General features: G+C 42.9%; 39 protein-coding genes. 18 read left to right on the forward strand and 21 right to left on the reverse strand.

Annotated elements, in window-relative coordinates; all coding sequences use genetic code 11:
• A partial coding sequence (locus ACP7AE_RS12200; RefSeq protein ID WP_140412993.1) for a zinc ribbon domain-containing protein occupies positions 1–116 on the forward strand: 116 nt, incomplete at its 5' end.
• 107 nt (positions 117–223) lie between these two features.
• Positions 224–1,465: a nicotinate phosphoribosyltransferase gene (gene pncB / locus ACP7AE_RS12205; protein WP_426243357.1), complete on the forward strand. Its 1,242-nt coding sequence runs from the start codon at positions 224–226 to the stop codon at positions 1,463–1,465.
• A gap of 12 nt (positions 1,466–1,477) precedes the next feature.
• On the opposite strand, the gene xseB is transcribed toward pncB, so the two are convergent.
• From xseB to ACP7AE_RS12220, 3 genes are all read right to left on the reverse strand, one after another.
• Positions 1,478–1,723 (reverse strand): exodeoxyribonuclease VII small subunit, encoded by a 246-nt coding sequence (gene xseB, locus ACP7AE_RS12210; RefSeq protein ID WP_201604854.1) that lies wholly within the window; start codon positions 1,721–1,723, stop codon positions 1,478–1,480.
• Positions 1,724–1,785: 62 nt separating this feature from the next.
• Positions 1,786–3,300, reverse strand: a complete 1,515-nt coding sequence (gene xseA, locus ACP7AE_RS12215; protein WP_426243359.1) for an exodeoxyribonuclease VII large subunit — start codon at positions 3,298–3,300, stop codon at positions 1,786–1,788.
• A 213-nt stretch (positions 3,301–3,513) separates the two neighbouring features.
• Positions 3,514–3,882 (reverse strand): hypothetical protein, encoded by a 369-nt coding sequence (locus tag ACP7AE_RS12220; RefSeq protein ID WP_045446124.1) that lies wholly within the window; start codon positions 3,880–3,882, stop codon positions 3,514–3,516.
• Between the two features lie 314 nt (positions 3,883–4,196).
• On the opposite strand from ACP7AE_RS12220, the gene ACP7AE_RS12225 reads away from it, so the two are divergent.
• The 3 genes from ACP7AE_RS12225 (at position 4,197) to ACP7AE_RS12235 (ending at position 6,919) form a co-directional block, all read left to right on the forward strand.
• The gene (locus ACP7AE_RS12225; protein WP_087815651.1) at positions 4,197–4,856 is read left to right on the forward strand and encodes an alpha/beta hydrolase; all 660 of its coding nucleotides are present in this window, start codon (positions 4,197–4,199) and stop codon (positions 4,854–4,856) included.
• Positions 4,857–4,984: 128 nt separating this feature from the next.
• Positions 4,985–6,085 carry a cell division protein ZapE gene (zapE, locus tag ACP7AE_RS12230; RefSeq protein ID WP_426243361.1) on the forward strand — a complete coding sequence of 367 codons (1,101 nt, stop codon included), beginning with the start codon at positions 4,985–4,987 and terminating at the stop codon, positions 6,083–6,085.
• Positions 6,086–6,274: 189 nt separating this feature from the next.
• A complete protein-coding gene (locus ACP7AE_RS12235; RefSeq protein WP_270894216.1) occupies positions 6,275–6,919 on the forward strand; it encodes a nitroreductase family protein in 645 nt (214 codons plus the stop codon).
• On the opposite strand, the gene ACP7AE_RS12240 is transcribed toward ACP7AE_RS12235, so the two are convergent.
• Entirely contained in the window at positions 6,914–7,051 is a 138-nt protein-coding gene (locus ACP7AE_RS12240; RefSeq protein WP_426243364.1) for a hypothetical protein, read from the reverse strand. The genes ACP7AE_RS12235 and ACP7AE_RS12240 overlap by 6 nt on opposite strands.
• A gap of 59 nt (positions 7,052–7,110) precedes the next feature.
• Here ACP7AE_RS12240 and ACP7AE_RS12245 point away from each other — a divergent pair, with 59 nt between their 5' ends.
• From ACP7AE_RS12245 to purF, 8 genes are all read left to right on the forward strand, one after another.
• Positions 7,111–8,406, forward strand: a complete 1,296-nt coding sequence (locus ACP7AE_RS12245) for an NAD(P)H-dependent glycerol-3-phosphate dehydrogenase (RefSeq protein WP_193011029.1) — start codon at positions 7,111–7,113, stop codon at positions 8,404–8,406.
• Positions 8,407–8,490: 84 nt separating this feature from the next.
• Positions 8,491–8,949, forward strand: coding sequence for a SixA phosphatase family protein (locus ACP7AE_RS12250; protein WP_426243366.1), 459 nt, complete (start codon positions 8,491–8,493; stop codon positions 8,947–8,949).
• A gap of 230 nt (positions 8,950–9,179) precedes the next feature.
• A complete protein-coding gene (gspL, locus tag ACP7AE_RS12255) occupies positions 9,180–10,436 on the forward strand; it encodes a type II secretion system protein GspL (RefSeq protein WP_426243368.1) in 1,257 nt (418 codons plus the stop codon).
• Between the two features lie 65 nt (positions 10,437–10,501).
• Complete coding sequence (gene gspM / locus ACP7AE_RS12260; RefSeq protein ID WP_426243370.1) at positions 10,502–11,077, forward strand: type II secretion system protein GspM; 576 nt, start codon at positions 10,502–10,504, stop codon at positions 11,075–11,077.
• A gap of 183 nt (positions 11,078–11,260) precedes the next feature.
• A complete protein-coding gene (locus ACP7AE_RS12265) occupies positions 11,261–11,806 on the forward strand; it encodes a DUF4870 family protein (protein ID WP_426243372.1) in 546 nt (181 codons plus the stop codon).
• Between the two features lie 182 nt (positions 11,807–11,988).
• Positions 11,989–13,023 (forward strand): quinone-dependent dihydroorotate dehydrogenase, encoded by a 1,035-nt coding sequence (locus tag ACP7AE_RS12270; RefSeq protein ID WP_426243374.1) that lies wholly within the window; start codon positions 11,989–11,991, stop codon positions 13,021–13,023.
• 136 nt (positions 13,024–13,159) lie between these two features.
• A complete protein-coding gene (locus ACP7AE_RS12275; RefSeq protein WP_045446136.1) occupies positions 13,160–13,657 on the forward strand; it encodes a CvpA family protein in 498 nt (165 codons plus the stop codon).
• A 317-nt stretch (positions 13,658–13,974) separates the two neighbouring features.
• Positions 13,975–15,510, forward strand: a complete 1,536-nt coding sequence (gene purF, locus ACP7AE_RS12280; RefSeq protein ID WP_055124190.1) for an amidophosphoribosyltransferase — start codon at positions 13,975–13,977, stop codon at positions 15,508–15,510.
• Positions 15,511–15,786: 276 nt separating this feature from the next.
• Here the strand turns inward: purF and ACP7AE_RS12285 are convergent, their stop codons facing one another.
• From ACP7AE_RS12285 to yajC, 6 genes are all read right to left on the reverse strand, one after another.
• The gene (locus ACP7AE_RS12285) at positions 15,787–16,152 is read right to left on the reverse strand and encodes an AzlD domain-containing protein (RefSeq protein WP_087815638.1); all 366 of its coding nucleotides are present in this window, start codon (positions 16,150–16,152) and stop codon (positions 15,787–15,789) included.
• Positions 16,142–16,873 (reverse strand): AzlC family ABC transporter permease, encoded by a 732-nt coding sequence (locus ACP7AE_RS12290; protein ID WP_426243376.1) that lies wholly within the window; start codon positions 16,871–16,873, stop codon positions 16,142–16,144. The genes ACP7AE_RS12285 and ACP7AE_RS12290 overlap by 11 nt, the downstream gene beginning before the upstream one ends.
• A 142-nt stretch (positions 16,874–17,015) precedes the next feature.
• The gene (locus ACP7AE_RS12295; protein ID WP_426243397.1) at positions 17,016–18,431 is read right to left on the reverse strand and encodes an MATE family efflux transporter; all 1,416 of its coding nucleotides are present in this window, start codon (positions 18,429–18,431) and stop codon (positions 17,016–17,018) included.
• A gap of 191 nt (positions 18,432–18,622) precedes the next feature.
• Positions 18,623–19,882, reverse strand: coding sequence for a protein translocase subunit SecF (gene secF / locus ACP7AE_RS12300; RefSeq protein WP_426243378.1), 1,260 nt, complete (start codon positions 19,880–19,882; stop codon positions 18,623–18,625).
• Between the two features lie 9 nt (positions 19,883–19,891).
• Positions 19,892–21,769: a protein translocase subunit SecD gene (secD, locus tag ACP7AE_RS12305; protein ID WP_055124186.1), complete on the reverse strand. Its 1,878-nt coding sequence runs from the start codon at positions 21,767–21,769 to the stop codon at positions 19,892–19,894.
• A gap of 580 nt (positions 21,770–22,349) precedes the next feature.
• The gene (gene yajC, locus ACP7AE_RS12310; protein WP_045446152.1) at positions 22,350–22,679 is read right to left on the reverse strand and encodes a preprotein translocase subunit YajC; all 330 of its coding nucleotides are present in this window, start codon (positions 22,677–22,679) and stop codon (positions 22,350–22,352) included.
• 539 nt (positions 22,680–23,218) lie between these two features.
• Here yajC and ACP7AE_RS12315 point away from each other — a divergent pair.
• The 3 genes from ACP7AE_RS12315 (at position 23,219) to ACP7AE_RS12325 (ending at position 28,798) form a co-directional block, all read left to right on the forward strand.
• On the forward strand, positions 23,219–24,502 hold the full coding sequence (locus ACP7AE_RS12315; protein WP_426243398.1) for a CNNM domain-containing protein: 1,284 nt from the start codon (positions 23,219–23,221) through the stop codon (positions 24,500–24,502).
• Positions 24,503–24,950: 448 nt separating this feature from the next.
• Positions 24,951–25,448 carry a nuclear transport factor 2 family protein gene (locus ACP7AE_RS12320; RefSeq protein ID WP_227678933.1) on the forward strand — a complete coding sequence of 166 codons (498 nt, stop codon included), beginning with the start codon at positions 24,951–24,953 and terminating at the stop codon, positions 25,446–25,448.
• A 350-nt stretch (positions 25,449–25,798) separates the two neighbouring features.
• A complete protein-coding gene (locus ACP7AE_RS12325; protein ID WP_426243381.1) occupies positions 25,799–28,798 on the forward strand; it encodes a LysM peptidoglycan-binding domain-containing protein in 3,000 nt (999 codons plus the stop codon).
• 139 nt (positions 28,799–28,937) lie between these two features.
• On the opposite strand, the gene ACP7AE_RS12330 is transcribed toward ACP7AE_RS12325, so the two are convergent.
• Both ACP7AE_RS12330 and ACP7AE_RS12335 read right to left on the reverse strand, forming a co-directional pair.
• On the reverse strand, positions 28,938–30,146 hold the full coding sequence (locus tag ACP7AE_RS12330) for a transglycosylase SLT domain-containing protein (protein ID WP_060490901.1): 1,209 nt from the start codon (positions 30,144–30,146) through the stop codon (positions 28,938–28,940).
• A gap of 1,065 nt (positions 30,147–31,211) precedes the next feature.
• Positions 31,212–32,045, reverse strand: coding sequence for a Nif3-like dinuclear metal center hexameric protein (locus ACP7AE_RS12335; RefSeq protein WP_426243383.1), 834 nt, complete (start codon positions 32,043–32,045; stop codon positions 31,212–31,214).
• 315 nt (positions 32,046–32,360) lie between these two features.
• Between ACP7AE_RS12335 and ACP7AE_RS12340 the strand changes: the two genes are divergently transcribed.
• The gene (locus ACP7AE_RS12340; protein WP_426243385.1) at positions 32,361–33,689 is read left to right on the forward strand and encodes a trypsin-like peptidase domain-containing protein; all 1,329 of its coding nucleotides are present in this window, start codon (positions 32,361–32,363) and stop codon (positions 33,687–33,689) included.
• A gap of 141 nt (positions 33,690–33,830) precedes the next feature.
• Here the strand turns inward: ACP7AE_RS12340 and yfaE are convergent, their stop codons facing one another.
• The 9 genes from yfaE to ACP7AE_RS12385 form a co-directional block, all read right to left on the reverse strand.
• Positions 33,831–34,097, reverse strand: coding sequence for a class I ribonucleotide reductase maintenance protein YfaE (yfaE, locus tag ACP7AE_RS12345; protein ID WP_045446158.1), 267 nt, complete (start codon positions 34,095–34,097; stop codon positions 33,831–33,833).
• A 192-nt stretch (positions 34,098–34,289) separates the two neighbouring features.
• Positions 34,290–35,423, reverse strand: a complete 1,134-nt coding sequence (nrdB, locus tag ACP7AE_RS12350; RefSeq protein WP_045446160.1) for a class Ia ribonucleoside-diphosphate reductase subunit beta — start codon at positions 35,421–35,423, stop codon at positions 34,290–34,292.
• A 77-nt stretch (positions 35,424–35,500) separates the two neighbouring features.
• Positions 35,501–35,884 (reverse strand): hypothetical protein, encoded by a 384-nt coding sequence (locus tag ACP7AE_RS12355; RefSeq protein WP_426243387.1) that lies wholly within the window; start codon positions 35,882–35,884, stop codon positions 35,501–35,503.
• A gap of 310 nt (positions 35,885–36,194) precedes the next feature.
• Positions 36,195–37,235 (reverse strand): hypothetical protein, encoded by a 1,041-nt coding sequence (locus ACP7AE_RS12360; RefSeq protein WP_426243389.1) that lies wholly within the window; start codon positions 37,233–37,235, stop codon positions 36,195–36,197.
• Between the two features lie 155 nt (positions 37,236–37,390).
• Positions 37,391–39,667, reverse strand: coding sequence for a class 1a ribonucleoside-diphosphate reductase subunit alpha (gene nrdA, locus ACP7AE_RS12365; RefSeq protein WP_426243391.1), 2,277 nt, complete (start codon positions 39,665–39,667; stop codon positions 37,391–37,393).
• A gap of 537 nt (positions 39,668–40,204) precedes the next feature.
• Positions 40,205–40,525, reverse strand: coding sequence for a YbeD family protein (locus tag ACP7AE_RS12370; RefSeq protein ID WP_045446256.1), 321 nt, complete (start codon positions 40,523–40,525; stop codon positions 40,205–40,207).
• Between the two features lie 256 nt (positions 40,526–40,781).
• Positions 40,782–41,480, reverse strand: coding sequence for a class I SAM-dependent DNA methyltransferase (locus tag ACP7AE_RS12375; protein ID WP_426243393.1), 699 nt, complete (start codon positions 41,478–41,480; stop codon positions 40,782–40,784).
• A 163-nt stretch (positions 41,481–41,643) separates the two neighbouring features.
• A complete protein-coding gene (gene tenA, locus ACP7AE_RS12380) occupies positions 41,644–42,291 on the reverse strand; it encodes a thiaminase II (RefSeq protein ID WP_426243395.1) in 648 nt (215 codons plus the stop codon).
• A gap of 633 nt (positions 42,292–42,924) precedes the next feature.
• Complete coding sequence (locus tag ACP7AE_RS12385; protein WP_201614446.1) at positions 42,925–43,851, reverse strand: bestrophin family protein; 927 nt, start codon at positions 43,849–43,851, stop codon at positions 42,925–42,927.
• Between the two features lie 220 nt (positions 43,852–44,071).
• On the opposite strand from ACP7AE_RS12385, the gene ACP7AE_RS12390 reads away from it, so the two are divergent.
• Positions 44,072–44,731: a hypothetical protein gene (locus ACP7AE_RS12390; protein WP_426243396.1), complete on the forward strand. Its 660-nt coding sequence runs from the start codon at positions 44,072–44,074 to the stop codon at positions 44,729–44,731.
• The last annotated feature ends 82 nt before the right edge of the window (positions 44,732–44,813 follow it).

Here is a 44,813-nt window from a genome sequence, read left to right on the forward strand (position 1 = left end):
AAGGTAGATCAGCGCTTGGTATAAGAGTATGGTTTTGTCGTTCTTGTAAAACGACCCATAACAGAGACGTTAATGGAGCAAAAAACATTCTCGCGGTCGGGCTTGGCCGTCTTTAGTAGAAATCCCCCTCCTTTGAGGGCGGGGAGGAAGTCAAAGTTATGTATACCTATTTCGTCGCTGGATTTGTTTGGCGGCTTTTCATTTTTGTATTTAAGGCTGTAACATGACCGTTACTCATACCTCTAAACCTTTTGAACCTATTATTACCTCTTTACTTGATAATGATTTATATAAATTTACGATGCTGCAAGCCATGCTGCATCAGTTTCCACAGACACATGGTGTTTATCGCTTTCGCTGCCGTAATAACAAAGACACGCTGTATCCATTGGCTAATATTAAAGATGATCTAGAGCAGCAATTAGACAATTTATGTGAATTACGATTTTTAGAGGATGAACTAGAGTACTTACGTGGTTTGCGCTTTATGCGCTCAGACTTCGTTGACTATCTAGAATTGTTTAAGTTGAAACGTCGTTTTATTACCGTCAGTACGGATGATAAAGGTCGCTTATTTATCGATATCGAAGGGCCGATGATTCAAGCGATGTTCTTTGAAGTATTTGTACTCGCCATCGTTAATGAGCTGTATTTTGACGCGCTATCGAATGCCAGTGTGATTGAAGAAGGTCAGCGCAGATTGGATGAAAAAGTCACATTGTTGCATCAATATGCGATAGAGCAGGCAAAATGTGATGCTAATACGCCGCCATTAATCATCGCTGATTTTGGTACTCGTAGACGTTTTAGCAAAGCTTGGCAAGCCCATGTGGTTGAGACCTTGCATAAAGCTGAACCAAAAATAGTGAGCGGTACTTCCAATGTGTATTTAGCGAAAAAGCTCAGAATGACACCGATAGGTACGATGGCACATGAGTTTATGCAGGCATTTCAGGCTTTGGATGTGCGTTTACGTGATTCACAAAAAGCGGCGCTTGAAGCGTGGGTGCATGAGTATCGCGGCGATTTGGGTATTGCGCTGACCGATGTCGTTGGCATGGATGCGTTTTTACGCGATTTTGATTTGTATTTCGCTAAGCTGTTTGATGGTTTACGTCACGATAGCGGCGACCCGTATATCTGGGGTGATAAGGCGATTGCTCATTATAAAAACCTTAAAATAGACCCAAGAACCAAGATTTTAACCTTTAGTGATGGCTTAGATTTGGATAAAGCTTGGGATTTACATCAGTATTTTAAAGGTCAAATAAAGACCAGCTTTGGTATTGGTACCAACCTCACCAATGATATGGGTATCAGCCCGATAAATATCGTCTTAAAGTTGGTTGAATGCAATGGGCAGCCGGTCGCTAAACTGTCAGACAGTCCAGGCAAGACCATGATTAATAACGACACGTATCTTGCCTATTTGCGCCAAGTCTTTGAAGTCGACGAGCCTGAATAGAATTGACTTAACTTAACTGTCGCTATTCTCTGTTTTATCTTCTTCAGCAAAAGCGGCATCTAGTGCTTGCTGTACGGCATTGATACGGGTTTCGCAAACGCGATAAGCAGCAATTGACTCTTCCACTGTGGTCATCAGATTATCAATATCTGGCTCATCTTGTTGCTGTAATTCAGCGGCATTGGTTTTTAGAATATCATAAGCGGCCTTAAAAGTTTTTGGGGCGGTTTTTTTGCGTTTGCGAGTAGGGGTTGTCATAAGGTTTCCTAATTTTAAAATAAAGTCTTTGATTAAGTTGAATCGACGGTAGGTTGTACTTCTTATTTATTAATGTTTACGTCAATAATCTGTGCTTTTGCTTTACCGTCCTTTAAGAGGATGTGCACCGTTTGTTCTGGATGGAGCTGCATACCGCTGGTCAGTATCTGCTTGTCTTTTGCATCAGTAAGCATGGTATAGCCTTGCTTGAGCACCCGAGAAGGGCGATGCAGGAGCACAATATCACGCAGATGTTCGCTACCACGCTGTGCTTGTATTAATTGCTGCTGTGCCGAATGTATAAGCGTTTTTTGGTTATTTTGACTGGCACTAGCAGCCACTGTTAACTGCTGATAGGCCGCTGCTTGAGTCTGCGCGCGCAGATCGCTTATTAGTCTTGCTGCTTGCTTGACCTGTCGCTGAGCGCTTTGCTGAATACTACGCCACGCATAATCACTGTCTTTTTGCAGCGCCGTTAATTGACCAATCGTTTGTGATTGTATTTGGCTCAACTGGCGTGTCGTTTGTTGTTCAGCGGTGTTTAATTGACGCTGAGCAGCTTGTTTGATTTGCGCTTGGTATTGCAGCGTTTGAGTGACGAGCTGGGCTAAATGCGTCATGATAGCGGCAATCACCTTTGATGGGGTATCAAAGCTAGTATGCGCCACTTCATCTAAGATAACTTTATCACGCTCGTGACCAATGCCAACCCAGACAGGGATGGGCTGCTCGGCAACCAATGCTGCCAATTCATAATCATTTAGATAGGCTAAATCACCGACCGCACCGCCGCCACGAATAATGACTAATAAGTCTGGCAGGTGCTCATAAGTATCAAAAAACTGCTGCTGGGCGTTAACGATGGCTTGGCGGATTTCGCTTGGCGCATGATTACCCTGAAAGGTAGCGTTATGATAATGGAAATGACAGGCACCTGTGCGCGCCAAGCGATCAGCGTCGGCTTGAAAATCACCTAATCCAGCGGCTTTTTCAGGGGCAATGACCAGCACATGCTCAATATCAAATGGAACAGGCAGCTGTTGATTCAGGTTTAATAAACCTTCTCCCGTCAAGCGATCGACCATCTCTGCATATTGCCGCGCCAAGTCGCCTAACGTGTAGCTAGGGTCAATATCTTCAATAGTGAGAGAGAAGCCATATTGCGCATGGAAGCCTGCGGATACTTTGAGCAATACCGTCAAATCACGGTCAAGGGGCATGCCAGTTGCGCGCTCAAATTTTGCTAAGACGCGTGCTGCTTTAAAGCGCCAAAGATTGCCGCGGCAGCTAGCAATGACCTTACCGTCATCATCTTTTTCTGCCAGCTCAAAGTAATAATGCCCGCCTTTGCTAGATAGATTGCGAATCTCTGCTTTCACCCATACACGGTGGTTAAAGGTCTGTTTGATAACCATATCAACGGCTGATAAATAGTCACTTAACCGCAGAACGGTATCCTCTAAATTGACTTCTATATTGTTTTCTTGCTCAGCTAACTCGGCTTCCAAGGTCGCTAAATCTTTGGCAGGCGCTAATACCTTAGCTGGTTTCATATTTGACAGGTTAGGTTTGCGCATAATAATAGACCAAAAGTGAGGGAGCTTAAAAACGGGCTGTTTATAGAGTAAGAGTCATAAAAAATCTGAAAGGGTAGTTTACCCCAAAAGCGAGCACACAAAAAGAGAAGCCAACCAGTCAGCGACTAATATATTCTTATCGCTGATTGGTTGGCTAAATACTTTATTAAATAACAAGCCGCCAAATAAGTGCTTTATGAAATAATAATTATTTTATTGGCAACGAAAGTTGATTTTATACTCGTAATCGTCGTCACGTGATAAGTTCGGCGAGCCCGTACCAAGGATCGTACCGAGGACGGCACTGGCTTGCCCAATCATCCGACCGGTATTTTCATCTAAAATACCGTTATAAGTGACTTTGTCATCGACGATAATAACTTGCTTACCTCTGCAAGTCTTTTGTGCGCTGTCTATCGCATTTTGCTGTGCTTTTACTTTGCTATCGGCGATGCCAGTCGTCTCATAAATAGAGTTGGCACGCTGGATAACTGGTGATGAAGGCGTAGTTTGGCAAGCACTTAGGGCGAGTGCTGCCGCCAAAGTAGCAGTCAGTGCAGCGGTTTTATTAATAGTATTCATAAACGATTCCTAATGTCTGTCAGTCATACATAAAGTTGAATATCACAGCAAAGTTGAGGATACGCCATGCACGTATCCGTCCATAGGTGGCTCAACAACTATGATGAATCTACCCTATTCGGCTCTGGGGTGTCTAGTCGGTTATTGTGTGCGGTATTGCAGAGACCGCACATATTCATCATATATTCATAGGCGACGTTTACTTATGATGAGCGAAAATGAAAATAAGCGGTACTATGACACAGCAAATCACTTGAAATATAAACCATATCTAGGATAATTGACCTATTCATTTTTAATCAATAAGTAATTTTATGCCATTAATTCCTGCTCCTGCTGGCGTGCTCGAAGTCGACGCGCTTTGGCAACAAGACAATCCTAACAATCCAAATACTGATACAGTGGCGTTACTGTGTCATCCCAATCCGTTATTCGACGGCACGATGAATAATAAAGTGGTGACGACGATGTATCGCTTTGCTCGTGATAATGGTATGCACGTGGTACGCTTTAACTTTCGCGGTGTCGGGCAGTCGACTGGCGAGCACGATTATGCGGATGGTGAAGTCGTAGATGCAATGACCGTGCTACAATGGATTGCAGAGCAAACCAATGCGCGCAAGTTATGGTTGGGTGGTTTTTCTTTTGGCGGTTATGTGACAGCACGGGTGGCTGAGCAGGTACTTGAAGCCCCTCATATTTGGGGGCTAGGCGATTTTGAGATTACTAAAATCGCCCTTATTGCTCCATCCGTTGAAAAAAATAACAGCAGTGATATAAGCTTGCCAGCCGATAAAACTTTTGAGATTTATGGCAATGCTGATGAAGTGATTGACCCTGATAATATGCAAGCATTTGCGGAGCGATTAGGAATTGCTGTCAGCGTTGTAGAGGGCGCAGGGCACTTTTTTCATGGACGTCTGTCAGAGTTGAAAGGCTTATTAGAAAAGCATACCTTTGGTAGCGACGCTTAGTTGTTACCTAGTAATATTAGGATAGAGAACCGCTATCAAGTCATGAGCTCTGATCGCTTTACTTTGACGAGTTCATGCAGAATCAACCATTACCTTACTATTTATTTTGTCTAATGATGAGTCGTATTATGAGTTTATCTCCATTGCAACGTTACGAGCAAGCCGTCAGTACAGATGAGTTTACTCGAGATGAGCAGCAATTTAAGGCCATGAGCTATCTTGATGAGATACATCATCAGCTCATCAATAGTGCGCCACAGAAGAAAAGCTTTTTTAGCTTTTTAAAGTCCAAGCCGACAGCACCAACGGGGTTGTATATGTGGGGCGGGGTAGGTCGTGGTAAAACATGGATGATGGACATGTTTTATGATTCATTGACCATTGATCGCAAGATGCGTCTGCATTTTCATCATTTCATGCAGCGCGTTCATCAAGAGCTAAACAAGCTGCAAGGTGAGAGTGACCCATTAGAAAAAGTCGCCGACATCATTTATGCAGAAGCGGTTATTATCTGTTTCGATGAGTTCTTTGTTTCTAACGTTTCTGATGCCATGATTTTGGGTGATTTATTTACCATGCTGTTCAATCGTGGTATTACATTGGTCGCCACCTCAAATATTGAGCCATCAGGATTGTATAAAGACGGCTTACATCGTGACCGTTTTATGCCCGCTATCGCTGAAGTGGAGCGTCATACTACGGTGATGAATATCGATTCTGGCATCGACTATCGTTTGCGCGTATTGCAGCAGGCAGAGCTATATGAATCGCCTATGACGAAAGCGAATCATCATTGGTTAGCCAACCGTTTTGCCAGTTTATCCAATAACCAAAAAATCAGTAATGAGCCGATTACGATCAATGGTCGCGAAATTAGAATTAATGCTCGCACTGAGGATATTTTATTCTGTGATTTCCGTCATTTATGTATGGAGCCACGATCAGCATCTGATTTCATCGAAATCGCCAAGCAGTTCAGCACAGTATTGGTCAATGCCGTGCCTGCCTTAGACGATGACTTACGTGATCCGACCCGTCGGTTTATTTATCTGGTTGATGAGTTTTATGATCGCCGTGTTAAGTTGCTGGTTAGAGCGCAGCAGTCGATTTTGGATCTATATCAAGGAGAGAAATTGGCGTTTGAGATTGAACGGACACGCTCGCGCTTGCTTGAGATGCAGTCAGAGGATTATCTGCGCATGGAGCATCGGGTCGATGATGTGGCATAATCAAAGCCTCTTCATAGCCGATGATAATCTACAAGTTGTCGATTAAAACACTCATGGTTTTTCATTCAAATCACTCACACTCAATATTGATATATATTCGTTTGACATAACGTGTTTTTTGACAGTATTGAGAGCAAACCAAAGCATTGGTTTTTTGCATAAAAAGATAATAATAAATAAGGAGCAGTAATGACTACATCCGACGAAAATGATAAAAAACTGTCGACCAAAGATATTAGCACAGACAGTATGCCGATTAGCAGTGAAGAAATGATTGGCTGGATCAATTCAAGGCGCAGTATGGGTAATTTGGATTTGCCCGCACCCACACAGACCCAAATCGAAACAGCGATTGAGTGTGCGGCGACAGCGCCAGATCATAAAAAACTGCGTCCATGGCGTTTTATAGTGACACAGGGGGATGCCCGTCATGAATTGGGCAATGCCTTGGTCGCAGCGGCTCAAGCCAAAGCGGTGCAAGAGGGCGAAACGCTGTCCGAAAAGGACATCGCAAAAACTCAAGCCATGCCACTAAGAGCGCCCGTCATCATCACGGTTGTCACAAAAATACAAGCGCACAAAAAAGTTCCTCCTTTTGAACAAATGCTAAGTGCGGGAGCGGCTGTACAAAACCTGATTTTGGCGCTAAAAGCCCAAGGTTTTAGTACAGTATGGCGTACGGGACTACTATGTAATGAAGCTGCTGTTAAAACATATTTTGACGTTGGTCCAGATGATTATGTGACGGCTTTTGTTTATACTGGCACCAGCCCCAAAAATGAACCCGCCCGTAAACCGATTGATATCGAGTCTTTAGTGCGATTTGAGTCATAATATATCTAAGCGCTGTTTAGTGGCGCTTTTCTCTTGACGAATACCACTCTCTAAAAAGACAGTCGGTCGTGTAGCAAAAAGATAGATAGCCTCAATACTCAATACTCTAAGCTCTAAAGCGTCATAAGTCATGATAAATAAACCATGATAAATTCTATTAATAATAAATCAGCCAATACGGATAACAGCAAATGACCAGCCCTAATGATAGCAACAAAGACATCAGTAGCGATAATACTGAGGTGAATACGAATGCCCCTGAAAAGCAAAACAGTCTGCTGGCAGGTATCATCGAACGTGCTACCAAATCGGGTATTGGTCGTAAAAAACTCAATCCTAGCGCGGTAGAATCAGCAGTGGCAAAAAACATGGCGGATATTCACAGTAATCCTACCAAGCTACGTTTGGCGTTTTTAGGCGGTGGTAGTTTTGGTACAGCAATGGCAAACTTGGCTGCACGCAATGGCTGTGATACCACGCTGTGGGTACGTAACAAGCGTACGGTAAAGGCGATGGTAAAAACGCAGACCAATAAAAAATATTTACCAGGTTATAAGCTTGATGACAGCCTTAAGTACAGCCATGACTTGGCAGCAGCCGTCAAAGACAAAGATATCGTTTTTATCGCTGTGCCTGGTTTGGCTTTTCGTGAGACCCTAAAGAATATTGCACCATTTATCAGTGGTCAGTCTATTGTGTCATTGACCAAAGGTATGGAAAAAGATACTTTTGCCATGATGAGCGACATTATTAAAGATGAGCTACCTGAAGTGAATTTTGGTGTCATGTCGGGGCCAAACCTTGCGATAGAGATCATGAAAAACATGCCATCGGCGACCGTTATCGCCAGTGAGTCTGAGCCATTGCGCCATGCCGTACAAGCCGCGTTACATAGTGCATTTTTTCGAGTGTTTGCCAGTGATGATGTCAAAGGTGTGGAGCTTGGCGGTGCGCTAAAGAATATCTATGCGATTGCCATGGGAATGGCGGCGGCCTATGATGTCGGTGAAAATACCAAGGCAATGATATTGACTCGTGCTTTGGCAGAGATGAGCCGCTTTGGGGTTGAGGCGGGTGCGAATCCGCTTACCTTCTTAGGATTGTCTGGTGTGGGTGATTTATACGCCACTTGTAGCTCAGAGCTCAGTCGTAACTATCGTATCGGCAACATGCTCGGTCGCGGTATGAGTATTGAGGCCGCGGTGAAAAAACTCGGTCAAACGGCTGAAGGGGTTAATACTATTCAGCAAGTGCATGAGAAAGCTACCAAGCAAGGCATCTACATGCCTATTACCCATGCATTGTATGCGGTCATTTATGAAGATAAAGCAGCATTAGGTGTGGCGTTACATCTCATGGAAGCGGGCTTCCGTAGTGATGTTGAATTTGTAATGGCACATGATCATAGTAATGCGGCGCTAACTGCGCAGATGAAGACGTCAAGCGATAGCACTGATGATGAAAGTGGCGATACTGACAGTAAGTAAAAATCCCAATGTTAAATGATGACGTTGTTCTAAGAATGATTATTCTGCAAACAACGTCATCATGACAATGCATAAAGGAAGGTTATGAAAATTATACTAGTACGTCATGGTCAAGCAGAAGATGAGTCGCGCCCAGACAGCGCGCGCCAGTTAACTGACTTTGGTCAACAGCAAGCAATGCAGACGGCAGAGTATGTGATGACTCACTATCATCCTGATTATTTTGTCGTCAGTCCCTATGATAGAGCACAGCAGACGCTAGCAGCATTTCAGACGCGCGCGCCCAAGGTTCCAGTAATCGTACAGGAAAATATCACGCCTTCTGATGATGCGCGTCAAGCCTTAATAGATATTGCGAATATTGACGCTGAGTGTCTGGTAGTGGTGTGTCATATGTCTATCGTTGCTTATATCGCTGGTTTATTAACCGGTGATTATCCTGAATCATTTTCTCTTGCAGAAGCAAGGGTGTTTGAGATGGACTTTGTAATGGCAGGTATGGCAAAAGAGATTGATCGTTTTGTGCCTGAGCAGCCGTATTGAGATTAGGTCGAATCGTCAGTAATACTGTTGGCACTTAGTCTATTGATGCTTAGTGGTGTTAAACTGGCTAAGTAAGGGTTGGCTACTAAAATTTCAGTCGCCAATACATCAGGTTTTAGCTATTACAGAAGAACAATGATGATAACAAACCAACCTGCATCAGCATGAGATTGTCTGAATCCTATCTTATCCTACATTTAAAACAGCTTTAATAATTAAGGACACGCTTAGTGTTACATGTTTGGTTACGAGCGCAGCATAGCCCGCTAGCTGTCTGGCATGAAGATATTCAGCAATGGCAAACGGTTGATGGTTGGCAACAGCTGCAAACAATCTATGGTAATTATAAAACCAATGCACAGAAGACTTTGTGTCTATACTTTCCATCAAGCCATATATTGCAGATAGATACTGAGCTGAATGCGACTCAGCTTAAACAACTGGGCAATAGCGGCAAGCAATACTTGTTTGAAGAGACATCCTTGACCCCTGTCGAGCAATTGGCGATTCGGCAAATCAGTGAAGCCGATAATCACCAACTGTATGCCCTGGCGCAAAGCGATATCGAGTCATGGCAGCAGAGTGCTAAGCTCGCTGGCATGAGCATAACGGCGTTACTACCTGATTTTTTATTGCTGCCAACGCCAGATGAAGGGGCAGGTCAGCAAGTAACACTGTATCAAGATGAGCAAACCATGCTACTGCGTCAGTCATTGCGACAAGGTATGGCTGTCAGTTATTTACCCTTGATTTTTGAACGTTTCCCGCATTTAAGTGAAGTAAATATATTGCCGCCCATAACGGCTTTAGATGATTTTTCAAAGCCAACAAATTCGTCAATGCCCACGAGATTTATGGCACAAACGGCCGCGCTTGTTGCAGATCACCAGTTATTATTAACCACATTGACCACGCCGCCCAAGCCTGTTGACAGCCCTGAGCGTCACGCGCTTAACTTCTTTATTAAATCAACGGACTCAAAGCTTTCACCGTATTTGCGTGTGGCAGCGATGATCGCGTTATCGGCACTGGTATTACAGATGGCGACCGATGGCCTGCAGTGGTATCAGTATAATAAGGCGGCGGTAGCGACCAAAGCTGAGATTGCGGCGCAGTATCAAGCTTGGTTTCCAAATGAGCCATTAAGCTCGCGCACCAAACTGCAAGTGCAGTTGCAACCAAAGCTGCGCAGTGATAGCCAAGCACCAGCTTCTCATATGGCAGCATTGACTCGCATATCCCCGTTAATCAAACAGTCTTCACTGCGGGCGCAAGCGTTAGTGATGCAGCCATCAGCGCTCAGCTTTACCTTGATTGCCCCTGATCGTAATAGTCTTGATAAGTTTACGAGCACACTTGTTGCGCAGGGTTTAAATGCCAAGCTTGCACAGGTAAACAGTAATGAGCAAGGGCAGTTTAGTGGTCAAGTTACGGTGAATGTCGTAGAAAATAATGACACGACGCAAACCAATGTAGCGGCATCATAATTTATTTGCCAACTAGGCAGTGGTAATAAATAGGCAGTGGTAATAAAAGTCAAAAAGGTTGGAAAATGAAACGATTGCAGCGCCGCACCAAACGTAATAACATCACGCCAGAGACCAGTGACAGTATTGGAACCAATGTGTTGTCAACGCGTGTAAATAATTTTCAACAGATGCTATCTTTACGTTGGCAGGCACTTTCGCCGCGTGATCAGTTGGCATTGGCCGTATTGTCTATGTTCTTATTATTGTTTATTGGGGGCTATGGTGGTTATAGTATTCATCAAGCGGCAAATGACAGTAAGCGCGACTATCAAGAGCAAGTGGCGGATTACTTTTGGTTGCGTGCCCAAGCTGGCAATATCGATAGTAATGCGATCAATGCGGCAAACACGGCGGATGGTGAAGCCGCCATGCCACCTGCCAATAGTATCAGTGCATTGTTAAACAACTCAGGTATTGCCAACGCCCAAGTCGTTGCGACGGGTGATGCCGTGCAACTGAGCTTCAATCATACCAGTCAAGCGGTGGTCAGCACCGCACTTGGCAAACTCGAACAGCAAGGTTGGCAATTCAGTCAGCTATCGATACAGCAAGACTTGGTTACCAAAGCCATTCAAGTACAAGCGACTGTCACCTCATAAATCGATATGCTGTGGAAACTGGAAGTATTTTAATTCTTGTCTATTGTCGCCCCAAATTAACTGATCATCAATTTCTAAAATAACCATTTGTCATTAGTGTCATTAGTGTCATTAGTGTCATTGAAAAATTGCACGTTTGACACAATTAATTAACTATCACACAGCCAGAGATGGATATTTAAGATGAATCAATCTTCTGATCGCAAACCTGACACGCGTAGCCATCAGCAGACCAGAACTGCTGAACACCAGAGTAATGCGTCAGTTGAAGCTGCATTTGATCATGAAATGACTCAGCAAAGGCAGAGCTATGGGGCGAGTGACAATATGAGCACTGGTAAGCGCCGTTCTTTAATCACTTATAATCACATTACTTATTTTTTATACGTAATCAGCTATTTTACCGCTGGATTACTGTGGGTTGTACCGATTGTGATGAACTATGCGAAGCGCCATGACGCAGAGGGTTCGTGGTTGTCCACGCATTTTGATTGGCAGATTAAGACCTTTTGGTATAGCATCGTATTTTTCTTCTTAGGCATTATTATCATTACCTTTGCATTAGGGGGTTTTGGCATCAGTATGCTGGCTGATAGCAATAATATTGCCATTGGTTCGGTATTATTAGCGGTATTTGGCGTGCTGATCATGATTTTTACCTTCATATGGCATCTTTATCGTATCGTCCGTGGTTGGATCGCCCTGACGGATGGTCGTCCTGTACCTTAGGGACTGTAGAATACATCTGTCAGTTCCTTAGCCAATATGTAGGTATAGCTATTAGCACTCTAATACAGAAATTTAGCGCATGAAACTTTGCTCTTATTTCTGTTAAGCTGATATAATCGCAGCGCTTGATTTTATTCGCACTATTCACTCACTATTTCTTTCGAGCAGGGTCTGCCATTACTATGTCTTATGCCTTACTTCGCCCTTTTTTGTTTAAGATGGATCCAGAGCACGCCCACGAGATGACCTTATCTTTATTAGATAAAGCTCATAAAGCACGTGTTTTAGGTTTGGTATACGGTCAGTCAATGCAGCCCACAGACTGCATGGGCTTGCAATTCACCAATCCGGTCGGCCTAGCGGCAGGACTGGATAAAAATGGTGATTATATCGATGCGTTGGCTGAGCTGGGCTTTGGTTTTATAGAAGTGGGCACGGTCACGCCAAGACCGCAAATAGGCAATGATAAGCCAAGGTTGTTTAGAATCAAGCAAGCAGACGCTATCATCAATCGAATGGGTTTCAATAACCAAGGTATCGATTATCTGATTGAAAACGTCAAGCGCTGTCAATACAAAGGCAATATTGGGATTAATATTGGTAAAAACGCCGATACGCCAGTAGAGCAAGCCGCCGATGATTATGTCTATTGTTTAGAGCGTGCTTATCCGCATGCCTCCTATATCACCGTTAATATCTCCTCACCAAATACTAAGAATCTGCGTGATTTACAAAGTGGCGAGGCCTTGACTCAGCTTTTGGATACGATTAAAAATCGTCACAGCCAATTAGCCACTGAATATGGTTTTTATGTGCCACTGGTATTGAAAGTTGCGCCTGATCTAGAGCCGCTACAAGTGGATTATATCTCGCAGCAATTGCTCGATTTTGAGATAGATGGGTTGATTGCGACCAATACAACATTGAGCCGTGTTGGTGTTGAAGATTTACCTGATGGTGAGCAAGCAGGTGGTCTATCCGGTCGCCCAGTCAGCCACATTAGTACCCAAATTTTACAACAGTTCTCCGATCAGCTAGATGGTAAAGTCGATTTAATAGGCGTCGGTGGTATTGACAGTGGTGCAAAAGCCGTCAAAAAAATCGAAGCGGGTGCAGATATGGTGCAGCTCTATACGGGGCTCATTTATCGTGGTCCTGGGCTGGTACAGTCTTGTATTCAAGCAATCGGTGGCTATTACGACGCGATGGAGCTATAGCGGATTAATGTCCCTAGCTCATTACCTATCAGATACACAAGACGACTGTATTTTGAGCTGAGTCATCATAGATTAATGTGTCACAAAAACGAAAGTAAGCATCCGATAAAAATCAATAAGGTATGAGGCGTAGAACATGAGTGGTCTGGATATCGTGATTGCTATTGTTGTTTTGATCGGCTTATGGCGCGGCTTTCAAGTCGGATTGATCAAAACAGCCGTTGGTCTAGTCGGTTGGTTTATTGCCCTGATCGCTGCCACGCGTTTGGCAGGAGTAGTTTCGCCGCAACTATCAGGCATGGTACAAAACCCTGTTTTACAAATGGCAATGGCATTTTTATTGGTAGTGATAATCATATTGGCAATCATGCACTTAGTGGCATTTGTATTTTCAGGCGTGCTTAAAACCTTACGCTTGGGTGTCGTTGACAAAATGGCAGGTGGTGTACTGGGTGCTGCTAAAAATGTACTGATGGTCTTAGTTGTGCTTAGCGTCAGTGCGCCGTTACTGGTGCAAATGCCACAATGGCAAACGTCAGTGCTCGCACCTGAGCTATTGCCTTATGCCCCGATGGGTAAAGCGTTGGTCTCAGATGTGTTAGGTATGGCTTGGGATCAAGTCAATCAGTCGTAAGTATTTTTACGGTTAACCTTTAATGTCTCAATGATTCGATGCTGATAGCTTAGGTTTATGGTGCTAGAGTTTATCGTTTCTATCATATCCTCTTGGTAAGTTATCCTTGATAAAAAATTATTTAATCGCATTTAGAGATCACAAATGCCAATAAATAGTGCATTTTGTTAATAGTCAAAAGATAAATATTCGTTAAATTCTGAACAACAATCATCAGGTCGTCGGTGAGTAACAGTACGCATTTTTGATAAGCTACTGTTAGCAGTCTTGCCACTATTGTAGTACTAATTAATGAGTCAAAATAGGATATAGCTATTATGTGTGGAGTCATTGGAGTTGCAGCTCACGAACCAGTCAATCAGATTCTTTATGACGGTTTGACGATGCTACAGCATCGTGGGCAAGATGCAGCGGGTATTGTCACTTTGCAAGATGGACGACTTTATCTACGTAAAGAAAATGGCATGGTACGTGACGTATTTATGAATCGTCATATGATGAAACTGGTTGGTAAGTTCGGTATTGGTCACGTCCGTTACCCAACAGCAGGCACGTCAAGCAGTGCCGAAGCTCAACCATTTTATGTCAACTCACCTTATGGTATTACCCTTGCACATAATGGTAACTTGACCAATGCTGAGAGTTTGGCCAAGTCTTTATACATCGAAGATCGCCGACATCTTAATACCGATTCAGATTCAGAAGTATTGCTAAACGTACTTGCCCATGAAATGCAAAACTTGGGTAAAACCAAAGCAACGCCTGCTGATATCTTTGAAGCAGTCACGGCTGTATATGGTCGCGTCGAAGGCGCTTATGGCGTGGTCGCTCTGATTACTGGTCATGGTTTGCTCGCATTTCGTGATCCAAACGGTATTCGTCCGCTTATTTTCGGTAAGCGCATGGCACCGAATGGCGGCACCGAGTATATGGTTGCCTCAGAGTCAGTTGCACTGACAGGATCAGGATTTAGTATTATCCGTGATGTAAAACCTGGCGAAGCCATATTCATTGATTTAGATCATAAATTACATACCCATCAGTGTGTTGAGCAGCAAGAATACACGCCTTGTATCTTCGAATATGTGTATTTTGCCCGTCCAGATTCTATCATGGACAACATCTCAGTTTACAAAGCACGCTTACGTATGGGTGAAAAGCTGGCTGATAAAATCCTTGCTGAATGGGGCGAAGATCACGATATCGATGTGGTGATTCCTATTCCGGATACCTCGCGTACGTCAGCGATGGAGCTGGCACTAAAAATGAATATTAAGTACCGTGAAGGGTTTATGAAAAACCGCTATATCGGTCGTACCTTTATCATGCCAGGTCAACAACAACGTAAAAAATCAGTTCGTCAAAAACTCAGCGCCGTACCACTTGAGTTCAAAGGTAAAAACGTACTGTTGGTTGATGATTCTATCGTTCGTGGTACCACTTGCCATGAAATCATCCAAATGGCACGCGATGCTGGTGCGAATAAAGTATTTTTTGCTAGCGCCGCGCCACCAGTTAAATATCCAAACGTCTATGGTATCGATATGCCAGTACGCAGTGAGCTTATTGCCTCAGGTCATACGGTAGAAGAAGTACGCGATATCATCGGTGCTGATAGATTGATTTTCCAAGATTTGGACGACTTGATTGATGCAGTAAAAGATACCAAGTACAGCAAAGTTGAAGGTTTTGATTGTGCCGTATTTAATGGTTGCTACATCACTGGGCAGATCAATGAAGCGTATCTTGAGCATCTACAAGAGCAGCGCAATGACACTGCTAAGACGGGCAAAAAAGGCGTACAGATAGTGGCTGATACCCCAGTTGATATGATGGGCGTCGAAGAGCTTTAAGCTATCAATTTCTTAAAAGTGCCAGTTTTTTGCAGCACTGTTAGAAAGTAAAAGGCTGGATTCTCATAAGAATCCAGCCTTTTTTTTATTTTAAATATAGTTCAATTACAGGGTTTAAAATTATTCATATGAACTATAGTCAGAGCACTTTTAAACCGCTACGGTGTTACCCGCCCTAGATGTACTCAGTGTACTATCTGCGGTCGGTCGCCTTGTAGCGATTCTAAAATTCCTTGACTATAGAAGCTGTTATCCATTCACGTGTTTATCAATTTTCTAGTATCCACTTAAAAAATTAGTAAATACCCATAGTAAGCCATTAATGGCGGCGATGCCAACGACCATACTGACCAATAACTGACGGCTGATATGATAAACGAACAACACCAAAATAAGGGCACCAATTTGCGCCATCAATAAATGCAGTTCAGCACTATCTAGCCCAGTCGTTGCCGATAAATTTTGATAAGAAAGGCTGGTCAAAATAAGCAATACCATGACTGATAGTGGCAAGCTCTCATTGAGCCGATGCAGCCAAGGTGTGTCTAACAGCTTTCTGGGTATTAATGCAGGTAGCGCGCGGGTAATAAAGGTCACGGCGGCCATCGCAAAAGTTGCAAAAATAAGGTAACTACTGGTCATTGTTGGCTCCCGTCATATTACGCTGCGTCCAAAACCCACGCGCTAAAATCAATAGCATACAAATGGTGATTGCCACCAATAACAACCAATTGCTAGTAAATAAGGAGGCCACCGCTAAAGAAATGACAGCAATAGCAATGGGGAAATAACGTTTGATACTTTGGAACTGCTCATAAGCTAAGATTGCAAACAGACAGACTAAGGCAAAATCCAAATGTGGTACCAAATCGCTCAGAGTACTGCCGATCATGACACCAACCGTGCTCGCCAGTACCCACCAGCTTTGATTAAATAAGCTCAATGGTAGTATCAACGCTTGTCTTGACTCATTGGGTAAACTGGTCATAACAGAAAAAGTTTCATCAGTCAGGGCAAATAGGCAATAGGTTTTGGCAAGCTTATGTTCTGGTAGGTATTGCAATAATGGCATACCATAAAATACATGACGTAAATTGATAGCGGCAATATTGGTTGCGATGCTACCAATCGGTAAACCAGCGCTCAGCATCGGCAAACAAGCATATTGAGCGGCGCCCGCATACAGTACAATACTCAACATAATCGTTGCCCACACAGGGATGCCGGCAACTTGTGCCAGCACACCAAAGGCGATACCCGCAGGTAAATAGCCCATCGCCACAGGTAGGCTTTTTTTGAACCCCGCCGCCCAGTCGTAGCTGGTCTCATGCTGTTGATGTAATTCTTTTGAATGAGTAGTCACATGACATCCTAATTTTTGCTGTTTTTTGATTATTATTAATATTTTGCTGAAAGATTAATGTTAGAAAACTGGTTTTAAAATGAAGCATAGCCCGAGTAATGGCAAAAACACCCTAGAAAAAATGCACTTCATATAAAGAACATTACACAGTCGGCTGGAGCTTTTCATAGCTGGCTGTTTGATGAGCTCGGTACAAGAAGCCACCCAAAATAACCAGCCGAAGTAATAATAAACACCACACGCTTAGCCAAATACCAGTCATACCCCACTGTTGGTAGAGCACCCAGCTAAGTGGAAAAAAGATAGCGGCGAGTATCAAAGCTGCGTTACGAATCACATTGCCGGCAGTTAAGCCAAAAAATATACCATCTAGCCAATAGGCACCAACGCCAACGAGAGGTAGTAATACCGCATAAAGATGGTACTCATATGCCAGCGTAAAAACGGACTCAATATTGGTCATAAATTGCAAATATGTTGGCATCGCCAGCCACCATATCGCACTTAACATGATGGCTAGACCATAACTGACGATACCGGTACGCTTGACGATAGTACGAAAACGTGGCCAATCCCGTCGTCCTGCTGCTTGACCGCTTAATGTCTCAGCCGATACTGCCACGCCATCAAGAGCAAAGGCTGAGATACTTAATACTTGAAGCAAAATAGCGTTGGCGGCTAGGATGACGTCACCACTTTGAGCCGACAAGCGGGTAATCCAAGCGAAACTCAACGTCAAGATCAGAGTACGGATAAAAATATCTTTATTTAATGAAAATAGCCTAAGCATTTTTTCTTTAGAAAAATGTTGCTTGTCGGCAGTGAATAAGGATTGCCAAGATATTTGCAAATGCTGACGGCTGAGCCACAATGCTAGTATCACGCCCAGCCAAAAGGCAATAGTGGTTCCTAACGCCACCCCAACCAAGCCCATCTGCATCCCATAGACAAAAAACAAGGTTAGAATGATATTCAGCATGGCGATAAAGCCTTGCTGGTAAAGCATGTAACGAGTCTTACCTTGACCAGCAAACCAACCAATAAAGGCAAAGTTCATTAGCTCAGCGATGACGCCCCAAAAGCGTACATCCAAATAAGTCTTTGCCGCTTGCCCACTTTCGGGGTTGGCCGATAGGGCTTGCAAACCAAAATCTATCAACCAAGGCTTTGCCAATAACAGAATGCTACCGATAGCAAACGCTAATAACAAGGCACGTTGCAAGATTGATAGTAGGGGTGATTGAGTTTGGCTTGACGATTTTGTGATATGAGTAGAATTATCAACATGATTGACCGATTGACCTAGCGCTTGAGCCGATAGCCCAGACGAGGCATATTGCAAAAAGTTAAAACTCACGAGCAATAAAGACAATAACTGTATCGCCAAGCCCATCCCAGCAAGTTTAGCCGTGTCATTCATGTTACCCACGATCGCGGTATCGATGACGCTTTGTAGTGGCATGGCTAGGTTGGCCAATAACACGGGCAACGCAATAGCAATGATACGTGTATAGCGAGTATCAATCGGTGGCATAGCACTAGGTGGCGAGTTGGTCATTGGCATTTTTGGCTCGTTTATACTTAAAACCCAACAAGGATTGAGCGTAGAATATTTGCTATTTATGACAAACACAGCTACAAAGACAAAAGCACCTAGACTCATTATTCATGAGTCAGGTGCTTTGATTTAAACGTTACTACTGTTATTTATGGCAGACTTTATATAAATTAAATAATACCATTAAACACTTATTCAAACATTTTTGGATCATTGAAAGTGACAATTTCTTCTTCAAACTCAGGTTTTACTTTCACAATAAAGTCATCGCGTGATAGACCCATACGTAATGGAATCGAGCTTGCAATATACGTTGATGAGTAAGTACCAGCAAGCAGACCAATGAAGAGCGCTACTGAGAACCAGAACAGTCCATCGCCGCCTAAGAATAGCATGGCAAGTACGACCAGTAAAACAGTGGAAATGGTCATAATGGTACGGCGCAACGTTTCGGTCAAAGACAGGTCAACGGTCTGGCGAGGTGTGATACCACGGACACGACGAAAATTCTCACGAATACGGTCATACACAACAATTGTATCATTGATAGAATAACCAACCAGTGCCAAGACGGCCGCCAAGACGGTTAAGTCGAAAGGAAAGCCAAATAAGGCAAAAACACCAATGGTCACGATAGCATCATGAAACAGCGATAATACCGCACCAAGAGCGAGTTTAAATTGGAAACGTAAGGCAACATAGCCCAACATACAAACCAATGCTAATACCAGTGACATGACTGAGTTTAGATAAATTTCATTACCAACTTGGCTGCCAATAATATTAACGTTACTGATTTCAACATTATTATTAGGCAGGGTTAATGCTTTAGTCAGGCTACTATTTAGGCCGTCTACGTTATCAGACTGTGGTGGCAAGCGTACGAGGAGTTCTTCTCGCGTACCAAGATACTGTACCACGGCATCATCAAAGCCATTATCGGCCAATGCTTGTACGACTTCAACTTGCTCAACAGGCTGCTCGTAACGCACATCTGCGGACACACCACCCGTAAAATCAAGTCCTAAGTTTAGACCGTTTACTGCAATTGCAATGATACTACCAATAACCATCAATAGAGATAAAAGTGCCATTGGCTTTTCTATCTTCATAAACGGAATAATACGCTGGTTGCCAACGGCTTTGATACCGCCTTCAGCGATTGCAGCAGCATCATCAGCGGCATCACCCGATTCTAGCTCAGGATTGGCTGCTTGGGTGGTCATTGCTTGACTGTCTTTACCCGCATCCTTACTACCGCTCAGAGCTTTGTCTTTTTTTGATTTAGCGGTAGTTGGGTTATTGGCTTTGGTATTACTACCTTTCCCATCACGGCGTGGTTTTTTACGGCGGCGTGTGCTGTCGTTATTTACCTCACTGTTTGAGCCACCTGAACCATTTCGATCTGGATTGTTCTGCTGTTCTAAAGGGTTATTCTTATCGATCGCCATAATGTTCTCCTAACCGATGCTCAAACGTTTGATAGATTTACGCTTACCATAAGCAATCTGTACCAGCGCACGTGTCACCATAATAGCGGTAAATAGTGAGCTGACAATACCAATAGCCAATGTAACCGCAAAGCCTTTAATCGGACCCGTGCCAATTGCAAATAGAATAAAAGCAATCAATAGGGTGGTGATGTTGGCATCGAAAATACTACTAAAGGCTCGATCAAAACCTGCCACGATGGCGGATTTGGGCCGTACCCCGTTTGCTAGCTCTTCACGTATTCGCTCAAAGATCAGTACATTGGCATCGACGGCCATACCGATGGTCAAAACGATACCAGCAATACCAGGCAAGGTAAGTGAAGAGCCTAAGATTGACATAATAGCAATGATGATAATAACGTTCACGGCCAGCGCCACGTTGGCAATCACGCCAAATAGACGATAGAAGATAATCATAAACGCAAACACTAATAGATACCCGACTTGCGTAGAGAATAGACCTTTATCGATATTGTCTTGACCTAATGATGGGCCAATGGTGCGTTCTTCTACAAAGTACATCGGTGCGGCAAGTGCGCCTGAGCGTAGCAGTAGTGCGAGCTCGGCAGCTTCCGCGCTACTATCTAGCCCAGTAATACGGAAAGAGGAGCCAAGGACCGCTTGAATATTGGCACGGTTAATGACTTTGGTCTCAGCATAAGGCGTTCTAACTTCGACAGTTTCGCCAGTTTCTGGATCTTCTTCGTAAGTGATTCTTTGCTTGTTTTCGATGAACAATACAGCCATCTGTTTGCCAACGGCGGTACGAGTGGCATTTTGCATGAGCTTACCACCAGCACTATCTAAAGTAATGCTGACTTCAGGAGAGCCGCTTTCATCCACACCAGTTTGAGCATTAGTGACTTTATCACCCGTGACAATCGCTTGACGTTCAAGCAGTACCGGCGGACCATCAAGTGTCTCAAACGGGAAAGCTTCGGTACCCGCTGGAGGGATGCCGCCCGTATAGTTTTCGCTGTCTTCAGCAACCATACGGAACTCAAGGTTTGCAGTGCGCCCTAAGACACGTTTTGCCTCAGCAGTATCTTGTACGCCAGGAAGCTCAACGACAATACGGCTAGCACCTTGAGACTGTACTAAAGCTTCAGTCACACCAAGCTCAGCAATACGATTGCGAAGGGTGGTCAAGTTCTGATTAACCGCATAGCTATTGATTTCATCAAGCGTTGCATCGTTGTACGCTAAAATCAGTGCAGGACCTTGCTCATCAATAGAGGATTGCAAGCTAAACGTATTGCCCATTGAGCCTTGCAAAACATTCTGTGCACGGTTACGAGCATCTGTATCAGCGAAATGTAATACCACACTTCGATCTTCGGTCTTAATGCCTTTGATCGCAATTCGCTCAGCACGTAGTTCGCGACGCATGTCACGACTGGCACTGGTCAAACGCTGTTCAAGCGCCTTGTCCATATCGACTTCTAGTACAAAACGCACACCGCCCCGTAAATCAAGGCCGAGCTTCATCGGTTTTGCACCGATATCACGTAGCCACTGCGGCGTCGTTTGCGCCAAGTTAAGCGCGACAACATAGTCTTCGCCCAAGTTTTGACGCAGTACTTCCTGAGCTTTGAGCTGATCGACTGGATTGTCAAGACGTACCAGTGCACTGTTGCCCTCAAACGTTCCATCGTGGTTATTGATGCCAGCCTCTTCAAGCAAGCTTTGAGACTCAGTCAAGATACCTTCAGACAGCTGTGTACCTGCAGCGGCGCTTGTAATCTGCACGGCAGGTTCATCAGGATAGAGGTTAGGAGCAGCATATAGACCGGCAATGATTAGCACGACGGCAATAAGTAAGTATTTCCAAGCGGGATATTGCATAATCACTTCTTTAGGTTGATAAACGACTGGCGACGTAGGCCACAAGTTAGCAGATGGGAAGTTAGCGATAGCAATGGTTGAGTGCTGTATCTAGCAGTCGTCATCATGCACCATTGCGATCATCCGCGATGATAGTAAAACAGTAGAGCAAATAATACAGACGTATCTTTATATAGTCATCAAAAATATATAGTCAGCAAAATATCACTGATAAAATCAATAAAGACGGCATGGTCAAAAGCATAAACATAAATTGTCTATACTCTATGAGACTGTTTTTACATCATTGCTCTATAGCGAAAAATGACCGTAAATAAGGTACGGTCATTCTTAGGCACTGTATTAATCACTATATTTATTAATGACAGATGAGGGCGTGTCCTCAATTCAATCGATTACCCTCTAAATGGGCTAAAAATGGCTAAATTTTGCCAAACATCGTCAAATAGCTTATTAATATCTCGATATTATTTGCGCTACTTTCCTTGTTTAACGGCAATTTATTTCATTTTTACCACCATTTTTAAAATGAGGACATGCCCTAATAATCATCAATAAAACGCGACTAATATTTCAATCATTAAACGCTTTCGATTGTGCCAGCAGGTAACACTGAAATAACAGAAGCACGTTGTACTTTGACATCAGTATTATTGTTTAGGCTGACCACAGCATAGTCACCTTCAATGGCTTTGATGCGACCCATCAAACCACCAGCAAAAATGATTTCGCTACCGACAGTCAATGCATTGACCATGGCACGATGTTCTTTGGTACGCTTAGACTGTGGACGAATGACTAAGAAGTAAAAAATCGCAAAAAAAGCAACAGGCAATAGTATTTGACTAAATAGTGACATCGCACCAGCAGCTTCTGGTGCAGCATGGGCAGCTTGAATAAATAACAACATAATTTCTCTCAGTAAGTCATAGATAATAATAAAATTAAACGCATAGTAACAAAAAATCCCAGACTTGGTAACTGTTAATCATAGGCTGAGTATGTTTTTCTTAAGGTAATGGCATGCTAGCGGTCATTACTTTTTGCAGCAATATTTTTGCCACATCATATAAGTGACGCCAAAGCGCTGAGAGTATAACAAAATTCAAGCAGCGAATGGATGCTAGGTAATAGTAGCGTAGCAAAAGGTATGGTCAAGGATACCAAAAAACAAAGACTTAACAATAGCGTCTTATTGTGAAATGGCATCATCAATGCTACTATCAAATGGCAATAATTCCCTGCATTTAGCACACGGTTTATTAGTATATAATAGATCCTATTATCTGCTGCTAAATCAGTTTTGAGCAGCGAGTTACCATCGTTTTAGCAGATAACTAATATCTAGTTAATCATGTTTGTTTTTAGTGATTTAGTATCGTTTGCTCATTATATTATTATCCCTTTTACTTTTTTCTGTTTAGGTTACCTAACTTGTTTACCACTTTTATGTTTGTACCTCGTTTATGTCGTCCGCGCGCTTGTAAAGAAGCGTCTGCTAAACCTCCTCCGACATCACGCTATTCAAAGCGTCTTCGTCGTACCAATTCAACTGCTGGATTGTCAGCGCTGACGGCGATGTTGCTATTGCCATATCCAGCTTTTGCCGCTGAAGCTTTAGCAGAGCCGACCGCGATCAGTGTGTTATTACTCATACTTTTTGTGGTTGTCGCCATCGGTATCTCGTTTGTTTGTTCATTGGCTGAGTCTGCATTACTGAGCATGACGCCGTCTTATATCGCTGATGTTCAAGAAAGCAATCCGAAAAAAGCAAATATGCTAAGACGCTTAAAGGTTGATAACATCGATCAGTCATTGGCGGCTATTTTGACTTTGAATACAGTGGCTCATACATTAGGTTCTATCGGTGCTGGTGCCCAAGCCACGATTGTGTTTGGTAGTGCATGGTTTGGACTGTTTTCTGCCATTATGACACTGGCGATTTTGTTTTTATCTGAAATTATTCCAAAAACGCTTGGGACACTATACTGGCGTCAACTAAGCGGTATGGTCGCTTACTTCGTGCGAGGCATTATCCTGCTGTTGTATCCACTTATTTGGATCTCAGAAAAGTTAACCAAATTACTAGTACGTGGCAAAGAACCCCAAGCATTCAGTCGTCGTGAATTTGCGGCACTTGCCAGTATCGGTGAAGAGTCAGGACAGATTGACCCATTAGAATCGCGCATTATTCGCAATTTACTGGCATTTGGTGCGATTAAAGTCGAAGATATCATGACCCCACGTTCGGTGATGCTGGCGTTTGAAGAAAACAAAACAGTCGCTGAATTATTGGTTGATCGCCCAAAATTGACGTTTTCACGACTGCCAATTTATGATGGTGACTTGGATAACATCACAGGTTTTGTATTAAAAACAGACATGTTATTAGCAAAAGTAAACCATGCGATGCACAAGCCATTGACTCAGTTTAAACGTGACATTACTTTTGTTTTTTCAAAAATGAAACTGTTTGATTTGTTAGAGCTGATGCTAAAAAACCGTATTCATATTGCGATTACAGTGGGTGAGTATGGTGAAGTCAAAGGTTTGGTTACTTTAGAAGATGTGTTTGAGACGCTATTGGGACTTGAGATTGTGGATGAAATAGACCGCGTCGAAGACATGCAAGCACTGGCTCGACAAATGATGGACAGACGAGTAGAGCGATTGGGCATGAAGCTTAGTGATGATGAACAACAATACGAAGATAATAGTACGGACGCTAAGTAAGCTTCCGTTTGGCTTATTAAATTGAGATTGGATTGACAGGAAGTGAATCAAAACTGGAGCGAAAACTGAGTCGTGTACTGCGTAAGTGGCTCAGTTAGTATATTTTGTATTTATGACAACGATGGGCAGTGACTCATATTTTCAGAAATAATTGTGCCATATAGTTGGTATTTTAGTATTCGCAATAATTACACAGGGTGTCACATAGCTGTGAGAATTGAATGATAGTCTCACTCTATGGTAAAAGTACGCTGTCATCATTAATAAGTAAGTGATGATCAAACAGATATTTTTTACAAGTAAAACGGAAACGAAGAGGGCACATGCTAGCCAGTGCTCGCTTCATTTATCATGATGTTAATGAGTAATAAACGACTACTATATTTAATCAATAAAAAACGTTAGTCATCAAAAGATGGCAACAACGATAACAGCATTGCTAAGGATTATGATGAAACGATTATGGGGAAAAGGGCTTTTGGCATTATTGCTAAAAAGTGCCAGCGTGGCGGCGGTAGTGACCGTTGTAAGTACTGTGAGTATCAGTGCACAAGCGGCAGCCATGACCGAAGCTTTGGTGCAGAATTATATAGCAGCAATGAAGTCATCAGCGAATAGCCAAAATGTCAATCAGGTCGCCCGTCTTGTCTCTGACGATGCACTGATTTCATTATCTAGAAAAGGTAAGTCTACCAGTTTAGATAAAGATGCTTATTTAAAGTTGTTGCAAAATAGTTGGAATAACACCTCTAATTACCGTTATGATATTTCTGTGGATAACATCGTTATTACGGGCGATCAGGCCAAAGCCAATGTAACGACCAATGAGAGCTGGGTGAAAGATGGTAAAAATGTATCATTTGTCACCACTTCAAGAGTGACGCTGACGTTATCGACTGGTAATGCGGTGCTGCTACGTGCTGTATCACAAGTAACGATTAATTAATCGTTACTCGACTAATAACCCAGTACTAGCTAGTCAGCAATTATGCATTATCAACAATTAGGTATTAATGGATAAGCATTGATTAAGAAACGTCTTGATCAGTGGATAATCAAAGAAAATAGTGCATTAATCAGGCTCTTCGAAAGCTAAGCATTCCATCATAAATAACCATACAGATTCACAATGTTGAATAATTAAATGATTGATTGCATTTCGTGAGAGGTCTAAAAATTGACTCAACTTATGATGATTATCTTTTTATATTAGACTGGTCTTTGCTTCACATTGCATACTATACTAGCAAGCAACTTTATCTTATCACTTTCTGTCGTTAGGAAACTTCCAATATCATGTCTACTGTGCTATCAAAATCTCGCTCATTTATTGCGTTGCCATTGACGCTTGCGGTATCAACTCTACTTATCAGTGCTTGTAGCAATACGTCAGCGGTAAAAAAGGGTGCGACCAATAGCTCATCTGTTATTACTAAACGTCCAGCTACTAAAGCGCCTGCAGCAAGCAGCAGTACGGACTATTCAACGGCATATTTAGATGCAGATAGCTTGGATGAGTTAGCCGATTTACTCGAAGCCACTGACATGACTATGGTGGAAGGCAACAAACTTGCTATTCAGCAGTATGGTGATTTATGGAGTCGCTTACGTGCTGGCTATCGTATGAATGGCGGTCAGCCGACTTATAATCAGCGTATCGAAGGGCAAAAAAGCTGGTTTACCAGTCGACAAGACTATTTAAACCGTTTGACTGCACGTGCTAGTCGCTATATCTATCACACCGTACGAGAAGCTGAGCGTCGTAATATCCCGACAGAGCTGGCTTTGTTACCTGTTATTGAGAGCTCTTACGATCCAAGCGGTACCAGTAGTGCGGCAGCAGCAGGCTTATGGCAGTTCATTCCAAGCACGGGTCGTATTTATGGTTTGAATCAAAGCAGTACCTATGATGGTCGCCGTGATGTCATCGAATCAACTCGCGCCGCTTATGACTTCTTGACCGCACTGCATAACCAGTTTGGCAGTTGGGAGTTAGCATTGGCTGCTTATAATGCGGGTCCTGGTCGCGTGCAAAAGGCCATTGATGCTAATAGAGCTCAGGGTTTACCGACAGATTATTGGTCTCTGAGATTGCCTACTGAAACGATGAACTACGTGCCGCGTTTCTTGGCGGTAGCGGAAATTGTTGCCAAGCCTGAGCAATATGGTGTCTACTTGCCAGCCATCGCCAACCGTCAGCATTTCCGTAGTGTGCCAGTGAATTATGGCGTGAGCTTGGCTGAAGTTGCGCAAATGACAGGTGTGAGCTACGACGAATTAGAAAGATTAAATACGGCCTTAACGTCAGGGCGTGTTGATTCTTCTGGTCCCCAGCGTATTATTATTCCTAATGATGTGAGTCTTAATACCGACGTTAAATTGAGCTCATTGAGAGGCAATGGTACGGGCAATATACTGGCATCGAGTAATACAAGCACACCAAGTAGCACGACCACGACGCCAAGCTATAATAACAAACCCTATACTGGCTCTTCATTACCATCGACAGGTAGCGCCTTGGCTGATTATGCTGCAAGCGCTAGTGTGCCGCAGCAAACGACCAGTTATATATCACCGTCAGCCACACCTACTAGCAGCTCTGTCTACAGTAATAATGCCTCGGTGCGGACTGAGCCACCATTGAGCACGGCAGAAACCAACAAGATCAATGCTGAGCTAAAAAGCAGCAACAGTTTACCGACCACCTCTGCTCAAATTACACAGAATAATACGATTGTCCAAGAACCACCACTGAGCAAAGAAGAGCGTGATTTTATTGCCAATCAAATTCGCAGTAACACGCCTGAAACCAATGTAATCAATGCTGATGGTAATATTAATTTATCCGCAGTACAGACACAGCAGTCTATTCTAGAAGCCAGTGGCGAAGAGAAAAAGCTTAGCTTTGCAAAAACATCAGTAAGCAAGCCAAAACCCCAAGGTGCACGTACCACTTATACCGTCAAGCGTGGTGATACCTTGTCTAATATCGCCAGCCGTGCGGGTGTCAGTTGGCGCGATATCGCTGAATGGAATCAAATAGATGCCAGCTCTAAGCTGCTATCAGGCAGTACCTTATACTTATACAATGCAAAAACTATTGAACCGTTAAGCACAGCTAACAATACCGCGGCAAGCCAACCAGAGAGCTATGTAGTACAAAGCGGCGATACGCTGATTGGTACTGCTAACCGCTTTGGTCTATCGGTGACTCAGTTGGCAACCTACAATAATTTGAGTAGTAGAGCGGATTTACTACGCGGTCAAAAGCTATGGCTGATACCAGGTAAGGTGACTGCGCCAGTGACCACGCCTGCCGCTCCCTCGACCAAGCCAAGTAAATCAAGCACGGCTACTAAGAACTATAAAGTAAAAGCGGGCGATGGCTTGATTGCTCTCGCACGTCAGTTCAATGTTTCAACTGATACACTTGCCAGCCTCAATAATATGAGCACTACAAGCTCACTATATGTTGGTCAAACTCTAAAAGTACCTGCAAGTGTCGATTTCGATGCAGCAAACACCTCAAGCTCTAGTAGCCGTAACAGTAGCTCAAGTTCGGTGGCAACCACCAATTACAAAGTAAAATCTGGCGATACTTTGATCGGCATTGCCAATAGCGTAGGTATCAGTCCAGCTGAGCTTGCGGCGGTGAATAGCAACTTTGATGCAAAAGCACGCTTACAACGTGGTCAAACCATCAAAGTACCCGTGTCTAAAGGATTGGTTGATCGTCAGCTAAATGATAAAACTGTCAGTTATAAAGTAAAATCAGGCGATACGTTAACAGGCGTGGCTCAACGTTATAATATCGGTCTTAGTGACTTGGCAACAGCGAACAACCTGAAAACCAACTCTAATTTGATACTCGGTCGTACGATTACGATTCCTGCCAGTGGCAGCGTTGTAGCGACCTCTAGTAGCAGTAATCAAAGCAGTAGTTCGGCTAGTAGCACTGCCGCAACTAGCACAGCGAGCAGTGGCAAAAAATTGGGCAACACCGAGAGCTATAAAGTTAAATCAGGTGATGGTTTGATTGCTTTGGCACGTCAATTTGGTGTTTCGATAGACGATTTGGCTGCCACCAACGATCTCGCGACTAATGCCCAGTTGCAGCGTGGACAAACGCTTAAAGTACCAAAGCTCACAGTGAGCTACACCGTTGGGTCAGGAGACAGTTTGATTGGCTTAGCACGTAAATATGGCGTCTCTACGCAAGAATTGGCTGAAATGAATAATATCGCGGCGGATACGATGCTACAGCGCGGTCAGCGCTTGACCGTACCTAATCGTTAAGAGTAAGTTGCTTAGTGAAATAATAGCTAAGTAAATACGATTAAGACAGATCATTCTGCACAAAAAAGCTGCTCTTTATAAGAGCAGCTTTTTTTATCTGTGACATTCAATTCTCAAAATATTTAATAATATTTATCAACTAAACGGTTTGAGTTTTGATAGTTTCAAGATAACTTCTAATATTGCTAACATAATGCATCGCTTGACCATAACGACTATTGGCAGCTTTATTATCAGCTAAGTACGCATAAACGTTCGCCCAGTTTTTATCATCAATACCTTGATCTCGCAGTTTACGCTGAATACTCTTTACTGCATTTGGTCCCATGTTGTAGCCGGCAAGCGCAAACCAAATACGATCTGTCTTTGGCACATCAGCAAAGTCATCTTTCATTTGCTCTAAATAACGCGCGCCGCCGCCGATACTTTGGTAGGGATCGACGCGATCTGAGACGCCCATTGCTTTGGCTGTATTATTGGTCAACATCATGAGACCACGCACACCCGTTGGCGATACAGCATTGGCATCAAGGTGTGATTCTTGATAACCCATGGCCACCAATAATTCCCAATCATGATTATAATTGCGTGCTTGCTCTTCAAAAGACGATTGATAATCAGGCAGTTTTTCGGTCAACGTTTTTTGGAAATGATCTTGGCTATAGGCGTCTTTCAGCAAGTTTTGATTGTAAAAGGCAGCAAGTTTTTGTGTGTTTTTCAGCTTAATGCTGTCACATAAAAAGTAACTGGCTTTTTGTGATAATGGGTCATTGGATGAATTGAACGTCCAACTGACTTTTGGATGTAAACCATTCTTTGTTAAGCTGGCGTCATAGCCGCAACTGATGTTGATAGACGATAAGTTAAACTTGCTCTTTAACTGCGTACTGGCCGTTGTTAATGCCATGTCTACCTCGCCCGATCTCAACGCCTTTAGGGCAGTTTCTTCATTGGCATACGCTTTTAGATCGATATCAACGCCAAGCTCGTCAGCATAAGTACGTACCAAATCAAAACCAAAGCCATGTTGAAAACCGTCAGTCGCAAAATAAGTGCTGTCACCGGGGACGGCAGCGATGGTTAACGTGCTTTCTAGCATGACGTTATCATAGGCTGGCACTGGCGCACGCATCGTCGTCAGACTCTCAGCAGGTAAAGAGAGAAGGGCAATACTAGAAACTTGCGCCAGCTTTTTGGTTCTAGAAAAACGACTCGATGTCGTCGGGGTAACGGATGAAACGATGTTACTTTTAGTGTTCGGTAGGCGTTTAGATGGACGCAGTAAATAAGAAATACGGCGTCTAGCCCCTTGCGCAGATACTTTCACACGATAAGTAATACGCTGCATGGATGTCTCCTGATTTTAGCCATCCTGCTTACCGTAAAACGCTTATGAGTGTATGCTTATAAAGTAGCCATACATCGATGTTGCATTTTAGACAACCACGCACTTCTTAATAAGATAAGTGCGTCGTCATCTTGTTTAATAATAGTGCCGCTAATGAATTTTTATCAGATGTAGCGGTGCAGTTTTTAATTAGCTGGTTATCTACTGGCGTATTCGGCGTATCAGGTAAGAGGGCTAAAAAATCTCTCAAAATATCAATATAAAACATCGATATAAAGTATCAATACAAAATGATGAACGCACAACACCGCGAAGGATATAAATCGGATGATTCCTTCATCGATGCATAGATAGGGCTAAGAATAAAACAACTATATATTAAACATAGGTAAGGTCATGAACTAAGTTATTGAGACAAAACATAGAATGTTCGGGGTGCTTATGCACTCAGCTTTTCTATGCTGATATTAATAACCATAGCCTCTTTAAATCATTTGTAATAGAGTCAACAGTGATTAATTTTTTGTCCAGCAATAAGGGTAAGCAAGTCGCTATTTTCATTACTAATAAAGAAATGATAGAAAATTTACTCAAACATTCTATCAATCAAGCGGTTGCTAACCCAGTATCGCGACACTTAAATCAAGATAGACCATGCTGCTGAAAATATATCACGCACAGTGTGTCTATTAGTAAACCGTCCAAAATCTCGCTATCTATATGACCTCAATAGCTATACAACATAGCGAGATTTTAGGCGGTTATACTCATTTAAGTACCATAACCGGAAGCTGTAATAAATGGGAAGCCTCATGACAAGACATTCTTTCTTCGGATATTAATATGCGGATATTCCTTGGATTATTCAAGTGTGGTTAAGAAATTAGCGATAAAACTTAACAATTGGGCTATAAACGGTTAAAAAGGCCCTTATTATTGATACACTATTGAAAATTGCAGCAGCAAAAATTATGCATATTGGACAACTATACTGATTATTATTAGCCTTGTTTTCTGAAAATTATTCTAAATTTAGATAGCTATGAGTAGAGTTGAGGACACAGCCTAAGCAGGATTATCAATATCTACAAAGGTCACGGGTATGCCAAATGCTTGAGAAACTATGTGACCGAGTGCTTGAATACCGCCGCGTTCTGTCGCGTGATGTCCACAAGCGAAATAATCAATGCCCAGCTCACGGGCAATATGGGTGGTACGTTCTGATATTTCGCCAGAGATAAAGGCGTCACAGCCCATCAATGCAGCTTGCTCGATCATATCCTGTGCGCCGCCCGTACAAATGCCCACGTGTTCGATAATTCTGTTATCATCGATATGAGCGCTTGTACTATTCGGTGCGCTATAATTGGCAGAGATATGCAATGGCAATCGTCCTAGCGTCTGAGTAATGTGAGTAATGAGGCTTTGAGCATTTTGCGGGGTACAAGTGGCGATATTACCCACTGGGTGCGACTCACTAGGGTATAAAGCGCCGATAACGGTCATGTTTAATGCGTCAGCCAGCTTGGCATTATTACCAATGACAGGATGGGCATCGAGCGGCAGATGATAACCAATCAAAGAGATACCATGCTGCATAAGTTTACGGATACGCTGACCTTTCATACCAGTGATGGGAGCAGGTTCGCCTTTCCAAAAATAACCATGATGCACCATAATGGCGTCTGCATTGTCAGCAATCGCCGCATCAATCAACGCCTCACAAGCCGTTACACCAGTGATGATTCGTTTGATAGGTCGACCCCCATCTACTTGTAAACCATTAGGGGCATAATCTTTAAAAGCATCTGCTGATAAATAGTCATCACAGAATGTGGTCAGTGCTTGAACGGTAATGGCGGTATTTGAGGGCTCGGTTGAGATATTGTGTGTGGTCATGGTCTTCCCTTATAATTGATTCAGTGGGGCAAGCATTTATAGCTAAGATGTGGCTTTTGATAATGAGTATTTTAACATGTGGCTACAGTAGGATAGACAATCCTACTCACTGAAATGGTACACGATACGTTACAACTGGGTAGTATTGGCGGTTATAATTTATACATGTAAGCTTGCCGTATAGATAGTGCAAAAAAATAACCATCTAGTGGGCTGTAAACGTTTGATAAATGCTGCTCAATGCGTCCTAATATATACCATGCTTCTCACCTTATTCATCTTCGTCTGTTTGTATCAAATTTATAGAGGTTTTATATGTCGTCATCTCGGAACACCAGCAGCAAGGCGTCTGTATTAAAATGGTTACCTTGGGTTTTATTGCTAGTCGTGATTGCCGCATTTATTTGGTTGTTTGCGAGTATGAAGACGGCATCGGAGCAGGCATGGGAGCCGCCCAGAACCACGCCTGCTGAGCAGCAAGCGTCAGCACCTGTTTCTGATACACCCGCAGCGATTTCTTCTTATCATAATGCGGTTGCTCGCGCCTCACGATCAGTCGTGAATATCTACACCACGCAAACGATGGCAGAGCATCCTTATATGAATGATCCTGTGTTGCGCCGCTTTTTTGAGTTCCATGGTGCACCGTCAGAAGAGCAGGGCAATACCAATTTAGGCTCTGGGGTGATTGTCTCAGAAGATGGCTATATCGTTACCAATGCTCATGTGATCGAAAAAGCCGATGAAATTACGGTCGCCTTTAATGATGGTCGTAAGAGCCGCGCTAGAATCGTTGGCACAGATCCAGACAGTGATTTGGCAGTGATTAAAGTAGATATGACCGGTTTAGCACCACTTGGTTTCCGTAAAGAACCTATCCGAGTTGGCGATGTCGCATTAGCGATTGGTAATCCGTTCGGTGTCGGGCAAACGGTAACGCAAGGAATTATCTCAGCAACAGGACGTACTGGGCTTGGGGTCAACAAGTTTGAAGACTTTATCCAGACCGATGCAGCGATTAACCCAGGTAATTCGGGCGGCGCACTCGTTGATGCTTATGGCGAATTAATTGGTATTAATACGGCCATTTACTCACGCTCTGGCGGCTCTATGGGTATCGGTTTTGCTATTCCTACCGCTATCGTTGAGCAAGTGATGAATGCCATTATCAAAGATGGTAAGGTGAGCCGTGGTTGGTTGGGGATTGAGATACAGTCACAGTTACGTGACCCAACGCAGCTTGAAACCTCAACTGGGGTAGAAGTGCTTAATGTCGTTCCTAAGAGTCCTGCTGCTAAGAGTGGTCTGCGTATAGGCGATATTATTTTGACGATTGACGGCGTCGAGATGACAGATGCCAATACCTTGATTCAGTATGTCGCTCGTAAAGCACCGAATACCACGCTGAATGCGCAAATATTACGTCGTGGCAAAAATGCCCAAGTCAAAATACTGTTAGAAGAGCGTCCAGCGCAAGAGCCGATGGAACGTCCAGTCGTGATTCTTGATGAAAATGTTGGTGGTATAGAAGATCCAAATCTACAAGGTGAGAGACAAGACGTGCCGATGATGTCAGAAGCCGAGCGCGACCGTATGCGTGAAGAGCTGTTGCAGCTGTTTGAAAGAGATGGCGCGCCCTTATAAGGTCATTCTTCATCACATAAAGCTTAATCAAAATAAGCTTAATCAAAATGGCTTGAACGATTTATAGACAGTAAAAAAGCACGTTATCTTCAAGATAACGCGCTTTTTGTTTCGAATTTTTTAGCACTATTTTGGTTGATATTACTCTATAGTAGGCTCGTGATTGATATAAATTACACCCTGTACACGGCAACAGCAGGGCAGTATCTCGTCTTCATCAATCATGGCAAGGGGCGCAAACGGATAGTCAATGACGTGTGAGCTGGCGATACGCTTTATTCGGCAACTGCCACAATAGCCTTCCTTACATTGATAATTGATATCATGTCCGGTGCGTAGCAATCCATCAAGCAAGCTTTCGTCATCATGCAAGTAAAATTGTTTCTTACTCGTCATTACCCAAGTCATAGTTTTATCCTGTTTGTTTCCCTATCATTCTGCACTTTCTAAACTATAGTCAATCCTATATAAGCCAGATACGGTGTCAGGCTCGCTTAGTCTACTATTTGTAGCACTTTCGCTCGCCTTCCTTGTATCCAAATTATATTGAAACGACTATATACTCTTTCAAAAACTATTTTTTAAATGAACACATAAGCTCTAAAGCTCAAAGTCATCAAAATCACTGTCTGATAAGTCTGAATCAATCTGACCCACCAAGTATGAGCTGATTTCCGTCTCTTGTGGGGCAACTTGTACGTTGTCAGATGACAACCATGTGTTAATCCACGGGATTGGGTTTGATTTAGAATTCGGGAATGCGACTGGTAAGCCAACCGCTTCCATACGTAAATTGGTGATGTATTCGATATATTGGCACAGAATATCTTTATTGAGACCAATCATTGAGCCGTCTTTGAACAGATAGCCTGCCCATTCTTTTTCTTGCTCAGCCGCTTTACGGAATATCTCGATGCTTTCTTCGTAGCACTCTTTGGCAATGTCGACCATCTCAGGATCATCACGACCGATGCGCATGAGATTCAAAATATGCTGCGTGCCCGTTAAATGTAGCGCCTCATCACGAGCAATCAATTTAATAATCTTGGCATTACCTTCCATCAGCTTACGCTCGGCAAAGGCAAACGAGCAAGCGAATGACACATAAAAGCGAATGGCTTCTAAGACGTTGACTGCCATCAAGCACAAGTAAAGCTGCTTTTTCAGCGATTTTAAATCGACGGTAATTTGCTTGCCATTGATCGTGTGCGTGCCTGCACCGTATAGGTTGTATAGCGATGAGTTATAATACAAGTCATCGTAGTACTTGGCGATGTCCGCCGCGCGCTCTAGGATATGATCGTTTTGCATGATGTCATCAAAGACGATAGCAGGGTCATTGATAATATTACGAATGATATGGGTATAGCTGCGCGAGTGAATGGTCTCAGAAAACGTCCACGTCTCAATCCATGTCTCAAGCTCAGGAATCGATACCAGTGGCAGTAGCACGACGTTTGGGCTACGACCTTGGATAGAATCGAGTAGCGTTTGATACTTTAGGTTACTGATAAAGATATGCTGTTCGTGTGACGACAGATTGCCATAATCCATACGATCACGTGATACATCGACTTCTTCTGGACGCCAAAAGAACGACAACTGCTTTTCGATCAATTGCTCAAAGATAGGGTGCTTTTGTTGGTCGTAACGCGCCACGTTGACCGGATTACCAAAAAACATCGGCTCTGTTAGCGCATTGTTTGGCGTTTGGGAAAAAATCGAATAAGTCATGGGACTGCCTTTATCATTGATATGGTTATTAAGTTATAGGGTTTTGACTAGATTTGGTTTGATTGGATGGGATTATATTACAAGTTCTCTAAAGATATCTGTTCTGACGTCTGTCCATCATTCATATACGCTTTAAATATCTCACTCAGCTCACTATCGTCCAAACCCTCCAATTCATCGATCGCACTCTTACGCAGCGCACTCAAGCCATCATCATCTGATAGTTGCTGCATTTCTTTCTGTACGTCTTTTTTAGTCGCTCTCTTTACTGGTTTTTTCAATACTTTTGTAGCGACTTTCTTTAATGCTTCTGGTTTTGCTGCTGTGCCTTCGCCTAATTGCTCACGGACGTCTGCGATGTCGACTTCCACTTGTACGATATGCGAGCCACCATCGTTTAGGTCTGAAAATACATTTGGGATAAACAAACCACCGTCTTTGATGATTGCGGTATATTGCACATGACCTCCATCGTTTTAGTTCTGTCTGTATGTTTTAATTATAACAGTAGCCAATCCCGCCTACCGCTTGTATCTGCTTTGCCGTCAGCAGGATAGTTGCTACAGAATTTGCGAAAATGCAAATTCTCTTGCGCTCGGACGAAGCAGTGCTTCGTGATTTCCTCGCTCAGGGCTAAAAAGCCTTGCTAGGGCGTCTTTCTTTGTCCTTAACGACTCTTCCGTTTGGGCGTAATTTGTAGGGTGCGCCTCGCGCACCTTTAAACTATATCACCGGTGCGCTGGGCGCACCCTACAACTATCTATGTTTCGATTATAGTAATTCAGTTGGCTTAACAATTATCAATTCATATGCATCTAAGCCTTTCTTGATAAAAAGTTCTGGAGTATTCTCTTCTTTTATTCCTTCCATCATTAGTAGTGCCTTAGCTTGTTCAAAAGCTTTTCCTAATGAAATCCCAAAGCCTATAGCAGAATAAAACTGAGAGGAAAAAATTCGAGCAGCGTTATCACCTATAGTGGTATTCATTCCAATGGCAGCTTCTACATGCTCAACTACTGATCTTGCCTGATTGTGAGAGTAACATGTATTAAAAAATACTAATCTAATAGTATTTGATGAAGCCATCATAGTCTGTACTATAGCTTCTTTACTAATTAGTTTAGCCTTGCCTTCAGCATCTTGAAATACGATTTCATCTGAATTTGAACCGTGACCACTAAAGTGTACTACTGTTGGATTAAGCTCATTAATAGCTTGTAGAACATCCATTGGTTGTACTGCCCATCTACTTTCAAATAAGACTGAGTCGCGAAATTTTGTTTTACGAATCATTTCTTTGATTGAGCGTGCCTCTTCATCAAGTCTTAATTGCTGAACATCTATAGGATTTGAAGCTAGGAATAGAACATTGATTTTTTCTGGGAGGTTTTGAAGTGTTTTTATACTAGCAGTCATTTTTTCATGTACTCCCTCGTGTTCAAAAAGTGTTGTTTTTATCTCATTTAGGTTTGACAACTGTTCTTTTTGCTTACTCTTACTTTCATTTTCTTGTGCTCTAACTAGCTTTTTTTCTTCATCAAAAATTTGCTTGTTTTTACTACTTATTTTCTTTTCGTAATCTACAATTTTTTTATCTATAAATAAAATTTGACTCCTAAATCTATCTATATCGCGAATTTTAGATTTTGCCGTACTGACAATTTTCGTTTTAGACAAAGCTAGAGATGTGGAGTTGATTTTACTATTTAGAGCATTTGTTTTTAATTGCTCTCTATTCTTAAGTTGCATTAAATTCTGCAACTCTTTTCTTTTACGCTGGATATTTCGCTGGTAATTATCTATCGATGACATTAAGAACCCTCCGTTATTATTCAATATGACACGAAGACTACTAATAGTAGTTTTGCAAATAGCTTTTAACGAACTTCATTAGCATAATCGATTAGAAAATAGCAAACAGCGGATTTAACCTAAAAGCCAAACCCGCCATCCATCAAAATCTAAACCTAGATCTTACATGCCCCACCAGCACAATCATCTTCCATATCCGCTTGGGCATCGTTCGCACCATCACGAGTGTTATGATAATACAACGTCTTCACGCCAAGCTTATACGCGTTTAGCAGATCTTTAAGCAATATCTTCATTGGTACACGGCCGCCTTCATAACGAACGGGATCGTAGTTGGTATTGGCAGAGATACTTTGATCGACGAATTTCTGCATGACAGCGACCAGCCTTAGGTAACCGTCATTGTTTGGCATTTGCCATAGTAGCTCATACTGATTTTTTAGCTTATCAATCTCAGGCACGACTTGCTTTAAGATGCCATCTTTTGACGCTTTGATAGAGACCAGACCACGTGGTGGCTCGATACCGTTGGTCGCGTTGGCGATCTGACTAGAGGTCTCAGACGGCATCAAGGCGGTTAGGGTAGAGTTGCGCAGACCGTGCTCAGTGATCTCGCCACGTAGCGTTTCCCAATCGAGATGTAGCGGCTCTTGGCAGATTTTATCTAAGTCTTTTTTATAGGTATCAATCGGCAGGATACCTTGTGAGTAGGTGGTCTCATTGAACGCAGGGCACGCGCCTTGCTCTTTTGCCAATTTGTTTGACGCTTTCAAGAGATAGAATTGCAATGCTTCAAACGTTTGATGCGTTAGACCAAGCGCGCTGTCATCTGAATATCGCACGCCATTTTTAGCTAAGTAATAAGCATAGTTAATCACGCCCACACCGAGCGTACGACGACGCATGCTGCCGTTTTGAGCCGCTTTTACTGGATAGTCTTGATAGTCGAGCAGGGCATCAAGCGCACGGACGATTAGCTCGGCTGGCTCTTCGATATCGCTGACGTTGTCGACTTTACCTAAGTTGACCGCTGATAGTGTACAAAGCGCGATTTCGCCTGCTTCGTCATTGATGTTATCAAGTGGCTTGGTCGGTAGGGCGATTTCCATACATAGGTTTGACTGGCGAATCGGCGCAACAGTTGGGTCAAATGGGCTATGAGTGTTGCAATGATCGACGTTTTGGATATAGATACGACCGGTACTGGCACGCTCTTGCATCATCAAGCTAAACAAATCAGCGGCTGGGATTTGACGGCTACGAATGCTTGGGTCATTCTCGTACTTGGTGTATAACTCTTCGAACTTGTCTTGATCTTCAAAGAACGCATCATACAAGCCAGGGGTGTCACCGGGTGAGAATAGCGAGATGTCTTGACCTTTGATTAGGCGAGTGTACATCGTTTTATTTAGCTGTACACCATAATCCATATGACGCACACGGTTGTCTTCGACACCGCGGTTGTTTTTGAGTACCAGTAATGACTCAACTTCTAAATGCCATAGTGGGTAGAACAATGTCGCAGCACCGCCACGGACGCCACCTTGTGAACAGCATTTAACCGCCGTTTGGAACAGTTTATAGAATGGGATGCAACCGGTATGCTGTGCTTCGCCGCCACGGATAGGGCTACCAAGGGCGCGGATGCGACCTGCGTTGATGCCGATACCAGCGCGCTGTGACACATAGCGTACGATGGCGCTAGTGGTGGCGTTGATAGAGTCTAGGCTGTCACCACATTCAATCAATACGCATGAGCTAAACTGACGCGATGGGGTACGCACGCCTGCCATGATAGGTGTTGGTAGTGAGATTTTGAATTGCGAGGTCGCATCGTAAAAACGCTTTACGTAGTCCAAACGATCTGACTTGTCATAACGGCTAAACAAACACATACCAACCAGCATGTATAAGAACTGCGGGCTTTCAAAGACGGTCTTATTAACGCGGTCTTGGACGAGGTATTTACCTGCCATTTGCTCAACGGCGGCATAAGCAAGGTTCATATCGCGCCAGTGATCAAGATATGCTTCTAATTCATCAAACTCAGCACGACTATAATCAGCTAGGATATGCTGATCATATTTACCAGCGTCGGTCAGTTTTTTGACATGATCATAAAGGTGCGGCGGGGTGAATTTATTGTAAGCAATTTTACGCAGATGGAAAATCGCCAAACGCGCAGCCAAATACTGATAATCAGGCGTATCTTCAGAGATAAGATCTGCTGCTGATTTGATGATGGTCTCGTGAATATCGCGAGTCTTGATACCTTCATAAAACTGAATGTGCGACTTTAGCTCAACTTGCGACACAGACACATTATCCAAATTGTGAGCTGCCCACTCGATTACCTTATGAATTTTATCCAAATCAATAAGCTCTAATCGTCCGTCACGTTTGGTCACTTTGATTTTGTCGATGTGTGTCATGTTGCCCTCTTAAGTTGATAACTTGGTAATTATTTATAATGTTGCTTATAGTGATGCTGCACAGTCAGTAAACGGCAGACGTTCTTTATAATGCTACGATGCTTGCGCCGCGATAGGTGTTTTTTTAGGCAAAAATCTACCGCTACTCATAGTGACAATTAAATTCACTGAGTACTACATATAGCGTGTTTATTAGTAGGTAGGCACAATATAGCGGGAAAATTTTGAAAATACTATATTGATTTTAGGATCAAACTATGTTGCTGTGAGGTTGTGCTGTGTCCAGATTTTAGCAAAGGACGATGGGGTAAGGGTTAGACGCGATTGACTCAAATAATAAGTTTTTTGTAAAAATCGTATGATCATTTGCTTTTCATTCGCGAGTAAATGACCCACCAATAAGGGGACATAGAACAATAATAATGAGGGCGCAGATTGTACAGCAAACCACAAAAAATCGCCACCCGTATGTGATTAATAGCGAGTGACGATTTCGACGGAAAAGCGGCTGGCTTTTTTTAAACGACAATTATCTGCTTATACGACCAAACGAACTGTTTTGGCAGCGTCGAGTGAGGCATACAGCACATTGACCTGATCGGCTGCTGTAAGATATAGATTGACCCGTGCTGAATGGAAGCGACCGGTTTTAGACGGTTTCACTTCTATCGAGGCCAAATCAAAATCAGGGAACTGACTGCCCAAGATAAGCTTCACTTCGTTGAGTAAGTTCTCACGCTCGCCTTCATGACCAATGATGCTAAGTGGATAGTTCATTGGAAAGTCCCAAAGCTCAGGATTTTGAATATCCGTTCTTTTGCCTGTGATCACACCTTGATTGGGCGTTAGGTTGGTCATTTTTACTGATTTTTCATTTGTTGGTGCCTGATTGTTGTTTTGATTGGTGCTGTCTTTTGGATCGTCAGTCATGATGTGCGCCTCGCTTTATTAAATGTTAGCTATTAGCATAAGAGCTTTATTCACCATTTATAGTGGCACTCGACTTATAATTCAAGTGCTAAAATGGCAATGACAGTATGCTATGGATCACTGTGATCTGTCATAACTTTTGCTCAGTCATCCATGCTAATCAAATGCTAGTACACACAGCAGCTCATTTTTTATAAGCACAAACAGCGACATAATCCCCACGGTCGTAGCCTTCGATGACTTCTTGTACTTTGTCATTGGCATACATAGGATGGGTGAGTAAGGTTTGTGCATACTCAAAATCGACGAAACCATTGGCTTGCATCAGCGCGATTTTTTCATCAGAGGTGCGCCAATTTGCTGATTTAACCAGCTCAATAGGATAGGGGTCAGCAGGAGAGATGTGCGCAAGCAGCGGATGCTCCCAAGTATTTAATGAGCTGGCCAAATTATATAAGCTCGCAAAACCGCTTTCTTTTGGCACATCGATAACAATCAATTTTCCGCCCGTTTTTAAGGCATCAAATGCCTTTTTAATACAGATATCCAAATCGTTGATGTAGCTGACACTGCCGTTAAACATGATGATATCAAACTTATTTGGCTCAATTTCGCAAGTCTCGGCAGGACTAATATCCACTTGTAAGCCGCGCTTTTTAGCGATTTCAGCCATGTCTTTTGAAGGCTCAATGCCGTGCTTGACATGGATATCATAATCCTGTGCCAATAGTGACTCAAACAGTCCACTACCGCAGCCGATAGACAATATCTCACTGTCCTTATCTAAGAAATGAGCGACCAGTTTTAGCTCACTGGTCAGTAAGTTTTGGTTGTCAAAAAACCAGCTGTCATACGCGCTTGCGTGTTCATCGAATGCTGCCATGGTGTCTCTCCTTGAGTATTTTTTGTTGTATCGTTAATCCACTATAAAAGAGTGACAGCGTTCATCTGCACTCGGTTGCTTTATCACTCTTTTAAATTAAATCAATTATATTGAATAGTACGTGACGTTAAATTTTCTATAAAGCTAGCACCTGGCATAGGGGTTAGGACAGATCAAGCGCTTGTTGCCAAAAATTTACTTCCATACGTGAAGCAGTATTAAATAACTGTTGGAATTTGTCTGCCTGAGCAGGGCTAGCCTGTACTAGTAGCGTGTTGATCTGCGCTTCATTCTGCGCGGTAATCGCTTGAAATTCGTCACTGGCAAAGACATCAATCCATGGCTGGTAAGGATTGTCCGCGACAAAACCTTGTTCTTTAATGCGTTTGCCAATTTCGCCATAACCCATCAAACAAGGAGCAATCGCCGCATAAAGCTCAGCCAATGAGCCTGACATCGCAGCGTCTAATAGGTAGCGGCTATAGGCAATGGTCACAGCAGATTCAGGAGCGCTTTCTACTTCTTTAAGTGGGATGTCCCACTCATGACATAAATCGAGATACATGCCAATTTCCATATCGAGCATGGCGTTGATGCCTGCTTGACCGACTCGCATTTGTGCCAGCGTATCACTCTTATACACGCTCAACGCCATCACACGGGTATAGTGAATAAGATATAAATAGTCTTGCACAAGGTAGTGACGAAAGCTGTCAGGGGCGAGCGTACCTGCCGTTAGCTGTTTGACAAAATCATGTTGGATGTAGTCAGCCCATGTGGGGCAATGGTGGCGTAACGTTTGGTAGTTCATAGTATTCACTTACTGTTATAAAATGCGCGAGTAAGCAAAGAGTAGGAGGTGATAAGTAAGCAGGCACAAAAAAACCTTACCAAATTATGTGAATAAACTGGCAAGGCTTGCTTAGCAATGTATGCTTAAGAGGTGTGCTATAAAATGTCACGCTTGTTTCCTACGTCAGTGCTAACTGCATCAGGTTCGCGGGTAACTCTCAGCCATGATTTTGAATTGTAGTTAAAGCATCAAAAATCAAAGCACCCCGACAAGGTTTATTTTTCAGAAATAAATATAAAGTTTACATAAGTTTAAACTGCTCGTACTTAAGCAATCGGCCCTATGGTAGACGAATTCAGTCATCATTAGCAAGTGATGCGCAAAAAACCATGAATAAAGGTTGTCTTGCAAGCGTAAATAGGCAAGATTTTACCTTCTATTAAGCTGGTCAAGTACCACGATAATGGCGAGAGAAAGCACTATTTTCAAATGCATTTTTTATTCATAAACGCTCTACTATTGCCTATATTATTTAGCTACCCGACGGTAGAGTATATAAAAAATATCTCATAAATTAAGTCAATATGTTTATGGGGCACTGTCTCATTTAGCATTGATTGCTTTATGATTTATAGGCGTTCAGCTAAGAGGCTATGGTAAATAACCATTGATAGGAGTGATCTCAGGCGGAATATCTGCCTCTTCTAGTGCTTCTCGCAGATTGATCTCGATAGTACGCGACAATGCAGTCAGGGGTAGTTTGTTGGCGGCTAAGCCGAAAGGCTCTTCTAGCTCTTCACTGAGGGCATCCAAACCAAAAAAGGTATAAGCGATCACGGCACAAATCAGTGGGGTCACCCAACCGAGCGAGGCCACCAAGCCAAAAGGCAACATGATGCAATACAGATAGGTCGTGCGATGGACCAGCAGCATATAAGCAAACGGCAGCGGTGTATTATGAATGCGCTCGCAGGCCGCCAATACAATGGTCATAGACGTCAGGCGCTCGTCCATATTCTGTATGACTTGTTCTGATACCAGCCCTTGACGCCGAATGTCGCCGAGCTGCTTACCCATGAGGCGCATGATGTAATCAGGTAGATTGCGCGCTTGGCGCATACTATCATGGTGTTTTGATGCGACAAAAGGCTCGACATCATGCCAAGGTGACGATCCGCGCAGGCGATGGCGCACAGCATGCGCAAAAGCAATGGTCAGGTAAACCATCGTTCGCCCAGTCTCGCGCCCATTTTCGGTATCAGCATCTATAAAAGAAAGCACTTGACGGGTTAAGCTACGCGCATCATATACCAACTGACCCCAAAGTCCTCGAGCTTCCCACCAGCGTTGATAACTGGCATTGTTGCGAAAACCAAGAAATAGCGACAACGCGATTCCTAGCAAGGTAAAAGGAGCCATACCATAATAAGGAAAAGAGTCAGGAAGCCAGTGCTGAATAATTGTTATAAGTGTGCTGAGAAGCGCGATCAGCAAAATTTGCGGATAAATTTTTGGAATGACAGAGCCGTGCAGGGTAAAAAGTATCTTGAGAGCGTTTGGGGTTTGCCGGACAATCATGGTGTTTCCTAGCGGTGGTACGTATATATTTCTAGCATAGTATATAGTGTAAGATTGCATTATAGGATAAAAACCTACTAATTTTTCACTCTGATGAATGTGTCAGAATTTGATGGTTTTGTAGCTCTTGATAAAAAATAGATAGAACGTATATGGTTTTATCTATACATCATGGTCAGGCTAATGAAGGGTACTTCCTTATAAAAAATTTGGAACTTATATGTTGAATTATATTGAAGTGGATAGACAGTTTTCAGCTGTTTCTAAAGATAAAGATGATTTGCAAGATATTGAAAATTACCTCAAATTTAATACTGGACAGTCTGAATCATGGGATTTAATTTTAAGTGAGTATCGTTGTGTTGTACTCGCTGAAGCAGGCGCAGGAAAAACGATTGAGTTCAGGGAAAGAGCTTCTTTGATGAAGAGTAAAGGGGAGTATGCATTTTTTATTAGAATTGAAGATATTGATCGTCATTTTTATGAAAGCTTTGAAGTTGGCGATGAGGAGGCGTTCGATAGTTGGTTAGATTCAGATGAAGAAGCATGGTTTTTTCTAGACTCTGTAGATGAAGCCTTACTTACCAGTCCAAGAGCATTCGAAAGAGCAATACGGTATTTTGCCAAAGCGATTAAGAGAGGTCAACTTAGAGCACACATATATATTTCTAGTCGACCTTATAGCTGGAGAGCAAAGACTGATCAAGAATTAATGGATGAGGTTTTGCCACTAAAGGGCAGTGATTGTCAAGAAGGGTCTACTAGTAAGGATAAAAAACCTCCTAGTACGCTTAAAGTTTATAGCTTACGTCCTCTGGATAGAGAAAAAATCGCTGCATACTGTGGTAATCATCCCAACCATAAGACACTTATCAAATAGAATTAAGCTGCGTGGTTTAGTTTCTGCATTGGCGTAAAACCGCCATTGCCCATATTCGGGCGCTCGTGGTTGTAGTGATATA

The organism is Psychrobacter sp. TWP2-1-2 (assembly GCF_049896785.1).
Lineage (GTDB): Bacteria > Pseudomonadota > Gammaproteobacteria > Pseudomonadales > Moraxellaceae > Psychrobacter.

What these genes read in the sequence shown, in the direction of transcription:
- ACP7AE_RS12370 (WP_045446256.1), bottom strand. Translation starts at nt 40,525, where the DNA reads ATGACCAACCTAACGCCCAATCAAGGTGTGATCACAGGCAAAAGAACG.
- ACP7AE_RS12340 (WP_426243385.1), top strand. Translation starts at nt 32,361, where the DNA reads ATGTCGTCATCTCGGAACACCAGCAGCAAGGCGTCTGTATTAAAATGG.
- ACP7AE_RS12390 (WP_426243396.1), top strand. Translation starts at nt 44,072, where the DNA reads ATGTTGAATTATATTGAAGTGGATAGACAGTTTTCAGCTGTTTCTAAA.
- ACP7AE_RS12320 (WP_227678933.1), top strand. Translation starts at nt 24,951, where the DNA reads ATGATGAAACGATTATGGGGAAAAGGGCTTTTGGCATTATTGCTAAAA.
- ACP7AE_RS12225 (WP_087815651.1), top strand. Translation starts at nt 4,197, where the DNA reads ATGCCATTAATTCCTGCTCCTGCTGGCGTGCTCGAAGTCGACGCGCTT.
- nrdA (WP_426243391.1), bottom strand. Translation starts at nt 39,667, where the DNA reads ATGACACACATCGACAAAATCAAAGTGACCAAACGTGACGGACGATTA.
- yfaE (WP_045446158.1), bottom strand. Translation starts at nt 34,097, where the DNA reads ATGACTTGGGTAATGACGAGTAAGAAACAATTTTACTTGCATGATGAC.
- ACP7AE_RS12335 (WP_426243383.1), bottom strand. Translation starts at nt 32,045, where the DNA reads ATGACCACACACAATATCTCAACCGAGCCCTCAAATACCGCCATTACC.
- pncB (WP_426243357.1), top strand. Translation starts at nt 224, where the DNA reads ATGACCGTTACTCATACCTCTAAACCTTTTGAACCTATTATTACCTCT.
- ACP7AE_RS12265 (WP_426243372.1), top strand. Translation starts at nt 11,261, where the DNA reads ATGAATCAATCTTCTGATCGCAAACCTGACACGCGTAGCCATCAGCAG.
- ACP7AE_RS12270 (WP_426243374.1), top strand. Translation starts at nt 11,989, where the DNA reads ATGTCTTATGCCTTACTTCGCCCTTTTTTGTTTAAGATGGATCCAGAG.
- ACP7AE_RS12285 (WP_087815638.1), bottom strand. Translation starts at nt 16,152, where the DNA reads ATGACCAGTAGTTACCTTATTTTTGCAACTTTTGCGATGGCCGCCGTG.
- tenA (WP_426243395.1), bottom strand. Translation starts at nt 42,291, where the DNA reads ATGAACTACCAAACGTTACGCCACCATTGCCCCACATGGGCTGACTAC.
- ACP7AE_RS12235 (WP_270894216.1), top strand. Translation starts at nt 6,275, where the DNA reads ATGACTACATCCGACGAAAATGATAAAAAACTGTCGACCAAAGATATT.
- ACP7AE_RS12325 (WP_426243381.1), top strand. Translation starts at nt 25,799, where the DNA reads ATGTCTACTGTGCTATCAAAATCTCGCTCATTTATTGCGTTGCCATTG.
- ACP7AE_RS12220 (WP_045446124.1), bottom strand. Translation starts at nt 3,882, where the DNA reads ATGAATACTATTAATAAAACCGCTGCACTGACTGCTACTTTGGCGGCA.
- xseB (WP_201604854.1), bottom strand. Translation starts at nt 1,723, where the DNA reads ATGACAACCCCTACTCGCAAACGCAAAAAAACCGCCCCAAAAACTTTT.
- ACP7AE_RS12295 (WP_426243397.1), bottom strand. Translation starts at nt 18,431, where the DNA reads ATGACCAACTCGCCACCTAGTGCTATGCCACCGATTGATACTCGCTAT.
- xseA (WP_426243359.1), bottom strand. Translation starts at nt 3,300, where the DNA reads ATGCGCAAACCTAACCTGTCAAATATGAAACCAGCTAAGGTATTAGCG.
- ACP7AE_RS12275 (WP_045446136.1), top strand. Translation starts at nt 13,160, where the DNA reads ATGAGTGGTCTGGATATCGTGATTGCTATTGTTGTTTTGATCGGCTTA.
- nrdB (WP_045446160.1), bottom strand. Translation starts at nt 35,423, where the DNA reads ATGACTTATTCGATTTTTTCCCAAACGCCAAACAATGCGCTAACAGAG.
- ACP7AE_RS12385 (WP_201614446.1), bottom strand. Translation starts at nt 43,851, where the DNA reads ATGATTGTCCGGCAAACCCCAAACGCTCTCAAGATACTTTTTACCCTG.
- ACP7AE_RS12315 (WP_426243398.1), top strand. Translation starts at nt 23,219, where the DNA reads ATGTTTGTACCTCGTTTATGTCGTCCGCGCGCTTGTAAAGAAGCGTCT.
- ACP7AE_RS12360 (WP_426243389.1), bottom strand. Translation starts at nt 37,235, where the DNA reads ATGTCATCGATAGATAATTACCAGCGAAATATCCAGCGTAAAAGAAAA.
- ACP7AE_RS12245 (WP_193011029.1), top strand. Translation starts at nt 7,111, where the DNA reads ATGACCAGCCCTAATGATAGCAACAAAGACATCAGTAGCGATAATACT.
- gspM (WP_426243370.1), top strand. Translation starts at nt 10,502, where the DNA reads ATGAAACGATTGCAGCGCCGCACCAAACGTAATAACATCACGCCAGAG.
- ACP7AE_RS12375 (WP_426243393.1), bottom strand. Translation starts at nt 41,480, where the DNA reads ATGGCAGCATTCGATGAACACGCAAGCGCGTATGACAGCTGGTTTTTT.
- ACP7AE_RS12240 (WP_426243364.1), bottom strand. Translation starts at nt 7,051, where the DNA reads ATGACTTATGACGCTTTAGAGCTTAGAGTATTGAGTATTGAGGCTATC.
- zapE (WP_426243361.1), top strand. Translation starts at nt 4,985, where the DNA reads ATGAGTTTATCTCCATTGCAACGTTACGAGCAAGCCGTCAGTACAGAT.
- ACP7AE_RS12330 (WP_060490901.1), bottom strand. Translation starts at nt 30,146, where the DNA reads ATGCAGCGTATTACTTATCGTGTGAAAGTATCTGCGCAAGGGGCTAGA.
- secF (WP_426243378.1), bottom strand. Translation starts at nt 19,882, where the DNA reads ATGGCGATCGATAAGAATAACCCTTTAGAACAGCAGAACAATCCAGAT.
- ACP7AE_RS12250 (WP_426243366.1), top strand. Translation starts at nt 8,491, where the DNA reads ATGAAAATTATACTAGTACGTCATGGTCAAGCAGAAGATGAGTCGCGC.
- purF (WP_055124190.1), top strand. Translation starts at nt 13,975, where the DNA reads ATGTGTGGAGTCATTGGAGTTGCAGCTCACGAACCAGTCAATCAGATT.
- yajC (WP_045446152.1), bottom strand. Translation starts at nt 22,679, where the DNA reads ATGTTGTTATTTATTCAAGCTGCCCATGCTGCACCAGAAGCTGCTGGT.
- secD (WP_055124186.1), bottom strand. Translation starts at nt 21,769, where the DNA reads ATGCAATATCCCGCTTGGAAATACTTACTTATTGCCGTCGTGCTAATC.